The sequence below is a fragment of the Magnetospirillum sp. 15-1 genome (assembly GCF_900184795.1).
Lineage (GTDB): Bacteria > Pseudomonadota > Alphaproteobacteria > Rhodospirillales > Magnetospirillaceae > Phaeospirillum.
Genome location: NZ_FXXN01000014.1, coordinates 57,505 through 114,656 on the forward strand (window position 1 = coordinate 57,505; position 57,152 = coordinate 114,656).

General features: G+C 67.6%; 50 protein-coding genes (2 of these 50 only partly in view). 30 read left to right on the forward strand and 20 right to left on the reverse strand.

The window, feature by feature from the left end; genetic code table 11:
- From CP958_RS02120 to CP958_RS02130, 3 genes are all read left to right on the forward strand, one after another.
- Positions 1 to 342: the 3' portion of an ATP-binding protein gene (locus tag CP958_RS02120; protein ID WP_242442693.1), read on the forward strand. Its footprint begins 1,716 nt before the window's first position; only the last 342 of its 2,058 coding nucleotides appear in the window; the start codon falls outside the window, past its left edge; the stop codon is at positions 340 to 342.
- Positions 343 to 443: 101 nt separating this feature from the next.
- Positions 444 to 749: a metal-sulfur cluster assembly factor gene (locus CP958_RS02125; RefSeq protein WP_096700366.1), complete on the forward strand. Its 306-nt coding sequence runs from the start codon at positions 444 to 446 to the stop codon at positions 747 to 749.
- Positions 746 to 1,792: a hypothetical protein gene (locus CP958_RS02130; protein ID WP_096700367.1), complete on the forward strand. Its 1,047-nt coding sequence runs from the start codon at positions 746 to 748 to the stop codon at positions 1,790 to 1,792. Before CP958_RS02125 ends, CP958_RS02130 begins: the two co-directional genes overlap by 4 nt.
- Here the strand turns inward: CP958_RS02130 and hrpB are convergent, their stop codons facing one another.
- On the reverse strand, positions 1,793 to 4,288 hold the full coding sequence (gene hrpB / locus CP958_RS02135) for an ATP-dependent helicase HrpB (RefSeq protein WP_096700368.1): 2,496 nt from the start codon (positions 4,286 to 4,288) through the stop codon (positions 1,793 to 1,795).
- 133 nt (positions 4,289 to 4,421) lie between these two features.
- Between hrpB and CP958_RS02140 the strand changes: the two genes are divergently transcribed.
- Entirely contained in the window at positions 4,422 to 4,784 is a 363-nt protein-coding gene (locus CP958_RS02140; protein WP_096700416.1) for a cytochrome c family protein, read from the forward strand.
- Positions 4,785 to 4,845: 61 nt separating this feature from the next.
- On the opposite strand, the gene CP958_RS02145 is transcribed toward CP958_RS02140, so the two are convergent.
- Together CP958_RS02145 and CP958_RS02150 are read right to left on the reverse strand one after the other, a co-directional pair.
- The gene (locus CP958_RS02145; RefSeq protein WP_096700369.1) at positions 4,846 to 5,517 is read right to left on the reverse strand and encodes a hypothetical protein; all 672 of its coding nucleotides are present in this window, start codon (positions 5,515 to 5,517) and stop codon (positions 4,846 to 4,848) included.
- 3 nt (positions 5,518 to 5,520) lie between these two features.
- On the reverse strand, positions 5,521 to 6,468 hold the full coding sequence (locus tag CP958_RS02150; protein WP_096700370.1) for a TAXI family TRAP transporter solute-binding subunit: 948 nt from the start codon (positions 6,466 to 6,468) through the stop codon (positions 5,521 to 5,523).
- A gap of 195 nt (positions 6,469 to 6,663) precedes the next feature.
- On the opposite strand from CP958_RS02150, the gene CP958_RS02155 reads away from it, so the two are divergent.
- The 4 genes from CP958_RS02155 to rarD all read left to right on the forward strand — a co-directional run bounded on the left by CP958_RS02155 (position 6,664) and on the right by rarD (position 9,857).
- Positions 6,664 to 7,395 carry a CHAP domain-containing protein gene (locus tag CP958_RS02155; protein ID WP_242442694.1) on the forward strand — a complete coding sequence of 244 codons (732 nt, stop codon included), beginning with the start codon at positions 6,664 to 6,666 and terminating at the stop codon, positions 7,393 to 7,395.
- A gap of 248 nt (positions 7,396 to 7,643) precedes the next feature.
- Positions 7,644 to 8,273, forward strand: coding sequence for a response regulator transcription factor (locus CP958_RS02160; protein ID WP_096700372.1), 630 nt, complete (start codon positions 7,644 to 7,646; stop codon positions 8,271 to 8,273).
- A 158-nt stretch (positions 8,274 to 8,431) separates the two neighbouring features.
- Positions 8,432 to 8,938, forward strand: a complete 507-nt coding sequence (locus CP958_RS02165; RefSeq protein ID WP_096700373.1) for a ferritin family protein — start codon at positions 8,432 to 8,434, stop codon at positions 8,936 to 8,938.
- 31 nt (positions 8,939 to 8,969) lie between these two features.
- Positions 8,970 to 9,857, forward strand: coding sequence for an EamA family transporter RarD (rarD, locus tag CP958_RS02170; RefSeq protein WP_096700374.1), 888 nt, complete (start codon positions 8,970 to 8,972; stop codon positions 9,855 to 9,857).
- Here the strand turns inward: rarD and CP958_RS02175 are convergent.
- Together CP958_RS02175 and CP958_RS02180 are read right to left on the reverse strand one after the other, a co-directional pair.
- Complete coding sequence (locus tag CP958_RS02175) at positions 9,838 to 10,998, reverse strand: ATP-binding protein (protein ID WP_096700375.1); 1,161 nt, start codon at positions 10,996 to 10,998, stop codon at positions 9,838 to 9,840. The two genes, rarD and CP958_RS02175, sit on opposite strands and share 20 nt — an antisense overlap.
- A gap of 71 nt (positions 10,999 to 11,069) precedes the next feature.
- A complete protein-coding gene (locus CP958_RS02180) occupies positions 11,070 to 11,417 on the reverse strand; it encodes a PilZ domain-containing protein (RefSeq protein ID WP_242442695.1) in 348 nt (115 codons plus the stop codon).
- A gap of 140 nt (positions 11,418 to 11,557) precedes the next feature.
- Between CP958_RS02180 and CP958_RS02185 the strand changes: the two genes are divergently transcribed.
- Genes CP958_RS02185 through CP958_RS02205 form a run of 5 tightly spaced genes read left to right on the forward strand, consistent with a single transcriptional unit; the run spans position 11,558 to position 17,818 of the window.
- On the forward strand, positions 11,558 to 11,929 hold the full coding sequence (locus CP958_RS02185) for a hypothetical protein (protein ID WP_096700377.1): 372 nt from the start codon (positions 11,558 to 11,560) through the stop codon (positions 11,927 to 11,929).
- A gap of 51 nt (positions 11,930 to 11,980) precedes the next feature.
- The gene (locus CP958_RS02190) at positions 11,981 to 13,540 is read left to right on the forward strand and encodes an efflux RND transporter periplasmic adaptor subunit (protein ID WP_096700378.1); all 1,560 of its coding nucleotides are present in this window, start codon (positions 11,981 to 11,983) and stop codon (positions 13,538 to 13,540) included.
- Positions 13,541 to 13,545: 5 nt separating this feature from the next.
- Positions 13,546 to 16,647, forward strand: a complete 3,102-nt coding sequence (locus tag CP958_RS02195; protein WP_096700379.1) for an efflux RND transporter permease subunit — start codon at positions 13,546 to 13,548, stop codon at positions 16,645 to 16,647.
- A gap of 23 nt (positions 16,648 to 16,670) precedes the next feature.
- Positions 16,671 to 17,381, forward strand: a complete 711-nt coding sequence (locus CP958_RS02200) for a cytochrome c (RefSeq protein ID WP_242442696.1) — start codon at positions 16,671 to 16,673, stop codon at positions 17,379 to 17,381.
- A 14-nt stretch (positions 17,382 to 17,395) separates the two neighbouring features.
- Positions 17,396 to 17,818 carry a DUF411 domain-containing protein gene (locus tag CP958_RS02205; RefSeq protein WP_096700417.1) on the forward strand — a complete coding sequence of 141 codons (423 nt, stop codon included), beginning with the start codon at positions 17,396 to 17,398 and terminating at the stop codon, positions 17,816 to 17,818.
- Between the two features lie 25 nt (positions 17,819 to 17,843).
- On the opposite strand, the gene map is transcribed toward CP958_RS02205, so the two are convergent.
- The 4 genes from map to CP958_RS02225 form a co-directional block, all read right to left on the reverse strand.
- A complete protein-coding gene (map, locus tag CP958_RS02210; protein ID WP_096700381.1) occupies positions 17,844 to 18,623 on the reverse strand; it encodes a type I methionyl aminopeptidase in 780 nt (259 codons plus the stop codon).
- A 1-nt stretch (position 18,624) separates the two neighbouring features.
- Entirely contained in the window at positions 18,625 to 18,831 is a 207-nt protein-coding gene (locus CP958_RS02215) for a ParD-like family protein (protein ID WP_096700382.1), read from the reverse strand.
- Between the two features lie 125 nt (positions 18,832 to 18,956).
- Positions 18,957 to 20,264 (reverse strand): phenylacetate--CoA ligase, encoded by a 1,308-nt coding sequence (locus CP958_RS02220; RefSeq protein ID WP_096700383.1) that lies wholly within the window; start codon positions 20,262 to 20,264, stop codon positions 18,957 to 18,959.
- 75 nt (positions 20,265 to 20,339) lie between these two features.
- Positions 20,340 to 22,991, reverse strand: coding sequence for a bifunctional acetate--CoA ligase family protein/GNAT family N-acetyltransferase (locus CP958_RS02225; protein ID WP_096700384.1), 2,652 nt, complete (start codon positions 22,989 to 22,991; stop codon positions 20,340 to 20,342).
- Positions 22,992 to 23,201: 210 nt separating this feature from the next.
- Between CP958_RS02225 and CP958_RS02230 the strand changes: the two genes are divergently transcribed.
- From CP958_RS02230 to CP958_RS02255, 6 genes are all read left to right on the forward strand, one after another.
- On the forward strand, positions 23,202 to 24,032 hold the full coding sequence (locus tag CP958_RS02230) for a hypothetical protein (protein WP_242442697.1): 831 nt from the start codon (positions 23,202 to 23,204) through the stop codon (positions 24,030 to 24,032).
- A gap of 383 nt (positions 24,033 to 24,415) precedes the next feature.
- Positions 24,416 to 24,826 carry a LysR family transcriptional regulator gene (locus CP958_RS02235; protein ID WP_096700386.1) on the forward strand — a complete coding sequence of 137 codons (411 nt, stop codon included), beginning with the start codon at positions 24,416 to 24,418 and terminating at the stop codon, positions 24,824 to 24,826.
- Positions 24,823 to 27,606, forward strand: coding sequence for a molybdopterin-dependent oxidoreductase (locus CP958_RS02240; protein WP_096700387.1), 2,784 nt, complete (start codon positions 24,823 to 24,825; stop codon positions 27,604 to 27,606). The genes CP958_RS02235 and CP958_RS02240 overlap by 4 nt, the downstream gene beginning before the upstream one ends.
- The gene (locus CP958_RS02245) at positions 27,603 to 28,256 is read left to right on the forward strand and encodes a 4Fe-4S dicluster domain-containing protein (protein WP_096700388.1); all 654 of its coding nucleotides are present in this window, start codon (positions 27,603 to 27,605) and stop codon (positions 28,254 to 28,256) included. The genes CP958_RS02240 and CP958_RS02245 overlap by 4 nt, the downstream gene beginning before the upstream one ends.
- Positions 28,253 to 29,185, forward strand: coding sequence for a dimethyl sulfoxide reductase anchor subunit (locus CP958_RS02250; protein WP_096700389.1), 933 nt, complete (start codon positions 28,253 to 28,255; stop codon positions 29,183 to 29,185). The genes CP958_RS02245 and CP958_RS02250 overlap by 4 nt, the downstream gene beginning before the upstream one ends.
- Before the next feature lie 73 nt (positions 29,186 to 29,258).
- Positions 29,259 to 31,193: a CoA-binding protein gene (locus tag CP958_RS02255; protein ID WP_096700418.1), complete on the forward strand. Its 1,935-nt coding sequence runs from the start codon at positions 29,259 to 29,261 to the stop codon at positions 31,191 to 31,193.
- Positions 31,194 to 31,263: 70 nt separating this feature from the next.
- On the opposite strand, the gene CP958_RS02260 is transcribed toward CP958_RS02255, so the two are convergent.
- The 4 genes from CP958_RS02260 to CP958_RS02275 all read right to left on the reverse strand — a co-directional run bounded on the left by CP958_RS02260 (position 31,264) and on the right by CP958_RS02275 (position 37,201).
- Positions 31,264 to 32,697, reverse strand: coding sequence for a hypothetical protein (locus CP958_RS02260; protein WP_096700390.1), 1,434 nt, complete (start codon positions 32,695 to 32,697; stop codon positions 31,264 to 31,266).
- Positions 32,698 to 32,702: 5 nt separating this feature from the next.
- Entirely contained in the window at positions 32,703 to 34,097 is a 1,395-nt protein-coding gene (gene cysS, locus CP958_RS02265) for a cysteine--tRNA ligase (protein WP_096700391.1), read from the reverse strand.
- Between the two features lie 120 nt (positions 34,098 to 34,217).
- Positions 34,218 to 35,549, reverse strand: coding sequence for a glutamate--tRNA ligase (gltX, locus tag CP958_RS02270; RefSeq protein ID WP_096700392.1), 1,332 nt, complete (start codon positions 35,547 to 35,549; stop codon positions 34,218 to 34,220).
- On the reverse strand, positions 35,546 to 37,201 hold the full coding sequence (locus tag CP958_RS02275) for an NAD+ synthase (RefSeq protein ID WP_096700393.1): 1,656 nt from the start codon (positions 37,199 to 37,201) through the stop codon (positions 35,546 to 35,548). The genes gltX and CP958_RS02275 overlap by 4 nt, the downstream gene beginning before the upstream one ends.
- Before the next feature lie 166 nt (positions 37,202 to 37,367).
- On the opposite strand from CP958_RS02275, the gene CP958_RS02280 reads away from it, so the two are divergent.
- Both CP958_RS02280 and CP958_RS02285 read left to right on the forward strand, forming a co-directional pair.
- On the forward strand, positions 37,368 to 38,180 hold the full coding sequence (locus CP958_RS02280; protein WP_096700394.1) for a hypothetical protein: 813 nt from the start codon (positions 37,368 to 37,370) through the stop codon (positions 38,178 to 38,180).
- A gap of 105 nt (positions 38,181 to 38,285) precedes the next feature.
- A complete protein-coding gene (locus tag CP958_RS02285) occupies positions 38,286 to 39,248 on the forward strand; it encodes a hypothetical protein (RefSeq protein ID WP_096700419.1) in 963 nt (320 codons plus the stop codon).
- A 25-nt stretch (positions 39,249 to 39,273) separates the two neighbouring features.
- Here the strand turns inward: CP958_RS02285 and CP958_RS02290 are convergent, their stop codons facing one another.
- Positions 39,274 to 39,834 (reverse strand): gamma-glutamylcyclotransferase, encoded by a 561-nt coding sequence (locus tag CP958_RS02290; RefSeq protein WP_096700395.1) that lies wholly within the window; start codon positions 39,832 to 39,834, stop codon positions 39,274 to 39,276.
- A 74-nt stretch (positions 39,835 to 39,908) separates the two neighbouring features.
- Here CP958_RS02290 and bluB point away from each other — a divergent pair, with 74 nt between their 5' ends.
- A complete protein-coding gene (gene bluB / locus CP958_RS02295) occupies positions 39,909 to 40,655 on the forward strand; it encodes a 5,6-dimethylbenzimidazole synthase (RefSeq protein WP_096700396.1) in 747 nt (248 codons plus the stop codon).
- Here the strand turns inward: bluB and CP958_RS02300 are convergent, their stop codons facing one another.
- Both CP958_RS02300 and CP958_RS02305 read right to left on the reverse strand, forming a co-directional pair.
- On the reverse strand, positions 40,656 to 42,209 hold the full coding sequence (locus CP958_RS02300) for an ATP-binding protein (protein WP_242442698.1): 1,554 nt from the start codon (positions 42,207 to 42,209) through the stop codon (positions 40,656 to 40,658).
- 139 nt (positions 42,210 to 42,348) lie between these two features.
- Positions 42,349 to 42,969 carry a class I SAM-dependent methyltransferase gene (locus CP958_RS02305; protein WP_096700420.1) on the reverse strand — a complete coding sequence of 207 codons (621 nt, stop codon included), beginning with the start codon at positions 42,967 to 42,969 and terminating at the stop codon, positions 42,349 to 42,351.
- Positions 42,970 to 43,130: 161 nt separating this feature from the next.
- Here CP958_RS02305 and CP958_RS02310 point away from each other — a divergent pair, with 161 nt between their 5' ends.
- From CP958_RS02310 to CP958_RS02325, 4 genes are all read left to right on the forward strand, one after another.
- On the forward strand, positions 43,131 to 44,516 hold the full coding sequence (locus tag CP958_RS02310) for a 3-deoxy-7-phosphoheptulonate synthase class II (protein WP_096700398.1): 1,386 nt from the start codon (positions 43,131 to 43,133) through the stop codon (positions 44,514 to 44,516).
- Positions 44,517 to 44,526: 10 nt separating this feature from the next.
- Positions 44,527 to 44,997 (forward strand): MaoC family dehydratase, encoded by a 471-nt coding sequence (locus tag CP958_RS02315; RefSeq protein ID WP_096700399.1) that lies wholly within the window; start codon positions 44,527 to 44,529, stop codon positions 44,995 to 44,997.
- Between the two features lie 92 nt (positions 44,998 to 45,089).
- On the forward strand, positions 45,090 to 46,787 hold the full coding sequence (locus tag CP958_RS02320; protein ID WP_096700400.1) for a cache domain-containing protein: 1,698 nt from the start codon (positions 45,090 to 45,092) through the stop codon (positions 46,785 to 46,787).
- A 3-nt stretch (positions 46,788 to 46,790) separates the two neighbouring features.
- Positions 46,791 to 47,693, forward strand: a complete 903-nt coding sequence (locus tag CP958_RS02325) for a dienelactone hydrolase family protein (protein ID WP_096700401.1) — start codon at positions 46,791 to 46,793, stop codon at positions 47,691 to 47,693.
- Here the strand turns inward: CP958_RS02325 and CP958_RS02330 are convergent.
- Positions 47,690 to 48,481, reverse strand: a complete 792-nt coding sequence (locus CP958_RS02330; RefSeq protein ID WP_096700402.1) for an Hpt domain-containing protein — start codon at positions 48,479 to 48,481, stop codon at positions 47,690 to 47,692. The two genes, CP958_RS02325 and CP958_RS02330, sit on opposite strands and share 4 nt — an antisense overlap.
- A 181-nt stretch (positions 48,482 to 48,662) precedes the next feature.
- On the opposite strand from CP958_RS02330, the gene CP958_RS02335 reads away from it, so the two are divergent.
- Entirely contained in the window at positions 48,663 to 51,197 is a 2,535-nt protein-coding gene (locus CP958_RS02335) for an EAL domain-containing protein (RefSeq protein ID WP_096700403.1), read from the forward strand.
- 1 nt (position 51,198) lies between these two features.
- Here the strand turns inward: CP958_RS02335 and CP958_RS02340 are convergent, their stop codons facing one another.
- Complete coding sequence (locus CP958_RS02340) at positions 51,199 to 52,401, reverse strand: MFS transporter (protein ID WP_096700404.1); 1,203 nt, start codon at positions 52,399 to 52,401, stop codon at positions 51,199 to 51,201.
- 170 nt (positions 52,402 to 52,571) lie between these two features.
- Between CP958_RS02340 and CP958_RS02345 the strand changes: the two genes are divergently transcribed.
- Positions 52,572 to 53,183, forward strand: a complete 612-nt coding sequence (locus tag CP958_RS02345) for a hypothetical protein (protein ID WP_242442699.1) — start codon at positions 52,572 to 52,574, stop codon at positions 53,181 to 53,183.
- Positions 53,184 to 53,187: 4 nt separating this feature from the next.
- Complete coding sequence (locus CP958_RS02350) at positions 53,188 to 54,474, forward strand: HD domain-containing phosphohydrolase (protein WP_096700405.1); 1,287 nt, start codon at positions 53,188 to 53,190, stop codon at positions 54,472 to 54,474.
- Positions 54,475 to 54,604: 130 nt separating this feature from the next.
- Here CP958_RS02350 and CP958_RS02355 read toward each other — a convergent pair whose 3' ends face one another.
- Entirely contained in the window at positions 54,605 to 55,501 is an 897-nt protein-coding gene (locus CP958_RS02355; protein WP_096700406.1) for an LOG family protein, read from the reverse strand.
- Between the two features lie 130 nt (positions 55,502 to 55,631).
- Here CP958_RS02355 and CP958_RS02360 point away from each other — a divergent pair, with 130 nt between their 5' ends.
- Complete coding sequence (locus tag CP958_RS02360; protein WP_242442700.1) at positions 55,632 to 56,306, forward strand: MBL fold metallo-hydrolase; 675 nt, start codon at positions 55,632 to 55,634, stop codon at positions 56,304 to 56,306.
- Between the two features lie 28 nt (positions 56,307 to 56,334).
- Here the strand turns inward: CP958_RS02360 and CP958_RS02365 are convergent, their stop codons facing one another.
- Positions 56,335 to 57,152, reverse strand: the 3' portion of a protein-coding gene (locus tag CP958_RS02365) for a hypothetical protein (RefSeq protein ID WP_096700407.1). 22 nt of this gene lie beyond the right edge of the window; the window shows 818 of its 840 coding nt (coding positions 23-840); its start codon lies beyond the right edge, outside the window; it ends in the stop codon at positions 56,335 to 56,337.

The window sequence follows — 57,152 nt, forward strand, 5'->3', positions numbered from 1 at the left end:
CTTCCCCTGGTTCGCGACGACATGGTGCGACTGTTCCAGAACCTGATCGGCAACGCCCTGAAATACCGCCACCCCGAACGCACCCCCATCGTCCGCGTCACGGCGACCCGGGAGGACAACGGCTGGGTGGTGTCGGTCACCGACAACGGCATGGGCATCGACCCGCAGTTTTCCGAGCGCATCTTCGGCATCTTCCAGCGCCTGCACACCCGCGACAAGTTCGAGGGCACCGGCATCGGACTGGCCATCGTCAAGAAGATCGTCGAGCGGGCCGGCGGCAAGGTCTGGGTCGAGTCCAATTCGGGCGAGGGCAGCGCCTTCCACGTGGTCCTGCCGGCTTGACCGCCATCATGCCCGGATCGCGCGAAGGCCGGTAATCTTTCCCCCGTCATCCCGGAAGCGCCAGCGCTGTCCGGAACAGCGACAAGAGGAAGGCCGAGTCCATGATCACCGAAGACGACATCCTCGAAGCCCTGCGTCAGGTCATCGACCCCGACGTGGGCGTCAACATCGTCGACCTGGGACTGGTGGAAAAGGTGCGGATCGCCCCGGAAGGCATCTATGTGGACCTGATCATGACCACCCCGGCCTGTCCGCAGAGCGCCTATCTCAGCGACGAATCCGAACGGGTGGTGCGCGCCGCCGCCAAGGACGAATTGCCGGTCAGCGTCGAGGTGCTCGATTCCCCCTTCTGGGAGCCGTCGCGCATGTCGGCCTCGGCCAAGTCCATCATGGGCTGGCCGGGATGATCAGCCTTACCGCGCGGCGCCTGCCCCTGCTGATGGCCGGGGCCGTCTCCCTGGTGGCCGGCATCGTCGCCGGCGAGGGCCGCATGGGCTGGCCGGTGGGCGGCGCCGACCTGATGCTGGTGCACGGGCCGCTGATGATCTGCGGCTTCTTCGGCACGGTGATCGGACTGGAACGCGCCGTCGCCCTGGGCAAGCCGTGGGGCTACGGCTCGCCGCTGGCCACCGCGCTGGGCGGCATGCTGCTGATCGCCGGTTATCCCCAGGGCGGCGCCATCCTGCTGCTGTTCGGCAGCCTGACCTTCGCCGCCATGAGCCTTGCCGTGATCATTCGTCAGCGCGAGGTGTTCACCACGGTACTGGGCCTGGGCGGCCTGACCTGGGCGGCGGGTAATCTGCTGTGGCTGGCGGGCGGCAACGCCGCCGACGCGGTGCCGCTGTGGGCCGCCTTCCTGGTGCTGACCATCGCCGGCGAGCGCCTGGAACTGTCCCGTTTTCTGCCGCCCTGGCGCTGGCGCACCCCCACCCTGTTCCCTCCCCTGCTCCTGCTGCTGGCCGGCATGGTGCTGGGGTCCTGGATACTATTCGGCCTGGGCCTCGCCCTGCTGACCCTGTGGTCGCTGGTCAACGACGTGGTGCGCCGCACCATCCGCCAGCCCGGCCTGACCCGCTATGTGGCCATATGCCTGCTGTCCGGCTATTTCTGGGCGCTGGCCGCCGGCCTGATGATGACCCGATTGGTGCCGGGCGCCACCGGCGTACTCTACGACGCCGCCCTGCATTCCCTGTTCGTCGGCTTCGTCTTCGCCATGGTGTACGGCCATGCCCCCGTCATCCTGCCCGCCGTGCTGCGGGTGGCGGTTCCCTACAAGCCGGTGTTCTACCTGCCGCTGTTCCTGCTGCACGCCTCGCTGGGGCTGCGCGTCGTGGGCGACCTGATCGACGTCCATGCCGTCCGCCAGTGGGGTGGCCTGGGCAACGCGGTGGCCATCGCGGCGTTCATCGTCACCATGCTGGTGACGGTGCTGGGCGCGAGGAAGCGGTAATCACTTCCTCGGCTTGATCCGCGCCGTGGGTTCGGCCTGCATGGGGTCGTCGGGCCACCAGTGCTTGGGATACTGGCCCTTGAGGTCGGCCTTGACCTGCCTGTAGGCGTTGGCCCAGAAGCTGGCGAGATCGCGGGTGACCTGCATGGGGCGGCGGGCCGGCGACAGCAGATGGAGCAGCAGCGCCACCTTGCCGCCGCCGATGCGCGGCGTCTCGGCACAGGCGAACATCTCCTGCAGCCGCACCGCCAGCACCGGCACCTCGCCGGAATAATCGATGGGAACCCGCGAGCCGGACGGCACCTCCACATGGGTGGGAGCCAGATCGTCCAGGCGCTTCTTCTGCTCCCAAGACAGCAGGCCGGAGAGTGCCGCCCCCAGATCGAGCCGGGTCAGATGGGCACGCCGCGTGATGCCGGCGAGGTAAGGCACCAGCCATTCCCCCAGCCCGGCCAGCAGCGCCGCCTCGGACAGATCGGGCCACTCCCCCTCGGGCTCCAGCCCGCGCACGAAGGCGACACGGCGGCACAGCCGCTCCAGCTCGGGCGTCCAGGGCAGCGCGGCCAGCCCCATCTGCCGCACCCCTTCGGCCATGGCGGCGGCCAGCGCCTCGGGATCGGCGGATTTCAGAGGCTTGTCCTCCAGGACCAGCGACCACAGCACCCGACGGGCGCGGGCCTGCACCACCTCGTCGCGCCCATCCCAGCGGCAGACGGTCTCGGCGCGGATATCGCCTTCGAACTGCGCCTCGATCTCCGCCAGGGTCAGGGGCGCCGCCAGGAAGATACGGGCCTCGCGGCGATCGCCGTCGGTCTCGGCCAGGACCAGCCATTCCTCGGCGGCCAGGGGCTCGTGGGCGGGAAACACCGCCCCGCCGCCGCCGGTCATGGCGTAGCGCGGCTCGCCCCCCGGCCGCCGCCGGGCAATGCGGTCGGGATAGGCGAAGGCCAGCAGCAGCCCGGCATCGCCCCGGTCACCCATCTGCTCGCCCGCCCTGAGGCCCAGGCGGCGGCGGGCTTCGCGGGCCGACTGGCGGGCACGGGCCAGGGCGCCCCTGTCCACCGGCAGCCCCCGTTCCTCGCCGCGCAGGGCGTCGAGACGCAGACGGATGTCGGAATCCCGCGCATCGCGCCCGGTGCGCAGCACGTCGCGCTCCTCCAGCAAGGCGGCGAGGTCGGCCGCCAGCCCGCCCAGGCCGAGTTCGCGCCCCTTCAGTACCATGTGGGCGAGGCGCGGATGCTGGCCGAGCCGCACCATGGCCTTGCCGTGAGGGGTGATGCGCAAGGCACCGTCCAGCGCCCCCAATTCGGTCAGCAACTCTCGCGCCTGGGCCAGATGGGCGGCGGGCGGCGGATCGAGCCAGGCCAGGGTCTCGGCCTGGGTAACGCCCCATTGGGCGAGGTCGAGGGCCAGGGGGGCGAGGTCGGCTTCGACCATCTCGGGCGAGGTGAAGGCCAGCAGGGCGCGGTCGTCGGCCTCGGACCACAGGCGGTAGCACACACCCGGCCCCAGCCGCCCGGCGCGCCCCCGGCGCTGATCGGCGCCGGCGCGGGATACGGCCAAGGTGACCAGCCGGGTCATGCCCGAGCCGGGGTCGAAGCGCGCCACCCGCATGCGCCCGCCATCCACCACCACCCGCACGCCCTCGATGGTCAGCGAGGTCTCGGCGATGCCGGTGGCCAGCACCACCTTGCGCCCGCCGTCCTTGCGCGGGCGGATGGCGGCGTCCTGCGCCTCCTGGGACAAGTCGCCGTAGAGCGGCGCGACCAGCACGCCCCGCGCCGCCGGATGATCGGCCAGCAGGCTTTCCACCCGGCGGATCTCGCCGGCGCCCGGCAGGAAGACCAGTACGTCGCCGGTCTCCTCGTCCAGGGCCCGGATCACGGCCGAAGCCACCGCATCGACGAAGGCGCGGGGCTCGGGCCGGGTCAGGAAGCGGGTTTCCACCGGAAAGGCCCTTCCCTGGCTGGTCACCACCGGCACGTCGCCCATCAGGCGGGCCACCGGGCCGCCGTCGAGCGTCGCCGACATCACCACCAGCTTCAGGTCGTCGCGCAGCCCCTGGCGGCATTCCAGCGCCAGGGCGAGGCCGAGATCGGCGAACAGCGAGCGCTCGTGGAATTCGTCGAAAATCACCAGCCCGACACCCTCCAGGGACGGGTCGTCCTGGATCATGCGGTTGAGGATGCCCTCGGTCACCACCTCGATGCGGGTTCCGGGTCCGACGCGGGAGTCGAAACGGATACGCCAGCCCACCGTCTCGCCCGGCTGCTCGCCCAGGGTGGCGGCCATGCGCGACGCGGCGGCCCGGGCCGCGAGGCGCCGGGGCTCCAGCATCAGGATACGGCTTCCCGCCAGCCAGGGCTCGTCCAGCAGGGCCAGGGGCACGCGGGTGGTCTTGCCCGCCCCCGGCGGGGCCTGCAGCACCAGCCCGTGCGAGACGGCCAGGGCGGCCCGGATTTGGGGAATGACGGACTCTATTGGTAAATCATGCATTTTTCGTACTTATACGATCGCACCGACCGGCCTGAGACCAATTATTGCCCTCAGCCTCTTGAAATCGACACAATCCTAGGGGATAAGAGACGCATCGCGCCACTCATCCATATCTGCGCAATTGGAGATTCTGATGCTCAACACCAAGAAGCTGGGCCTCGTCCTCGGAGCCGCCCTCCTCGCCGCCCCGTTCGCCGCCTTCGCCGATGACGCCCCGGCCGCTTTCAACCAGTGCAAGGCCTGTCACAAGGTCGAAGCCGGCAAGAACGGCGTGGGCCCGAGCCTGGCCGGCGTGTTCGGCCGCAAGGCCGGCTCCGAGCCGACCTTCAAGTATTCCGACGCCATGAAGGCCGCCGGCACCTGGGACGAAGCCGCCCTGACCAAGTACCTGTCCGACCCCAAGGGCACCGTCCCCGGCAACAAGATGGCCTTCGCCGGCCTGAAGAAGCCCGAAGACGTGGCCGCCGTGGTCGCCTATCTGAAGACCGTGAAGTAAGACTTCCCGGTTTGAAGGCTTTGGCGCCGCCGCCCTGGCAACGGGGCGGCGGCGTTGCTTTTCAGGGGGTCAGCTCGGCCAGATCGGCCGCCGGATCGATAGCCCTGGACGAGGTGATCTCCAGACGTCCGTCGTTCAGTTCGTCGCAGCCCGGATGGGCCTGCCGCCAAGCCTCCACCGCCAGATCGCGCTCGTCGATCAGCACCTCGATCAGCGGCCGGTAGAAGGCGACCAGGGCCGCCAGCCATTCCGCCACCGGCGCCAGAGGCCCGGCCGGCGCCAGCCGCAGCCCGGCCACCATGGCCTTCACCGCCTCGGCCCGATACCACGCCTCGCCGGTGACCCAGCGGTTGGTGGTGAACAGTTCCACCACCTCGCCGCGCTCCCCGAATCCCGCGGCGATCAGATGGCAGGGAGCGTCGGCGTCGGCGGTCGCCACGGCGGGCACCAGCCCGCGCGCCATGCCGCGCGGCCGCTGGAACAGATGGATATGGCCGAATTCGCCGTCCCGGTGGCAGTGGTAGTAGAACTGGGCGTGGGACGAGAGGTCGTAGACATCGCCGGCCGGATAGTGACGGAAGGCCTCGACACCGCCGCCCCGGCTGAGCAGCGAGACGGGGTCGCCGCCCAGCCCGGCCGCCAGACCGGCCAGCCGCTCGCCCGCCGCCTTGGCGCGGAGCCAGTCGCCCCGCCCGGAAATGCATGCCGCCAGACCGCAAGCGTCGGCGGCCACGGCTCAGCGCTCCGCCGGAGCCTTTTCGACTCCGTCATGCATGCGGATGGGAATGCCGTCACGGCTGGTCTCGGCCTTGGACAGGCCCCGCAACGCCGGATGCAGGCGGGTGAAGGCGGCGAAATTGGCCCAGATGGTCTTGGCGATGGCCGCCACCTCGTCGGCGGACAGCTTGCTGGTGACCAGCAGGGTCTTCAGCCCGATGGCCGCCACGTCCTCCTTCTGACCGTCATAGGTGCCGCCCTTGATGGCGAAGCGCGCCACCCACGGCACCTTCTTGAAGAAGGAATCCATGGACTTGGAGCGGATCTGAACCAGCGAGGCGCCGCATTCCTCCACCGCCATCTGGACCTCGGGCATGGGATGGATGCCGGTGAAGACCGCCGCGTCGATATTGCCCTGGCACAGTTCGGCCGCCTGTTCCGCCAAGTCCAGCTCCACCAGCACCGACAGGTCGCCCTGGGACAGCCCCGAGGCGTCGATCACCGTCTCGGCCATGGAACGCTGGAACGAGCCGGGCTTGCCCAGGTTGACCCGCTTGCCCTTGAGATCGCCCAGATTGTCGATGCCCGCCCCCGGCCGGGCCACCACCACCGCCACCTCGCCGTGCAGGGCCATGATGGCGCGCAGGTCGGCCATGGGACCGGCGTCCTTGAAGCCCTCGGCACCGATGGCGGCCATCTGGGCGGCGCGGGACTGCACCAGCGCCAGATCGGCATCGCCGGCCTTCAGCGCCGCCACATTGGCCGCCGAGCCGGAACTGGGCATCACCGCGCAGCCCAGCCCCAGGGGATGATCCTTGTTGATCACCCGGCAAAGCGCGCCGGCAACGGGAAAGTAATAGCCGGTGACCTCGCCGCTGGCGATGACCAGGGTCCGGCGCTCCGCCGCCCCGGCCGCCTGGGCCAGGACCAATCCGGCCAGTACGGCCGGGATCAATATCCGCTTCACTCGCTCGTCCTCCAGGTTCAGCCCGGATCATAGCCAAGCCCCGCCCCGGCCGGAAGCCCCGCCGGAAAGCCTGCATTCTTAATGCATTGTTTCAATTTGTTTCATTAATATCGCACGGATTGTGCGGAAACAGGTTGCCATTGGCTTTTCACATAGACACAATCGACTTCACCAATAACCGGAGGGAGGGAACCGGTGCGGAAAGTGATCATCCTGCTCGCGGCGGCGCTCTGCCTGGCCCTGCCGATCGAAGCGAATGCCACCCTGCAGTGCGTGACCTACGCTCGCGAAGTCACCGGCCTCAATCTCAAGGGCGACGCCTGGAAGTGGTGGGAAGCCGCCCAGGGCGTCTATGACCGCGGCAATGCCCCCAAGGTCGGCTCGGTCCTGGTGTTCAAGCGCCAGGGCAAGATGTCCCACGGCCATGTCTCGGTGGTGCGCGGCACCGCCGGCAGCCGGGTGGTGCTGGTCGACCACGCCAATTGGGCTCCCCATCGCAGCGCCGGCCGTGGCCAGGTGACCAAGGCGGTCCCCGTGCTGGACGTCTCGCCCAAGAACGATTGGAGCGAGGTCCGCGTCTGGTACCAGCCGACCCGCGAATACGGCAGCCGCACCTACAAGACCCAGGGCTTCGTGTATCGCCCCGGCGGCAACGTGGTGCAGGCCTCGCTACGCACCGAGGCGCCGCGTCCGCAGGCCGCCGCCCCGGCCGAGCTTCCGGTCCACGCCAAGGCCGAACCCGTCGCCGCCCCCGTCCGCAAGGCCGAGCCGGCCGTTCATCAGGCCCCGGTCGTCGAGGCCAAGGTCATCGAGGCCAAGGTCAGCGCCCCGGTCGAGGCTCCCGCTGCCGCCCTGCCGGCCGCCTCGCCCGCCAGTGACAGCGACCTGGGCAAGTTCGACGCTCGCGCGTGGGCGGAACAGGCCTAACCCTAAGCCTAACGATATATCCCATAGGGCTGGCTGCCGTCTAGGGCAGCCGGCCTTTTATTTGTTCCGGCCACCAATTTCCGGGCAGGACGCCCCAGGATGGCCCCCTCCCCCCGCCGTGGTGTAGGAAAAGTGTGGGTAACCTGCGATCAAGGTTTGCGGTTTTTCCCACAAACGGTAAGATCACGGCCTCAGGAGGGCGGGGTCTGAGACTAGACTAAGGGCTCCTGGGGGAAGGATCTGGATCTATGGCCGTGCAGCAGAGCCGACCGATCACCATCGTCATCGCCGAAAAGAATCCACTGCTTCAGAGCAGTCTGATCAAGTTGTTCTCCGGCGACGAACGGTTCTCCGTCGCCGCGGTGACCAGCGATGGCGAACGCTTTATCGAGGCCGTGGACAAGACCCCGTTCGATGTCGGGGTCATCGGGTGGGAGATGCCCTACCTGGACGGGCGCGGAGTCCTGCAGACCTTGCGGGCTCGGGTCGATGCCCCCCGGCTGATCGTCTATACCGGCAGCCCCAATCCCGACGTGCCGCGCCAGGCCATGACCCTGGGCGCCGCCGGGTTCTGCTCCAAGCGCGAACCGCCCGAGCAACTGCTCGACACCATCATCGCCGTCGCCGCCGGGCGCATGGTGTTCCCGTTCATCGACGTGTCGTCCCTGGCCAGCGACCCGCTGGCCGGCCTGACACCGCGCGAGCGGGAGCTGCTGGCCGCCCTGGCCGGCGGCCTGACCAACCAGCAGATGGCCGCCCAGCTGGACATCTCGCTCAACACCGTGAAGTTCCACCTGAAGAACCTCTACGACAAGCTGGGCGTCGGCAACCGCGCCCAGGCGGTGGCCTTCTACCTCAAGGGGCGGGAATCCCGCTAACCCAAGGGACCGAAGTCCCCGGAAACAACCTGACCTTTCGGTCATGTCCTCACCTGCGGAAGGGACATGGCCGAGGGGGCGGTCATGGGGCATACTGCTGATATCGGAGAGGCGCCGCCGCCACCCGTCGCCTCGGTTCAAGCAGGAGGACACTGCCCATGACCACCAAGGTAGCCCTGTTCCTGGCCCACGCCCTGGCCATGGAGAACGAAGCGGCGGATCGTTACGACGAACTGGCCGATACCATGGAAATCCACAACAACCGGGAAGTGGCCGAGCTGTTCCGCCAGATGGCCAAGTTCTCGCGCCTGCACGGCGCGTCGGTGGCGGCCCGCGCCAACGGGCATGACCTGCCCAAGCTGAAGTCCTGGCAGTACCGGTGGAACACGCCCGAACCGCCCGAGGTGGGCACGCCCGGCGCCACCCATTACATGATGACCGCTTGGCATGCCCTGGATTTCGCCCTGGACAACGAGAAGCGGGGCCACCGCTTCTATGCCGACGAAGCCGCCGGCAGCGACGACCCGGATGTCCGGATTCTGGCCGCCGAAATGGCCGACGAAGAAGCAGAACACGTGGCGGAACTGGAAGCATGGATTGCCCGAACACCAAAACCGGAGCACGACTGGGCCGAGGACCCGGACGAGGCCCTGGTCGCCGATTGACGCCCGCCCCCTCCGCGCTCCGGTGTGAACCGTGAGCGCGGAGCATCGCCGCGGCGTCCTGTTCGCCCTGGCCTGCTACGGCACCTGGGGCCTGTTTCCCGCCTTCTGGAAACTGGTGGCCACCGTACCGCCCGCCGAGGTCCTGGCCCATCGCGTGGTCTGGTCGCTGCTGGCGGTCACCCTCATGCTGACCTGGCTGAGGCGCTGGGACGAAGTTTTCGTCCTGCTGGCCTCACGCCGCCGGCTGCTGGTCCTGGCCGCCTCGACGCTGTGCATCAGCGTCAATTGGCTGGTGTTCATCCAGGTGGTGGGCGAGGGCAACGTGCTGGAAGCCAGCATGGGCTACTTCCTCAACCCGCTGGTCAACGTGGCGCTGGGCGTCATCGTGCTGAAGGAGCGGCTGCGTCCCCTGCAATGGGTGGCCGTCGCCCTGGCCCTGGCGGGCATCGTCGAACTGGCCGTCGCCACCGGCACACCGCCCTGGGCGGCGCTGACCCTGGCGGGAACCTTCGGGATCTATGGCCTGCTGCGCAAGCGGCTGCCGGTGACGCCGCTGACCGGACTGGCGGTGGAGACCGGACTGATGTTCCCGCTGGCGGTGGGCTATCTGGCCTGGAGGATGGCGGCGGGCTCCCCCATCCTGGGCGGCACCCCGGCCCTGGCCGCCGCCCTGCTGGCCGGCGGGCCGGTCACCGCCGCGCCGCTGCTGTGGTTCGCCGCCGCCGCGTCGCGCCTGCGCTACACCACGCTGGGTTTTTTCCAATACCTGGCGCCCACCGGGCATTTCCTGCTGGCGGTGCTGGTCTATGGCGAGCATCCCAGCCTGCCCCACCTGATCACCTTCGGCTGCATCTGGGCGGCCATCGGGCTCTATCTGGTGGACAGCTGGCGCCAGAGCCTCAAACCATCGGCAGGGTGAAACGAAAGCGGGCTCCCTGTCCCGGCTCGGATTCGACCCAGATGCGCCCGCCATGGGCTTCGGCGATACGCCGCGCCACCGCCAGGCCGATGCCGGCGCCGGGATAGCGGTCCGGTCCGTGCAGCCGCCGGAAGATGCCGAAGATGTCGTCCTGGTATTCCGGGTCGATGCCGATGCCGTTGTCCTCGACGGTGACGCACCATTCGCCTTCAAGACTCTCGGCGGCGACCCGCACGCGGGGCCTGCCGTCCTCGGCATGGAATTTGAGACCGTTGCCGATCAGATTGACCATCAGCTGGCGCAACTGGGCGGGATCGCCGCGCACCACCGGCAGGGGGCCGGTCTCGATGGCCCCGCCCCGGGTCTCGAGCGCGCTGCCCAGGTCGGCGATCACCACCTTCACCAGATCGTCCATGTCCACGTCGACCATCTGGGCCGCCGCCATGCCCGCCCGGGAATAGCCGAGCACCCCCTGGATCAGATCGCGCATGCGCTGGGCGCCGCCCACCAGGAAATCCAGATACTCGCGCCCCTCGTCGTCGAGGATGGCGCCGTGCTTGCGCTCCAGCATCTGGGCGAAGGAACAGATGGTGCGGCAGGGCTCCAGCAGGTCGTGGGCCGCCACGTAGGCGAAACGCTCCAACTCCATGTTGGAGCGCTCCAACTCCTCGGCCGAGCGCCGCAGCAGCATCTCCTCCGCCTTGCGCTGGTTGATGTCGCGAGCGACGAAGATCAGGCTGGGCTCGCCGCTCAGGTTGACCACTTCCAGGGACATCAGGGCGGTGAAGACCTCGCCCGACTTGCGGCGGAAACGCACCTCGAAATTTTCCAGCCGGGTGGCGTCGCCCAGAGCGGCGATCATGCGATCGCGCTCGGCCCGGCTTTCCCAGGTCCCCAATTCGCCGGACGTGCGGCCGATGGTTTCGGGCTTGGTCCAGCCCATGATGCGCTCGAAGGCGTCGTTGACCTCGATGAAACGGCCGGTATCGCGCGCCGTGATGGCGATCAGGTCGGGACAGGCGCGGAAGACCGTGGCGAACTTGGTCTCGATGCGCCGCAGAGCCGCCCCGATATCCGACCGGCGACGATCCTGATTGCGGCGCTCACCGCCGCCCTCCCCCGAACTGCCCCGTTTGCCCATGACCGATCCCTAACGTAATCGGCACAGACTAACTCCTTTGCCGCACATGCCAAAACGCTAAGGAGATGAAATCATGGAGTCAGGAAGGAATCCTTTTCCGGTCCGGTGTCGGAACATTCGGCGATGAACTTGACCAGCCGGTAGGTGGCCGGATCGAAGCGCAAGGCGACGAACTTGGAACCCTCGCGGACCACGCGGCAGGTGCCGCCGATACCGTGATTGATGTCCAGCTTGCCGTTGTCGCTGGGATACAGGGTGAAGCGCAGGGCGCTGTCCGTGACCTTGAAGCCCGCCTCCAGCGTCATGCCGCCGGCGGAAATCTCGGCCACCCGTACCAGCTTGCCGCCGATATTGGCCATCAGATGCAACCCGTGGAAGCGGGGATAGCGCCGCCTCTCGTGTCCTTGATCATCGGGCATGGCATGAATCCGGACCTGTTCGAACGCTCCCAGCTTAACATGGAACCTGCAGGCCCAAATATCCAAGGCCATATACCGAAGGATATCGGGTGCCCCGATCCCTCTTGCCCCGGCCGCGCCGTTGCGCGCATAGTGCCCTCATGCGTGACGTCCTCTCCCGCCTGTTCCGACTCGGCCTGCCGGCATTGCTGCTGGTGGTGGGGTTGGCCGTTTGGAGCGGCGCCGCCCAGGCCGGCGAGGCCATGCACCATCAGCATGACGGAGCCTCCGCCGAGCACGCCATGCCCTGCCATGACGACGCAACCCCGGCCGCCAAGCCCAAGGCCGCCGACCACGGCTGCCCCGATTGCCGCTGCCTGTTCACCGGCTGCGCCGCCGCCGCCGCCACTCTGCCCGGCATGACCGGAGAAGCGCCGGTGACCTTTACCCTGGCGCCGCCCCAGGCCGCCCAGCCCGTGCGTCTGGTCACACAGGCGCTGAGCGGGCCGCCCGCCGAGCCACCCAGACTCTGAATCCGCACGCCTGAAGTCTGTCCGGATTCACCGTTTCAGGGATAATCTCCCATGCTCGCACGTTTCCTGGCGCTGGCCTTTTGGGCCGCGCTCCTCCCATCCGTCCTGGCGGCCCAGCCGGTCACACCCGGTATCGGCAGCGAAGGCGACGCCTTCCAGGTAGTGCTGGTGCCCGGCACCGACGGCCGCACCCTGCTCTATCTCGCCGATCTGGACAGCAACGCCCCGGTGGCCGACGCCGTCATCGACGCCGAGGCCGAGGGCTGGAGCGGCAAGGCGGTCGCCGCCGACGGACCGGGTACCTACGCCCTGGCCTGGGTGCCGCCGGCCACCGGCACCGACCTCACCCTGATGGTCAGCGCGGGCGGCCGCGACGATCTGTTGCTGGCCCGTGGCATCGCGCCCCTGCCGCCGCCCGCCGTGGCGCCCGCTCCGGTGGAGCATTGGCGCCACTGGACCGGCGGCGCGGCCATCGGCGCCGTGCTGGTGATCGGCGCCTGGTGGCTCGGCCGTCGCCGGGCCGGCACCGCCGTGCTGCTGCTGGTGCTGGCCGTTCCCGCCGCCAGGGCGCACGAGGGCCACGACGACCACGCCGCCACCGCCGAGGCGCCCGCCGCCCAGCCGGGCGCCATGCTGGTGATGGACAAGCCCACCCAGTTCCTGCTGGGTATCCGCACCCACAAGGTGGAATCCGCCGAAGCGGCCGAGACCGTCCGGGTGGTGGGCCGCGTGGTGCCCGATCCGGCCGGCTTCGCCAAGGTGCAGCCGTCGCAGCCGGCCCGCATCGTCTCGGACCCGGAATTCCCGCTACCCGTCCCCGGTCAGACCGTCAGGCGCGGTCAGGTGATCGCCGTGCTGGAACCGACATTGTCCACCCTGGAGCGCTCCGACAAGCGGGCCGCCCTCTACCGGGTGGAAAGCGAGATCGCCATCAACGAGCGGGAAGCCTCCCGGCAGCACGCCCTGAAGGGGCTGGTCGCCACCAAGCTGGTGGAGGATACCGGCACCCGCCTCGACCAGTTGCGGCGCGAGCGCAGCCAGCTTCTGGGTACCGCGTTGGGACGAGAACTGGTGCGCGCCCCCGTCGACGGCGTGGTCACCGACGTCCACGTGGTTCCCGGCGAGGTAGTGGCGGTGGACAAGGCGATGATCGAAATCGTCGATCCGGCCCGCGTGCGGGTCGAGGCGGTGGTCCACGATCTGGCCCTGGCCACCCGCATCGGCGCCGCCACCGCCGCCACCAGGCTGCTGCCCGACGAAGCGGTGCCGCTGACCCTGCTGGGCGTCAGTCCGCGGGTCGACGCCCTGGACCAGGGGGTGCATGCCGTCTTCGCGGTGCCCGAGGCCCAGGCGCGCTCCTTGCGCATCGGCATGCCGCTGGACGTCTTCCTGGCCACCGGCGCCACCCGCCTGCGCATGGCGGTGCCACGCGCCGCCATCGCCGAGGCCGGCGGCCGTCAGGTGGTGTTCGTGCGCACCGCGCCCGAGACCTTCGAGGCCCGCCCGATCCGCGTGGACAGGGTGGTCGGCCCCCTGGCCGAGATCGAGGGCGTCAAGGCCGGCGAACGGGTGGTGATCCAGGGCGTCGAGCAACTCAAGGCGCTGAGGTAGCGGCCATGTTCGATGCCATCATCGCCCTCAGCCTGCGTCATCGGCTGTTCGTCCTGGCCGCCGCCCTGGCGGTCACCGTCTATGGCTCCCTGGTGCTGTCCCGGCTGCCCATCGACATCTTTCCCGATCTGAACCGCCCCACCGTCACCATCATGACCGAGGCCGCCGGCCTCGCCCCCGAGGAATCGGAGACCCTGGTCACCCGTCACATCGAAACCGCCATGAACGGCGCCCCCGGCGTGGTGCGGGTGCGCTCCAATTCCGGCGTCGGTCTGTCCATCGTCTTCGTCGAGTTCGACTGGGGCACCGACATCTACCGCAACCGGCAACTGGTGGCCGAACGGCTGGCCTCGTCGCGCGACCTGCTGCCCGCCGGCATCAATCCCGTCATGGGGCCGGTCAGTTCCATCATGGGCGAGATCATGCTGGTCGGCGTGCGTTCCAAGGCGGGCGCCACGCCGCCCATGGAACTGCGCTCCCTGGCCGATTGGGTGCTGCGGCCCCGCCTGCTGTCCATTCCCGGCATCGCCCAGGTGATCCCCATGGGCGGCGAGGTCCGCCAGATTCAGGTCCAGGTCTCGCCCTCCAAGCTGTCGGCCCTGGGCCTGGGCTATGCCGACGTGGAAAAGGCCCTGGCCGGCTTTGCGCGGAACACCACCGGCGGCTTCCTGGAACAGCGCTCGGCCGAGTTCCTGATCCGCAATATCGGCCAGACCACCGACCTGGACGATCTGCGCAACACCGTGGTGGCGTGGCGCAACAACGCCCCCGTCACCGTCGATCAGGTGGCCGAGGTGCGCAACGGCGCCGGCGTCAAACGCGGCGACGCCGCCATCGACGCCCACCCGGCGGTGATCCTGGCGGTATCCAAGCAGCCGGGCGCCGATACGGTGGCCCTGACCAGGAAGGTCGAGGCCGCCCTGGCCGAGATCGGCCGGACCCTTCCCCCCGACATCGAGGCCGACCGGGTGCTGTTCCGCCAGGCCGACTTCATCCGCCGCGCGGTAAGCAACGTGGCCGAGGCCTTGCGCGACGGCGCCGTGCTGGTGGCCATCGTGCTGTTCGCCTTCCTGATGAACATGCGCACCACCTTCATCAGCCTGACCGCCATTCCGCTGTCCATGGTGGTGGCCGCCCTGGTGTTCCAGGCCATGAATCTCTCCATCAACACCATGACGCTGGGCGGCCTCGCCGTCGCCATCGGCGAACTGGTGGACGATGCGGTGGTGGATGTGGAGAACATCCTGCGGCGCCTGCGCGAGAACGCCGCCCTGCCGGAGCCCCGCCCCACCCTCGACGTGGTGCGCGAGGCCTCGAGCGAAGTGCGCAACTCCATCGTCTACGCCACCATGGTGGTGGTGCTGGCCTTCCTGCCGCTGTTCGCCCTGTCGGGCATCGAGGGACGGCTGTTCGCGCCCCTGGGACTGGCCTATGTGGTGTCGATCCTGGCCTCGCTGGTGGTGTCGCTGACCGTCACCCCGGCCCTGTCGCTGTTGCTGCTGCCCAAGGCCAAGGTGATGGGCCACGGCGATTCCGCCCTGGTCCGCCGTCTCAAGGACTGGGACCGCCGCCTGCTGGACTGGTCCTTCGCCAATCCCAGGGCGGTGATCGTCCCCGCCCTGGTCCTGATGATCGGAGCCGGCGCCTCGGTGCCGTTCCTGGGCCGCACCTTCCTGCCCAGCTTCAACGAAGGCACCGTCACCGTCACCGTGGTACTTCCGCCCGGCACCTCGCTGTCGGAATCCAACCGCATCGGCACCATCGCCGAGACACTGATCGCCCAGGTCCCCGAAACCGCCTCCACCGGGCGACGGACGGGGCGCGCAGAACTGGACGAGCACGCCGAGGGCGTCCATTACTCGGAAATCGACGTGGACCTGCACCCGTCGAAAAGACCGCGCGACGCCATCCTGGACGATCTGCGCCGCCGGCTGGCCCAGATTCCCGGCATCAGCGTCAATATCGGCCAGCCCATCTCGCACCGCCTCGACCATCTGCTGTCCGGCGTCAGGGCCGAAATCGCCGTCAAGATCTTCGGCGATGATCTCGATACGCTGCGCACCCTGGCCGCCGAGGCCAAGGAACGCATGCAACGGGTCAAGGGCGTCGCCGATCTACAGGTGGAAAAGCTGGTGCTGATCCCGCAGTTGCAGATCCGCCTCGACCGCGCCGAGGCGCGCAAATACGGCCTCGGCCTCGGCCAGTTGACCGAGACCCTGGAAGCGGCGCTGCAGGGCAAGGTGGTGTCCCAGGTCAGGGACGGCGAGCGCAGCACCAATCTGGTGCTGCGTCTGGCCGAGGACTGGCGCGCCCAGACCTCGGATTTCCGCCAGATCCTGGTCGACACCCCGGCGGGCAAGGTGCCTCTCGCCCTGGTGGCCGAAGTGGTGGAGACCCAGGGCCCCAACCTGATCAACCGCGACAACCTGCGCCGCCGGGTGGTGGTGTTCGCCAATTCCCAGGGCCGCGACCTGGGCGCCATCATGGAGGATATGCAGGCGGAGCTGGGCGGCATGACATTGCCCCCCGGCTACACCATCGCCTATGAGGGCCAGTTCCAGAGCCGCCAGGAGGCCACGAGGCTGATCGGTATCCTGGCCCTGGTGTCGCTGGCCGCCATCTTCGCCCTGCTGCACGCCCATTTCCGCTCCGGGCTCCTGGCCCTGATCATCATGGCCAACATCCCCATGGCCCTGGTGGGCAGCGTGGGAGCCCTGTGGCTGTCGGGACTGCCGCTGTCGGTGGCCGGCATGGTGGGCTTCGTCACCCTGGCCGGCATCGCGTCCAGGAACGGCATCATGAAGATCACCCACTACCTCCACCTGATGCGCCACGAGGGCGAGGCGTTCGGCCCGGCCATGATCATCCGCGGCTCGCTGGAACGCCTGACGCCCGTGCTGATGACCGCCCTGGTGGCGGCCCTGGCGCTTCTTCCCCTGGTGCTGGCCGGGGGCGAACCGGGCAAGGAAATCCTTCACCCGGTGGCGGTGGTGATCTTCGGCGGCCTGATGTCGTCGACCCTGCTCGACACCCTGGTTACCCCGGTGGTGGTGCTGCTGCTGGGCCGCAAGGCCCTGACTGGACTTGGACAAGAGGTGCGGACATGATCGCGCCCAAGGAGATTTCGACCATGAAGACACGCCTTCTCACCCTGGCCCTCTTCCTCGCCGTGCCGACCGCCCTGGCCCACGGCACCCTGGCCGCCTTCTTCGGCGGGCAGATCGCCGAGACCGGCGATTACCGCGCGGAATTCGCGGTGCGCGACGGGGCCATCAAGGTCTGGGTGCGCGATCACGACGACAAGCCGGTCAAGGCGTCGGGCAAGGCCACCCTGCTGCTGGGCGGCCAGAAGCTGGACCTGCCGCTGAGCGCCAAGGACGACACCCTGATCGCCGAGGCGCCGGTCAAGTCCCGCGACAAGCTGGCCGCCGTGCTGGGACTGCAGGTGGATGGCAAGCCGCTGTCGGTGCGCTTCATGCAGTCCGAGGTGGTGGCGCCCGCCACCCTCTCCCCCCAGGCGGAAGCGGGGCGCAAGGTGTTCGAGGCGGTGTGCGCCACCTGTCACGGCGGCGCCCTGCGCGGCAGCGACAACGGTCCGCCGCTGCTGCACCCGTTCTACGCCCTGGGCTCGGCCCACGGCGACGACGTCATCCTGGCGGCCATGAATACGGGCGCCAAGTCGCATATGTGGAAGTTCGGCGACATGCCCAAGCCCGAAGGACTGAAGCCCGGCCAGGACCAGGACGTGCTGGCCTATATCCGTGCCATGCAGGCGGCCAACGGGCTGGGAAGCGCCCCGGCGGCCGCCGCCGATCCCCATGCCGGCCACGGGCACCATTGAGGAGGGAGATGACCATGAAGACCCTTGCCGCCGTCCTGTTCGCCTTCCTCGCCGCCCTGCCCGCCTTCGCCGCCGAGCGCGAGGTGACCATGTGGAAGTCGCCCACCTGCGGCTGCTGCGAAGGCTGGGCCGAACACATGCGCCAGTCCGGCTATACGGTGAAATCCATCGACGTGGACGACATCGACCGGATCAAGCAGACCCACGGCATCCCAGGCCCCCTGCAGTCCTGCCACACCGCCAGGGTGGACGGCTACCTGCTGGAAGGCCACGTCCCCGCCCAGGCGGTCGACCGCCTGCTGAAGGACAAGCCCAAGGTGCGGGGCATCGCCTCGCCCGGCATGCCCATGGGTTCGCCCGGTATGGGTGGGCCGAAGGAGGAAAACGTCGTCCGCACCTTCGGCCCCGAAGGCTCGCAGGTGTTCGGGCGTTACTGACGCGGCAAAACGGACATCAGTGGCGTCATGCTCGGGATTCCAGCATCGGAGTCTCGTCGTGGCGCAGGGTCAGCACTTCGACGCCACTCCTCGTGACCGCGACCGTATGCTCGAATTGGGCGGAGAGCTTCCGGTCGTTGGTCACCACCGTCCATCCGTCGCTCTCGGTCGAGACCTTGCGGGTACCCTGGTTCACCATCGGCTCGACGGTGAAGACCATGCCCTCGCACAGCTTCAGGCCCGTTCCCGGCCGCCCGAAATTGAGCACCTGCGGTTCCTCGTGCATCTCGCGGCCGATGCCATGCCCGCAATATTCCCGCACCACCGAATAGCCGTTCCTTTTGGCATGCCGTTCTATCGCGAAGCCGATGTCCCCCAGATGCGCTCCGGGCCGCACCTGCTTTATGCCTTTCCACATCGCCTCCTGGGCAACCCGCACGAGCCGCCTCGCGGCCATCGGGGCATTGCCGATCAGGTAGGTCTTGCTCGAGTCCGCGATGAAGCCGTTCTTTTCAAGCGTGATGTCGAGGTTGATGATGTCGCCGTCACGGATGATCTCGCCCGGATCGGGCACGCCGTGGCAGACGACGTGATTGATCGAGCAGTTCAGAACGTATTTGAAGCCATACTGCCCCTTGCTCGCCGGATGCGCGGCAAGGTCCACGGTGATGAAGCGGTCGACCAGATCGTTGACCTGCAATGTCGACATGCCGGCAAGTTCCTGCCCGTCCAGCATCTCGAAGACGGAGGCCAGCATCTTGCCTGATACGCGCATGAGCGCCAGTTCGTCCGGGGTCTTCACCATGTCAGGCGACCGCCAAGTCCCCCAGACTCACATGCGCCATCGCGAACTGCATCTTCACGATGTCGTTGAAGGACAGGGTCGGATTGGCTTCAGCCAGCATGCCGATCTTCATCCAGAACTCGGCCTGCGCATTGATGGACCGGCACATCACCGTGCTGGCCCGACGGACTTCCTCATGCAGGTCGTCGTCGATTTTTACGATGCCCATGGATGTCTCTTAAATACGATGCCCATGGATGTCTCTTAAAGTTGACGAACACATGAAATGTATATGATTCGTATGTTCGCGGTCAACCGAATGCCGTAAAGCCGTCGCGAACCTGCCGCCACGGCCTACTCCGCCTCTTTCCGCAAATCCCGGACCCGCACCGCCTTGCCCTGCGAACGCGGCAGTTCGCCGGGCAGGCGGACGAGCACCTCCGAGGAGATGCCCACCAGGGATTTCAGGTGATGGCGGACCTGACGGGCCAGATGGGCGCGGTCGTCCTCGTCCCGGCTGTCCTCGGCCTCCACCTCCACGGTCAGGTGGTCGAGAGAGCCCTGGCGGGTCAGCGTCAGCAGGTAGTGGGGCGCCACGCCGGGGAAGCCGACCAGGGCCGCCTCGATCTGGCTGGGATAGACGTTGACGCCGCGGATGATCATCATGTCGTCGTTGCGTCCGGTGACGCGCAGGATGCGCACATGGGTGCGGCCGCAGGCGCAGGGCTCGTCGGTCAGCCGGGTGATGTCGCGGGTGCGGTAGCGCACCATGGGCAGGGCCTGCTTGGACAGCGTGGTGATGACCAGTTCGCCCTCCGCCCCCATGGGCAGCGGCTCCAGCGTCTCGGGATCGACTACCTCGAACAGGAAATGGTCTTCCCAGCCGTGCAGCCCCACCCGGTGCTCGCATTCGATGGCGACACCCGGCCCCATGATCTCGGACAGGCCGTACATATCGCAGGCCTTGATGCCGAGACGGCGGTCGAGCTCGGCCCGCATGGTCTCGCTCCACGGTTCGGCGCCGAACACGCCGATCGCCAGCGGGGCTTCGATCAGGCTGACGCCCATCTGCTCGGCCACCTCGGCGATATTCAGCGCATAGGAGGGCGTAGCCGCCAGGGCGCGCGCCCCGAAATCCATGATCAGGCCGATCTGCTTTTCCGTATTGCCGCCCGACATGGGCACCACCGAGCATTTCAGCCGCTCGGCCCCGTAATGGAAGCCCAGCCCGCCGGTGAACAGGCCGTAGCCATAGGCATTGTGCACCACGTCGCCGGGGCGCACTCCGGTGGCGGCCAGCGAACGGGCCATCAGCCCGGCCCAGGTATCCAGGTCTGCCTCGGTATAACCCACCACGGTGGGGCGGCCGGTAGTGCCGGAACTGGCGTGGATGCGCACCACCCGCTCTCTCGGCACGGCGAACAGGCCGAAGGGGTAGTTGTCGCGCAAATCGGCCTTCACCGTGAAGGGGAAGCGGGCCAGATCCTCGAGGTGCCGCAAATCGTCGGGCTTGACCCCGGCGGCGTCGAAGGCGGCGCGGTAATGGGGAACGTTGGCGTAAGCATGGGCCAGCAGGCCCCGCAGCCGCTCCAGCTGCAGCCGGGCCAAAGCCGGGCGGTCCAGCCGCTCCGCCTCGGGCGCGTACATGAAGGTTCCGCTCATACCGATCCCCCCTCCATAGGTCGAGGCGGGTTTATCGCCCGTGGCCAAGCCGTTCGCAAGGGTTTCGACCGGACGTCACTCCAGTTCCAGCACCATCTCGACCACGTCGGGGTCGTCCGAGCGCTGCTTCTTGAAACCGGCCTTGGCGGCCAGACGGATCATGGCATCGTTCTCGATCATGATCTGGGCATAGATCGCCCGGGTCTTGCGCGCGCGCTGATAGCGGACGATCTTGTCCATCAGAATGCTGCCCAGCCCGGTGCCCTTGACGTCCGAGCGCACCAGCGCCGCCAGTTCGGCCCGCTGGTTGTCGGGATCGGTGACGGTGCGCACCACGCCCAGGGTCTCGGGCTGTCCGTCCTTGTTGGCCCTGGTGGCGATGAAGGCCATCTCGCGCTCGTAGTCGATCTGGGTGAGTCGCGCCATCTGGTTATGATGGATCTGCCGCACCTGACCGAAGAAGCGCAGCCGCAGGTCCTGGGGCGTCATGCGGCTCATCATCTCGGAATGGGCGACGGTATCCTCGGGCCGGATGGGCCTGAGCGTGACGGTGGAGCCGTCATGCAGCCTGGCCGTCTCTTCCAGCTCGGCGGGATAGGGCAGGATGGAGAAGTGGCGAAGGTCGGTATCCTCCCACGGCGCCACCCGGATACGGGCATCCACCGCCAGGGCGCCGTGCTCGTCGGCGAACAGCGGGTTGATGTCGCAGGCGACGATCTCGGGATTGTCGGCCAGCATGCGCGACACGCGGACCAGCACCTCGGCCACCGCGTCCAGGTCGACGGCCGGGCGCCGGCCGTGGGATTGCAGCAGGCGCGATACCCTGGTCCGCCCGACCATGCCGCGCGCCAGCGGCAGGTTGACGGGGGGCAGGCCCACCGTGTGGTCGCGGATCACCTCCACGGCCCGGCCGCCCTCGCCGAACACCAGCACCGGGCCGAACAGCGGGTCGCAGGCCACGCCGACGATCAGTTGCCGCGCATTGGGGCGAAAGGCCATGCGCTGGACGGTGAAGCCGTCGACGCGGATTTCCGGCCGGCTCTCCTCGACGCGGCGCAGGATGCCCTCGGCCGCCGAGCGCACCGCGCTGGCGTCTTCCAGATTGAGCGCCACGCCGCCCACGTCCCATTTGCGGGCCACGTCGGGCGAGGCGATGGTCAGAGCCACCGGATAGCCGACCGCGTCGGCGGCGGCGGCGGCACCCTCGACATCGGCGGCCAGACGGGTGTCCTGGGTCCGGATACCATAGGCCGACAGCAGGGCCTTGGCGTCGGGCTCGGAGAGATTGCCGCCGGGCTGGTTGAGGCCGCGCCCGACGATCAGCCGGGCCGTGCCCTTGGCGGCGGCAAAGCCGCCAAGCTGCGAGGGCGGCGTCTCCATCAGCATGTCCTGGTTGCGCTGATAGTTGACCAGATGGCGGAAGGCACGGACCGCCCTGCCGGGCGTGTCGTAGGTGGGCAGCGCGGCTTCCGCGAACAGCTTGCGGGCCGGGGCGGCGGCTTCCTCGCCCACCCACGAGGTCAGCACCGCGCCGCCATGGCGCCTCTGCACGTCGATCACCGCCTGGGCGGCCTCCAGCCCGTCGGCCATGGCGTTGGGGGCATGGACCACCAGGGAGGCATCCACCTCCTCGGCCTCGATCAGCACGCGGAGCATGTCGGCATAGCGCTTGCCGCCGGCATCCACGCCCAAATCGACCGGATTGGCCGCCTTCCAGCCGCGCGGCATCAGGGCGGTGAGCTTGCGCAGGGTTTCATCGGACAATTGGGCCATCTGGCCGCCGCCGGGCCCGCCCATCTCGGCCAGGGCCATCATGGCGGTGCCGCCGCCATTGGACAGCACGGCGAGGCGGGCGCCCTTCATGGGCTTGGCGCGGGCCAGGGTCTCCACCGCGCCGAACAGCTCGTCGATGTCGTGCACGCGCAGCGCGCCGGCCCGGCGAATGGCGGCGTCGAAGGCGTCCTCGGGCCGCGCCAGGGATTCGGCCAGGAACGGTCCGATGGGATGGTCCTCGGCCTCGGGCACGGCGCGGACCAGCAGCACCGGCTTGTTGCGGGCGGCGGCACGCGCGGCGGGGATGAAGTTGCGCCGCGCCCCGATGGATTCGATGTAGAGCAGGATGGCCCGCGTCTGGTCGTCATTGGCCAGATAGTCCATCACGTCGGCGAAATCGATGTCGTGGGCATCGCCCAGGCTGATGAAGTGGGAAAAGCCGATGCCGCGCGGCCTGGCCCAGTCCAGCACGGCGGTGGACAGCGCCCCCGACTGCGAGACGAAGGCCACCTTGCCCGGAAGCGCGGGGACATGGGAGAAACTGGCGTCCAGCCGGATGCGCGGCACCAGCACGCCCAGCGCCCCGGCCCCCAGGATGCGCAGGCCCCAGGGCCGCGCCGCCGCCAGCATGGCGTCCTTGTCCACGTCGCCGGCGATGACCACGGCGGCCTTGGTGCCGCGTCGCCCCAGGGCGTCCAGCAGCTTGGGCACCGTATCGCCCGGCGTGCACAGCACCGCCAGATCAGGCGTCAGCGGCATGGTCTCCACGTCGCGATAGGCCAGCACGCCGGCCACGGCACGATGGCTGGGATGGACCGGCATGATGGGGCCCTTGAACCCGGCGGCCAGCAGGTTGCGCATCACCACGGCACCCGCCGAACGCGGCCGGTCCGAGGCCCCGATCACCGCCACCGAAGTGGGCTCGAACAGGAAGGAAAGGTTGTGAATGCTCATGGGAGTCGAGTTTCTGCCGCACTGCGGAAATTGCAAGCCTCCTTTTGCCGCCATCACGGATGGAACCGACACGCCTGCGGGATGACGGCGAAAGATCGGGGGAGTCGAATCCGGGATTTTTCTCCTCCCTTCCCGCCGGAGCGGCCTTGGTCTATGGTGCGCCGCTTAAGGGGTTCGCCGTAGATTCGGGATTGTGTCCAGATGCTGAGAATGGCCGTTGCCGCATTCCTCCTCTCCCTCGCCTGCGCCGCGCCGGTCCTGGCCGCCGACGAAGGCCCCGCTCCCGCCCCCCTGGTCCAGCCCCTGCCGTCCGCTCCCCCGTCTCCCGCCGAGGAAACCCCCGGCTTCCAGGCGGTGCGCCCCCTGCCCGGCGCCGAGGTCCCCGCTCCGGTAGCGGCTCCGGTGACAGTTCCGGTGACGCCCCCCGCTCCGGCTCTAGCCCCGGCCGTACCGGTGATGGCCCCGCCGCCTCCCCCGCCGCCGCCTCCCGTGGCGACGCCGGCGACCGAGTCCGGCCTGCTGCCCCTGCTGGCCCAGAGCGGGGTGGCGGCACTGATGATCGCCCTCGGCGCCCTGGTGGCCGGACTGGTGGGTATCGCCACCGCCAATGCCGGGCGGCGCCGCGACGAGGCCAACCGCCGCAAGTCGGCCGCCGCCACACTGGTGATCGAGCTGGAAGCCCGCATCCAGGCCTTCGAGGCGGTGCCGGTCCCGCCCAATGCCGAGGCCGGCGTGTCCTTCGTCTCCGCCGTCGTCGCCCTGGCCGACCTGGATTACGGCTGGCGGGCGGTGCAAGGCGCCCTCTATCTGCTGCCTGAACGTCTGGCCGGCCATCTGGCGGTGCATTACGCCGCCGTCCACCACGTGGCCAAGTTCATCAAGGGCCAGTCCTTCGCCGCCGGCCTGCGCATGCTGCAGGCCAACCGGATCGGCGGTCATCCCTGCCCCGATGCCGGCACCATGCGCGAGGCCCATGTGGAACTGGCCGCCGCGTTCCGTGGCCTCGATAAAATCGTCATGGGTCTGAAGTCGACGTCCTGACGCAAGCCGATCGCCAAACGGGATCGGCGCCCCGATCAAAATAAGTAAACCAGTACCGGAATACATAAATGACCCCCCGCCGGAAGAACTCTCTTCCGGCGGCCAGTCATTCACGCCCGAACATTACCTGGACAAAAGTGATGCGTTCCCGATTCAAGTGGCGTCACTCTTGTTGTGCGATGCACCAAGATCGGGCTTGGCATATGGAGAGCCGCTCAAGAATTTTGTGGTTATTTCAAGGATATTGCTGCTGCGCAGCACCCCATGGCCACCCCTTATATGATACAAAACTTTTGACACAAACGGCATAGATGTAATATAACTGAGGAAATCAAGGGGCGCCGAAACAGGCCGTCCCGCCATCCATCCGGGAGGATTTCCTTATGAAGAGCTCGCTGGTCGCCGGTCTGACCGCCACCCGCCGTTATGAGGTCGACAAGGGCCGCACCATCGGCTTCATGGGCGACGAGGCGCGGGTCTACAACACCCCGGCGCTGATCTACGACATGGAGGTCACGGCCCGCGACCTGCTGCTCGAGCATTCCGATGCAGGCGAGGATTCGGTGGGCACCCGCGTCGAGGTCGACCATCTGGCCCCGACCCTGCTGGGCCAGTGGGTCGAGATCACCGTGACCATCGAAGAGGTCAAGGGACCGGGCGTGACCTTCTCGTTCACCGCCAAGGACTCGCTCGACAACATCGGCAAGGGCGTGCACAAGCGCTTCGTGGTCGGCGTGGAGCAGACCAAGGCCCGCCTGCTGGCGAAGGCCGAAAAGGCCAAGAGCGCATCATGAGCGCCGCCCCGGCCGGGGGTGGGGGGAAGGTCGAGAAGGTCCAGACGTACTGCTACCAGTGTGTGGCGGGCCCTGACCTCATGACCGTGAAGGTGGTCGACGGCGTCGCCACCGAGATCGAGCCCAATTTCAAGGCGGCCGATACCCACCCGGCCGAGGGCAAGGTTTGCGTCAAGGCGTTCGGACTGATTCAGAAGTCCTATACGCCGCACCGCATCCTCACTCCCATGAAGCGGACCAACCCCAAGAAGGGGAAGGACCAGGACCCCGGCTTCGTGCCCATCTCGTGGGACGAGGCGATGAGCACCATCGCCGAGAAGCTGAAGACCATCCGCGCCGAGGGGCTGGTGGACGCGGCCGGCTATCCCAAGTTCGCCGCCTCGTTCGGTGGCGCCGGCACGCCCACCCAGTACATGGGCTCGCTCACCGCCTTCCTGTCGGCCTGGGGCCCCATCGATTTCGGCTTCGGCTCGGGTCAGGGCGTCAAGTGCTATCACTCAGAGCACCTGTACGGCGAATTCTGGCATCGCGGCTACGTGATCACGCCGGATACGCCGCGCGTCAACTACATCATCAATTGCGGCGCCAACCATGAAGCGTCGGGCGGCGTCTGCGGCGTCTACCGCCACGCCGAAGCCCGCGCCCGCGGCGCCAAGCGCATCCAGGTGGAACCGCATCTGTCGGTGACCGGCGCCTGCTCGGCCGAGTGGCTGCCCATCAGGCCCAAGACCGACGCCGCCTTCCTGATGACGCTTCTGAACGTGCTGGTCCACGAGGCCAAGCGCGAGCGCCTCGATCTGGAGTTCCTGAAGAACACCACGTCGAGCCCCTATCTGATCGGCCCCGACGGCTGGTATCTGCGCGACCCCGAGACCAACAAGCCGCTGCTGTGGGACGAGAGGACGGGACGCGCCGTACCCCACGACACCGCCGGCGCGACTCCCGCCCTGGAGGGCCGCTTTACCGTCGCCCGCGCCGTGACGCTGGGCGCCGACGACGAGCGCTGGGAGCACACCGACGTCGAAGGCGTCACCGCCTTCACCAAGTTCGCCGAGCACATCAGGGACTACACGCCCTCCTGGGGCGCCAAGGTCTGCGACGTGCCCGAGGCGAGTATCCGCAAGATCGCCAACGAGTTCCTCGACAACGCCTGCGTCGGCCAGACCATCGACATCGATGGGCAGACCATGCCCTATCGCCCGGTGGCGGTGACGCTGGGCAAGACGGTCAACAACGGCTGGGGCGGCGCCGAGTGCTGCTGGGCCCGGACCATGCTGGCCGTGCTGGTGGGCGCGCTGGAGGTTCCCGGCGGCACCATCGGCACCACCATCCGCATCAACCGCCCGGCCGCCAACCGGCTGGAAAGCTTCGAGGGCTGCCTCGACGGCTTCATGGAATACCCCTTCAATCCCACCGACAGGGACACCTGGAAGGCCAATCCGATCATCCGGAACGCCTACAAGATGCTGGTGCCGCTGGTGGGCAATTCCTCGTGGAGCCCGGCGCTGGGGCCGACCCAGTTCTCGTACATGTTCCTGGACGAGCCCCAGGATCAGATTCCGCGCGCCACCTTCCCGGAATTCCTGCTGGTCTACCGCACCAATCCGGTGATCTCGTTCTGGGATACCGACCGGGTGGCCGACGTGGTGTCGCACATGCCCTTCGTGGTGTGCTTCGCCCATACCCGGGACGAGACCAACCACTTCGCCGACATCTTGCTGCCCGACGCCACCGACCTGGAAGGCACGCAGCTGATCCGCATCGGCGGCACCAAGTTCCAGGAGCAGTACTGGAAGACCCAGGGTTTCGCGCTGCGCCAGCCCAGCGTCAAGCCCCAGGGCGAGGCCCGCGACTTCACCGACATCGCCACCGATCTGGCGGTGCGCACCGGCCTGCAGGAAAAGTACGTCGCGGCCATCAACCGCGGCTCCCACGGCGTGCCGCTCAAGGGTCCCAAATGGGATTTCAGCCTGCCGCTGGACAAGGTTCCGACCCTGGAAGACGTGTGGGATGCGTCCTGCCGCTCGGCTTCCGCCGAATTGACCGACGGCGCCGAATCACAGGGCCTGGACTGGTGGAAGCAGAACGGCTTCCGCACCATTCCGTTCCCGGAAACCAACTGGTTCCTGACCCCGGCGCTGAAGGCCAAGGGCCTGCGCTACGAGCTGCCCTACCAGGAGCGCCTGACCCGCATCGGCCGTCAGTTGGGCAACCGCCTGAAGGAAGCCGGCATCACCTGGTGGGATCACCAGCTGACCGAGTACCGGCCGCTGATGGACTGGCACGACTTCCCCGGCTATTGGGAACAGAGCGTGGTCGAGCACGGCGGCAAGGTGGAGGATTTCCCCTTCTGGGTGGTCACCGCGCGGTCCATGCAATACGCCTGGGGCTCCAACATGCACATCCCGCTGATGCGGGAAGTGTCGGGCAACATCAAGGGCCATGACGGCGTGGTGATGAACCCGGAAGCCGCCCGCAAGATCGGCGTCAAGGAGGGCGAGCGCATCGTCGTCACCGCGCCCACCGGCAAGAGCGTCGCCGGCCGCGTGGTGCTGTCCCAGGGCATCCGCCCCGACACCATCTTGATGATGAGCCAGTTCGACCACTGGGCCACCCCGGTGGCCAAGGACTTCGACGTGCCCAGCATGAACCGCCTGACCGCCATGACCATGCAGTTGACCGACGCCACCGGCTCGGCCGCCGATCTGTCCAGGGTCGCCATCCGCAAGGCGCGACCTGACGAGCAGGGGTGGCGGGGCGAGCAGAGGAGGCGGTCATGACCAAATGGGCCATCGTCGCCGATCTGGGCCGCTGCGTCGGCTGCCAGACCTGCACCACCGCCTGTCGTCATGCCAACGCCACGCCGCCCGGCGTGCAGTACCGCAAGGTGCTGGACATGGAGGTGGGCACCTTCCCCGACGTGCGCCGCGTCTTCGTGCCGGTGGGCTGCATGCATTGCGACGAGCCGCCGTGCCGCGACGTCTGCCCGACCACGGCGACCACCAAGCGCGCCGACGGCATGGTGATGATCGACTACGACATCTGCATCGGCTGCGGCTATTGCATCGTCGCCTGTCCCTATCAGGCCCGCTACAAGGTCTCCAAGCCCACCTTCGCCTTCAAGGACGCCGAAACGCAGAATGAGCGGGCGCGTTACGACGAACGCTTGCTTGGCGTCGCGCAGAAGTGCACCTTCTGCGTCGACCGGGTCGATTACGGGCTGGCCAACGGGTTGACCCCCGGAGTGGCGCCGGAAGCGACTCCCGCCTGCGTCAATTCCTGCCTGTCCAAGGCGTTGACGTTCGGCGACACCGAAGACCCGAACAGCAACGTCAGCAAGCTGTTGAAGCGGTACAAGTCGTTCCGCATGCACGAGGAACTCGGGACCGGTCCCAACATTCACTATCTGTGGGAGACCGAGGACGAATGAGCGAGGATTTCGAAGACGCCCCCGGCATGCGCCACCTGGGCCTGTCCCCCTGGCTGCAGACCGCCTGGGATCTGCGCGCCGCCGGCAATTTCATCGGCGGCGGGTCGGGTACCGGCCTGCTGATCCTCACCTCGCTGGGCGCCTTTGGCGGCCTGTACAGCCGGGTGCTGCTGATCGCCGGCCTCGCCCTGGTCGGCCTCGGCCTGTTCAGCGTGTTCCTCGAGATCGGCCGTCCCCTGCGGGCGCTGAACGTCCTGCTGGGCGGCAAGCGTAGCTGGATGACGCGGGAAGCCTTCGTCGCCGGCGTGCTGTTCCCCCTGGGCGCCGCCGCCCTGATCTGGCCCGATCTGGCCAAGCTGGTGTGGATTCCGGCCGTGGCCTATCTCTACTGCCAGGCCCGCATCCTGGAAGCCGCCAAGGGCATTCCCACCTGGCGCTCGCCGCTGATCCTGCCGCTGACCATCGCCAGCGGTCTGGCCGAGGGTGCCGGTGTCCTGCTGGTCCTGGGCACCCTGGTGCTGGACGGCGGGGCGCCCGAATGGGTAGCCGGCACGCTGGTCGCCACCATCGCCGCCCGCATCTTCGTGTGGATGTTCTACCGCCGCCGCATGGTGGAGGGCGAGGCGCCGGTCGAGGCGGCCGCCGTGCTGATCCGCTTCTCCATGCCCTTCACGCTGGGCGGCAACATCATCCCCATCGCCTTCCTGGTGATCGCCGGCATCCAGCCGGACATCCGCGCCGCCGCCCTGGCCGCCGCCGGATTGGCCGCCATGGCGGGCGGCTGGGCCATGAAGATCGTCATCGTCACCAAGGCGGCCCAGAACCAGGGATTCGCCATCAACCATTCCCCCGCCCGCGGCGGGGGGACGTCCGGCCCCGGCTTCAAGCCGGGCTGGCGCGAGGTCCCGAAGGACAACAGCAAGAAATAAGCATCGCCCGGCCGGTGGGAGCGTCTCCCTATTTCCGTGCGCGAGAGCGAGCGAAAGAGAGGAGAGGCTTTTGATGGTCAAGACTTTGGATGCCGCGGCGCTGGGCGTTGCGGTGGGCGAGAGCGGCGACGACCTGCGCGTCGTCCTGATCAACACCCGTGAATTCGGCATGGTGCTGTCGGCCGGGCTGGGGGCGCGCGACGCCGCCCTGGCCGAGGGTGTGTTCCACAAGGACCGCGCCGTCATCCACGCCTCGGTGGAACTGACCGATGGCGCCGGCTTCCTGGCCCGCTTCAAGCGCACCTTCGCCTACCAGCGGCTGGCGGCCCGGGGCAATGCCCCCGACGCAGCGCTGGAGCGCTGCTTCGCCGCCCTGATCGATTTCGGCCGTTCCGAGGCGGCCGGGACCACCGGCGAGGTGGTTCTGGAACTTGCCGCCGACAAGGCGGGCCTGCGCGGCTCCGTCACCTCCCGGCCTTGCGAGGCGGCCCCCACCCGGCTGGCCCGGCCCATCGCCAAGATCGACAAGCTGATCCATCCGGAAAAGATCGGCATCATCGGCGTGTCGGCCAACGGCATGAATTTCGGCCGCATCATCCTCAAGAACCTGATGGGCAGCGGTTGCCCCAAGGAACGGCTGGTGATCATCCGCCCCGAGGAGACCGAGATCGACGGGGTCAAGTGCGTGGAAAGCCTCGCCGCCCTGCCGGCCAAGCTGGACCTGCTGATCGTCGCGGTGCCGTCGGGCGCCGTCTATCCCCTGGTGGATGAGATCATCGCCACCGACAAGGTTCATGCGGTGATGCTGATCCCCGGCAGCCTGGGCGAGACCGAGGCCAGCCGCGAGCCGGCCGCCGCCCTGGCGGCCCGCATCAACGCCGCCCATGGCAAGGGCGACGGCGGCCCGGTGTTCCTGGGCGCCAACTGCCTGGGCGTGGTCAGCCATCCCGGCGGCTACGATTCGTGGTTCATCCCCCTGGAGCGCCTGCCCAAGCCGCAGAAGAAGGCCAAGCGTAATTCGGTGCTGCTGTCGCAGTCCGGCGCCTTCATGATCACCCGCCTCTCCCGCAATCCGTGGCTGGACCCCGCCTACATGCTGGCGCTGGGCAATCAGACCGATCTCACCCACGGCGATCTGCTGACCTATTTCACCGCCCGCGACGATATCGAGACCATCGGCATCTATGTCGAGGGCTTCAAGGACGGCGACGGCCTCGACTTCGTGCGCGCCGTGCGCCGCGCCGTGGCCGGCGGCAAGCAGGTGGTGGTCTACAAGTCGGGCCGCACCGATGCCGGCGCGGCCGGCGTCATGGGCCATACCGCCTCGGTGGCCGGCGACCCGGTGCTGTTCGAATCGGTGGTGCGCCAGGCCGGCGCCATGGTGGCCGAGGACGTCGACACCTTCGACGACCTGTTCTACATCGCCGGCGCCTTCCACCATAAGACCATCGGCGGCAACCGGGTGGGCGGCATCTCGGGGGCCGGCTTCGAGGCGGTGGGCATCGCCGATTCCACCGTCGCCGAAACCTTCCGCCTGGAGATGGGGGAACTTACCCCCGCCACCGTGGCCAAGGTGCAGCAGATCCTGGTGGACAAGAAACTGGACGCCCTGGTCACCGTCAGAAACTCCATCGACATCAATCCCGGCGCCGACGACGAGTGCCACCTGTCCATCACCGAGGCCTTCGCCCAGGACCCCAATATCGACGCCGTGGTGGTGGGCATGGACCCCACCGCTCCGTCGGTCATGGCCCTGGTGGAGAGCAAGCTGCGTCCCGGCTGGGACCTGGCCAATCCCAAGAGCAGCCTCCACCTTTTCCCGCCCATCGTCGAGCGTAACGACAAGCCCATCGTCGCCATCGTCGACGGCGGACCGCTCTACGACACCATGGCCGCCGGGCTGATGGACAAGGGCGTCTGCGTGTTCCGCAACTGCATGCGCGGCACCAAGGCCCTGACCCGCTATGTCGAGGCCCGCCTCTACGCCGATACCCTGAAGGGGAAGTAGCCGCTCCTCGCCACCGTCATTCCGGCAGCGCACCCGCGCTGTCGGGGATGACGGCGGGTCCTGGCGAAGATCAGGCCGAGGGCCTCTTCTTGTCCGCCTGGGCGGCCTCGGCCTCCAGGGCTTCGTTCTCGGCGCGGATGGACAGCCGCCGCTGGCCGGCAAAGCGCTGGTCAAGGCGTACCGCCCCCACCACGGCGGTGAACAGCGCCAGCCACACCACCCGGTTCTGATAACGGTCGTGGGGATTGGACAGCGCCCCGCAGACGATGGCGTTGCCGATGATGGCCGCCACCACGACGATCGCCAGCCCGGTGGTGGTGCGGTCGCGCCGCCGCCATGCCACCGCCAGCAGGACCAGGGTCACCAGCTCGGCCGCCTGATTGATGGGAATCTGGAAGGCGTTCATGGTGTGGAAATCGATGGCCGGGCGCCGCTGCTGGCGGGCGAAGCGGAACTGCTTGAACTCGTCGGGATAGCGCCGCAACTGGGTCTTGACGAAGTGCCAGGTCATGGGCACCAGGTCCTCGCCGCTCTCGATGGAATCGATCTGTTCCCAGGTGTTGGCCGCCGCCGCCTTCAGCACGTCCAGGGGAAACAGCCGGATGGCCCCCGAGACGATGCGCCCTGATTCGTCGTGCATGGCGGTCCAGCCGCCCAGCTCGTCGAAAGGAGAATCCCCCCACAGAAACTCGTCGGCGGTGCGCGGCAGTTCGTCCTTGTGGTCGCACATCTCCAGGTCGGCACCCTGGGGGCAGACCTCGTCGAGATACTTCTTGGCGATGCCGTTCTGGACGAACAGGGCCAGTTGCAGCACCTGCCCCGATTCGGAAAACACGAAACGGCCCATGATGAAATAGTGGCTGACCGGCACCGTCAGGATGCCGCAGACGATGGCCACGATCGGGCCGATCATGCGGGGCCGGGGCATGCGCAGCAGGAAGCGCGACCCCAGCCACACCACCGCCAGGACCAGCAGCAGACCGGCCGCCACCGCCACGTGGCTCATATGGACGCAGATGGCGATCGCGGTGATCACCGTCAGGGCGAAGCGGCGCCAGGGCTGCAGCCCCTCGCCGAAGGCCAGGGCCGCCACGCCCAGGACGGCGACACCGGCGAAGACGTCGGCCAGCACCTGCGACGACACCCAGGGCAGGCCGGTGAACAGGGCGATCGCCAGCCCGACGCCCAGGAACACCATGTGGCGCCAGCGGCCGATGAAGCCCATCACCGCCTCATGCAGCACCCAGGTGGTCAGGATGGCGTGCACCAGGGGCATGGCCCACAGGGTGCCGAAGAATTTGGCGATGGAGCAGAACAACCCGTAGGTCATGATGCGCCAGATGATCGGCTGGAAGGAGAACGCCATCTCGACGTAATCCTCGCTGTCGAAGTAGATCAGCGGATAGCCGTTCCAGATGGCCGGCGCCATGAGCAGCAGCACCACCAGCACGAAGGTCAGGGTGTGATACCCCAACTTCCAGCCGGTAAGCGGTACCCTGCTCATACCGGTCAGCCCCGCTTCCAGGTGGTGCCGCCGGCCCCATCTTCCAGCACCACGCCCTTGGCCGCCAGATCCTGGCGGATACGGTCGGCTTCGGCGAAGTTCCTGGCCTTGCGGGCTTCGGCACGGGCGACGATGGCCGCCTCGATCTCGGCATCGGAGGGACCGTCCGCGGTGCCGGTTCCCTTGAACCACGCCTCGGGGTCCTGGTAGAGCAGGCCCAGCAGGTGCCCGGAGGCCAGCAGGGCGCCCTTCTTGCGCGCCTTGTCCTCCAGCCCCGTGGCCTTATTGAGGGCACCGGCAAGCTCGTGCAGATGGCTGATGGCCAGGGGCGTGTTGAGATCGTCCTCCAGCGCCGCCAGCACCTCGAGCGGCACGCCGGCCTCGTAGCCGTTGGCATCGACGTCGGCGACGGCGCGGAGCGCGGTGTAGAGACGGTCCAGGGTCGCCTTGGCCTGCTTCAAGCCGTCGGCCGTCCAGTCGAAGGGCTGGTGGTAGTGGGTGGCGAGCATGGCGAGGCGAATGGCTTCGCCCCCATGCACCGGATTGGGCGCCTGATCCAGCAGGTCGCGCACGGTGAAGAAGTTGCCCAGCGACTTGGACATCTTCTCGCCTTCCACCATCAGCCAGCCGTTGTGCAGCCAGTAGCGGGCGAAGGGCTTGCCGTTGGCGCAGGTGCTTTGCGCGATCTCGTTCTCGTGGTGGGGGAAGACCAGATCCTGGCCGCCGCCGTGGATGTCGAAGGTCTCGCCCAGATGCTGCAGGCTCATGGCCGAGCACTCGATATGCCAGCCCGGCCGCCCGCGTCCCCAGGGAGAATCCCAGCCGGGCAGGTCGTCGGACGACGGCTTCCACAGCACGAAGTCGCCCGCGTCCTTCTTGTAGGGCGCCACCTCGACGCGGGCGCCGGCGATCATCTCGTCCTTGGAGCGGCGCGACAGCATGCCGTAATCGGTCATGGCGCCCACCGCGAACAGCACGTGCCCCTCGGCGGCATAGGCGAAGCCCTTGGCGACCAGCGTCTCGATCATGGCGACCATCTGGCCGATATGGGCGGTGGCGCGCGGCTCCACGTCGGGCATCAGGCAGTTCAGCGCGCCGATATCCTCGTGGAACATGGCGGTGGTGCGCTCGGTGATGGCCGAGATGGTCTCGCCGGTGGCCTTGGCCTTGGCGTTGATCTTGTCGTCCACGTCGGTGATGTTGCGCACGTAACGCACCGACGGATACAGCGTCTTCAGCAGGCGGTAGAGCACGTCGAAGACGATCACCGGCCTTGCGTTGCCGATATGGGCCCGGTCATAGACCGTGGGACCACAGACATACATGCCCACATGGCCGGGAGTCAGCGGCTCGAAGACGTCCTTGGTCCGGGTCAGTGTGTTGTAAAGAACCAACGGCACGGTATCAGTCTCCTTAAACCTAAGCCCTCAAGCGCCGGGCGCGGGCCTCCGCCCGCTTGGCTCCCGCGCCGTAAGGCGCGCGGCCCCTTGGGCCTATCCAGGTCTCGATGAGACCTGGCCTCAGGCAGTCTCGCCCATCAGCCGCGCCCTCGCCCGGTCGGGACCGATGAGAGGTAGCAGAGTCTTCAACTCGGGTCCATTCTCGCGCCCGGTCAGCGCCAGCCGCAGCGGGTGGAACAGCGCCTTGCCCTTGCGGCCCGTCGCCTGCTTCACCGCTTCGGTCCAGGCGCCCCAGGTGGCGTGGTCCCAGGCTCCGCCGGGCAGCAGGCCGGCGGCGGCCGTGGTGAAACCGGCGTCCTCGATCACCGGGGTCAGTTGCTGGCGGCAAATGGCCCACCATTGCTCCGCCTCCGCCAGATGGTTGAGGTTGCCGCGCACCGCCAGCCAGAATTCCTCGTCGGCGCCGGCAATGCCCAGCCGTTCCCGCACCTCGGCGAAGGAGGCGGTGTGCATCAGGCGGGCGTCCAGGCGCTCCAGTTCGGCCGCATCGAACTTGGGCGTGCCGCGCCCGAATTTGTCCCAGGCGAACTCGGCGGCCAGTTCGTCCAGGGTGTGGCGGATTTCAATGGCGTCCGAGGTTCCCAGCTTGGCCAGCAGGGAGTTGAGCGCCATGGGATGAATTCCGGTGGCCCGCAGGTCCTTCAGGGAACCGCTCCCCAGACGCTTGGACAGCCCCTCCCCGCTTGCGCCGGTCAGCAGCGGCAGATGGGCGAAGGCCGGCGGCGTGGCGCCCAGGGCCTGGAACAGCTGAATCTGCGGCGCGGTGTTGGTGACGTGGTCCTCGCCCCGGATGACGTGGGTCACCCCGAACTCGATGTCGTCCACCACGCTGGGCAAGGTATAGAGGAACGAACCGTCGCCCCGGATCAGCACCGGGTCGGACAGATTGGCGCCGTGATAGTGGCTGGCGCCGCGCACGCAATCGTCCCAGCGCACGTCCTGGTGCTCCAGCTTGAAACGCCAGTGGGGCTTGCGCCCTTCCGCCTCGTAGCGGGCGATGTCGTCGGCGGAAAGCTTCAGCGCGGCGCGGTCGTAGACCGGCGGCAGGCCGCGTCCCAACTGCACCTTGCGCCGCAGATCAAGCTCGTCCGGCGTCTCGTAGCAGGGATAAAGCCGCCCCGAAGCCTTGAGCCGTTCGGCGGCGACGGCATAGCGGTCCAGGCGGGCCGACTGGCGCTCCAACCGGTCCCAGTCCAGACCCAGCCAGCGCAGATCGTCCTCAATCGCCTCGGCGAATTCGGCCTTTGACCGCTCCAGGTCGGTATCGTCCAGGCGCAGGATGAAGGTTCCGCCGCCGGCCCTGGCGCACAGCAGGTTGAGCAGCGCCACGCGGGCGTTGCCCACATGCAGCAGCCCGGTGGGGCTGGGGGCGAAACGGACGACGGGGCTCATATCAGCGCCGTGAAGGCATTGGTGATGGGATAGCGGCGGTCCTTGCCGAACGAGCGCGATGAAATCTTGACGCCGGGCGGGGCCTGGCGGCGCTTGTACTCGGCGCGGTCGAGCATGCGCCAGACCCGGCGCACCACCGCCTCGTCGAAGCCGGCGGCGACGATCTCGGCGACGCTCTTCTCCTCCTCGATCATGGCTTCCAGCATGGCGTCCAGTTCGTCATAGGGCGGCAGGGTGTCCTGGTCCTTCTGGTCCGGCTTCAGTTCGGCCGAGGGCGGCTTGGCGATGACGCGGTCGGGCATCACCCGGCCCTCGGGCCCCAGGCAGCCCGGCGGACGGTGGCCGTTGCGCCAGGACGACAGGGCGAACACCGTGGTCTTGTAGACGTCCTTCAGCACCGCGTAGCCGCCGCACATATCGCCGTAGAGGGTGGCATAGCCGCAGGACATCTCGCTCTTGTTGCCGGTGGACAGCACCATGGGGCCGAACTTGTTGGAGATGCCCATCAGCGTCAGCCCGCGCGAGCGCGACTGCAGGTTTTCTTCGGTGATGTCGGGGGCCTTGCCCTCGAACAGCGGCGCCAGCATGGCCTCGAAGGCCCCCATGGCCGGGCCGATATTGACGGTATCGAGGCGCACGCCCAGCAGGCGGGCGCATTCCGCCGCGTCCTCCAGGCTTTCGTCCGAGGTGTAGGGCGACGGCATCATGACGCACCAGACCTTGTCGGGGCCAAGCGCATCGGCGGCGATGGCGGCGCAGATGGCGCTGTCGATGCCGCCCGACAGGCCCAGCACCACGCCGGGAAAGCCGTTCTTGCCCACATAGTCGCGCAGGCCGGTGACCAGCGCCTGATAGACGCCTTCCAGGCGCGAGACGGGCGGAGCCTTGGGACCTTCGCAGCGCCAGCCGGTGGGCTCGCGGGTCCAGCGGGTGATCACCACCTCGCTCCGCCACGGCGCCACGGTCACCGCGGTCTTGCCGTCGCCGCCCAGCACGAACGAGGCGCCGTCGAACACCAGTTCGTCCTGGCCGCCCACCTGATTGACGTAGACCAGCGGCAGACCGGTCTCCTCCACCCTTCCCCGCGCGTGATCGAGGCGCTTGGTCGGCTTGTCCATCTCGAAGGGCGAGCCGTTGGGTACCACCAGGATTTCGGCGCCGCTCTCCCCCAGGGTCTCGGCCACGTCCTGGTACCACATGTCCTCGCAGATCATGATGCCCAGGCGCACGCCCCTAAACGATACCGGCCCCGGCGCCGGGCCGGGCTGGAACACGCGGACCTCGTCGAACACGCCGTAATTGGGCAGGTGATGCTTCAGCCGCGTGGCGGCGATCCGCCCGTGGTCGAGCAGCAGCGCGGCGTTATGGAGCTTGTCCTTGACCCGCCAGGGGGCGCCGATCAGCACGGCCGGGCCGGTTTCCGTCTCGGCCGCCAGCTCGTTCACCGCCGCCTCGCAGGCGTCGAGGAAGGCGCCCTTCAGCACCAGATCCTCGGGAGGATAGCCGCACAGGGTCAACTCGCCGAACACCACCAGGTCGGCGCCCTGCTCCGCCGCCAGGGTGCGGGCGGCGCGGATGAGCCCGAGATTGCCGGCCACGTCGCCGACCACGGGATTGATCTGAGCAAGCGCGAGGGTCAGGGAATCGGACATAGGACGGATGGCACCATGGAAATGACAAAGGCACACTAGGGAGCGGCTTCCCCCCTGTCAACGCGCCGCTGCCGCCGCCTGGAAGCGCCCGGCCGGGCCGGCCGCCCGACACCGGGGTGAACGACGAAAGCGAGACTCCTTTAGGCCGGCGCGCTATCGTCTTGTCATGCCCATTCGACGTCCACCGCCCCAGGACCCGTCTCCCGAAGCCGACCCGCGCTGCTGCCAGGGGGTCGGCACCACCATGGTCGGCCATTTCGCCACACGGCTGGAGGTCGAGGCGGCCAAGGCCGGCGGCAGCCTGACCGCCCACCAGATCCGCATCCTGGCCCAGCGCTTCGTGGAATCCGAACAGCCGCGCTTCAAGGCCTATTACCGGCGGGTCTGGGACGATTGCACCCGATCGAGGGAAGCCCTGCGCTGGGAAGGCGCCCGCGACCAGCCGTTCGAGCGCATCCTGATGCGCCGTTTCGCCCACCTGTTCCCGCCGCGCAGCGGTGATGACGGCGGCGAAGGCGTCTTGTCGCGACGGATGATTCCCGGCTTTCACCTTGCCGTCGACAAGATGATCGGCCCCTCCATGTTCGAGCAGTGCCGCCAGCGCTGCGCCGCCATCCTGGACCGCCATCCGGGGACCGGCGGCAGTCATGACTGGCGGGCCATCCATGCCGATCCCGAAGCGGCAATGCTGATCGACGACGTTCTGATGGTGGTGGCCCACACCTTCGCGGATTTCAGGAAACGCCGGGCCTGGTTCATGGACCTGATCAATTCCCGCCTGACCCCGGCCCGCGGCGGGGGGCGAGACGAACACTGGCAGTTGAACGAGGCGGCCTTCGCCGCCCTGATGTGCGCCCTGTTCGCCGACCTGGGGGCCAGAGCCCATGCCGACCCCGCCCGGATCAGGGCGCGATGGGGCGACGCGGCGCACGAGACGCTCTGCCGCTTCATCCTTCATCTCGAGCGCCCGCTTTCCTGATGCCGCCACCGCCGGTCAGGAGCGGGAAAATATGTCTTTTCTTCCGATGATTGTTTCTGCATCCTCCGCGACGCACCAGGGGAGAGGGGCAAAACCGTGGCCATCATGGTTCCGGAAACGGTGGACGGGCTCGGCGGGCGCCGCTTCGAGGCGAAGCGTGGCGTCTGGGCCGAACTGCGACGCCAGTTGTCCGACGACCATGTGGTCTTCGCCTGCTCCACCCAAGCCGACGAGCCGACCCCCGATTTCGTGGTGCTTGGCCCCCGGGGCCTGGTCTACATCGCCGTGACGCCCGGTATCCTCGACGTCCTGGCACCACCGGCCCCCGGCGTGATCTGGACCCATCGCGGCGGCGACGGCTACTTCATCGGCGCCTTTGGCGCCGACGGCCTGCAACGCGCCGCCGACATCCTGGAGCGTCGCCTGCTGTCGACGCTGCCATCCTGCCACCACCGCCGTCCGGGCGAATTCGGGCGGGGTCTGCTGCATGTCCTGCCCGACACCATGCCCGCCTATACGCCGGGCATCGATCTGGCGTCACCCGACCGCCGGGTCCTGATCAATTCCGATCTCGGCCGCCTGGGCGAGTGGGTTGACCGGGCCGGCGGCGACCTCCCGGCCAATCCGGCCATGCCCGCCGAACTGCGCCGGGACCTGGGGACGGCGCTGTCCCGCATGGCGGAGCCGACGGGTTTGCTGCCACACGGAATATCCCGCAGGCGAAGCGCGCTGGCCGCGGCGGGACTGGCGGCGGCCCTGATCGTCGCCCTGGTCTCCGAGCGGGTCGGCTCCGGCCCCACCCTGCCCAACGGCAAGGAAAACGAAATCCAGGATGGACGCGCCGTCTTCACCCTGCCCACCTTCGTGCCCGCTCAGGCGGAATGGGCGGTAAGGAACGCCGTCGAGGTGGCCTGGGACGATCCCGACCGTCCCATCCGATGGCGCCACGGCGAGTTGACCGGCACCGTCCAACAGCTCCCCCGGGACGGCCGCCCCTGCCGGGCCTTCCGCATCGGCCTGGACCTGGGCGGCGCCGCGCAATTCGAGGACCGGCGGTTCTGCCGGTAAGGACTGGGACTCGACAAATTCGGGGTTAAATTCCCGCGCCGGCCTCGATGATGCCGGTCTGGCGTTCCACCTCGACCAGCAGGGTGTGCAGTTCCGCCTCGGCGAAGCCGTCGCTTTCCAACTGGCGGATAGTGTTGATCAGATAGTCGCGGTTCAGCCCGCCCTGGCCCTCGGCATCCATGATGATGGCCGCCGCCTGCTCCAGCGGCAATTGTCCGGCATAATGGTGATGCCCCGTATCGGCGACGAAGGTGTAGGCCTCGACCACACGACCGTCGTCAAGGCCGACCGGCAGATGGCGTGCCACATAGGCGTAACCGACCAGTTCGCGTTCATTGAGGTAGTCGATCACGTCCGCCGCGCGGGCCGCTTCCACCCGGAAGGCCAGCCCCCGGCACGAACCGCCCGTGTCCAGGCCCAGCACCAGTCCAGGCCGTTCCGGCGTGCCGCGCCAGTGTCGGGAATAGACGCAGAAGTCGCGGTGCCAGCCGTCGAGGCGGGCCCGGCAGACTTCATCGGCATCGAAGCCCGGCCGCCACATCAGCGAACCGTAGCCGAATACCCAGAGATCGCGGTCCTTGGTCATGGAAGATCGTGGCGTTACAGTCGGGATCAAGAATAGCCCCCGCCCCCGGCCGGGGTGAGGAAAGGGAGCGAAGAATGACAGATCGGGCCGCCGCCATCCAGGGCGACGACACATTGACCGACGCGGATCGCCTCGGACTCTATCGGGTGTTGCTGTCGCGGCGCGACGTGCGCGGCCAGTTCCTGCCCGATCCCATCCCCGACGAGGTGCTGGCCCGCATCCTGGTGGCCGCCCACCATGCCCCCTCGGTGGGCTTCATGCAGCCGTGGAGCTTCATCCTGGTGCGTTCGCCCGAGGTCCGGGGCCGCATCAAGGATGCCTTCGCCAAGGCCAACGACGAGGCCGCCGGCATGTTCGAGGGTGACGCCCAGGCCACCTACCGCTCGCTGAAGCTGGAAGGCATCCTGGAATCGCCCGTCAACATCTGCGTCACCTGCGACCGCGACCGGGTGGGGCCGGTGGTGCTGGGCCGCACCCACATTCCCACCATGGACCTCTATTCCACCGTCTGCGCCGTGGAGAATCTGTGGCTGGCCGCCCGCGCCGAAGGCCTGGGGCTGGGCTGGGTCTCCATCATCTCGGAGCCGGCACTGAAGGAGATTCTCGGCCTGCCCGAACGCGTGGTGCCGGTGGCCTATCTCTGCCTGGGCAAGGTCAGCCACTTCTTCGCCCAGCCGGAGCTGGAGACACGGGGCTGGCGCAAGCGCCTGCCGCTCGCCGATCTGGTCAGCCTGGATCGCTGGGAAGGCCCCCGCGACGAAACGCTGGGCGTGGCGCTGGCCAAGGCGCAGGAGAAGGCGGAAGGCGGAGACTTGGCCTGATCACGCCCCGCGCAGGGTGAAGAACATGGTCGTGCCTTTTCCCGGTTCCGATTCCATCCAGATGGCGCCGCCGAAGCGATGGACGATGCGGCGACACAGCGTCAGGCCGATACCGGTTCCCTCGGTCTCGGCGGCCGGATTGAGGCGCTGGAAGATCTCGAAGACCTTGTCGTGGTATTGGGGCTCGATGCCGATGCCGTTGTCGGCCACGGCGAAGCGCCAATATCCCGGCTCGGCCGGCTCGGCGGTCACCGAAATCCTTATGGGACGCCCGGCCGAGCGGTACTTGATGCTGTTGCTCAGCAGATTCTGGAACAGGCTGACCAGATGGGACGGCACCGCCGCCACCTCGGGCAGTTCACCCACGCAGATTTCCATGCCGCTCACCTCGAGTTCCGGCCCGAGATTGCTCAAAGCCTGGGCGACGGCCTCCGATGCCGAGGTGGGTTCCAGCGGGCCGGTCTGGCGTGAAGCCCGCGAGTACTCCAGCAGATCGAAGATCAACTGGGTCATCTTCTTGGTATTGGCCACGATGAAGCCGATGAAGTCGTCGGCGTCGGAATCCAGCCGCCCCTTGTAGCGGCGCTCGAGAAGCTGGGTGTAGCTGACGATATTGCGAAGCGGCGTCTGCAGATCGTGGGACGCCACGTAGGCGAACTGCTCCAGATCGGCATTGGAACGCTTGAGCGCCTCGTTCTTTTCCTGCAACTCCGCCGTGGCGCGGGCGCGCTCATCCTCCAGGCTGCCCAGCTTTTCCGCCATGCGGTCCAGCTCGTCCAGCACGCTGTTTCCGTCGCCGAAAGGAGAAGACGAGGAGACGGAAAAATCCCCCTGCCCGATACGGGTGATCCGCTCGTGCACCTCGGGCACCGTGCCGCCCAGGATGGAGCGGGCCTCGGCATAGGTCAGCCAGAGCAGGGTGCCGACCCCCACGGTGAAAGCCATGAAGACCAGACGTAGGACAAAGGCGACGTTCTCGGCATGGCGGACGGCGGCCAGCGTCCGCCGCTCCACCAGATCGTTGAACTCCCGGATGGGCGCCATGATCGCCACCTTGGCCCGAAGGTACCCCTCGTCATGGAGCAGGCGGATGGCCTTCACATGGGCCGCCTGATCCTCCGGACCGGCGGCCTCGATCAGGCGCATGGCCTCGAATTCGCGGGCGGTCAGGGCATCCGACAGGGATTTCGCCTCGATCAGCCGGCGAAACTCCTCGTCGGTGAAGCCCGCCCGGCGCATCAGGTGCATGAGGGGTTCGCCATTCCCCACCTCGGGGCGCCTGAAGCCAGGGGTGAACGGCGCCAGATGCCAGTAGAAATTGTCGTAATTGTCGGGCCGCCGCCTGAGCCCCTCGCGGATGTCGAGGATGTCCTGATAGGCCTCCTTGAAGGAGACGTCGCCGGTGGCGACATAGGAGCGGACCATCCGGGTCAGGTTGTCGGAGGATTGGCGCAACTGGTCGGCCAGACGGTAGGAAAGCTGCCGCTGTTCGTTGGCGCGGTCGATCTGTTTTTCCCCATAGACGTAGACGGCGAAGGAAAGCACGAACGCCACGAACAGGAGGCTCGTCTGCCAGACTCTGTGGGATAATCCTCGCCCGCCGCCATCCTTCAGCATTAACCGGCCATTCCCCCGCCATAGCCTATTCCTAATATCATAATGCATATTCGGCAGGGCGAGAAGGCCGGCGGCCTTACAGAACCCTGACGAAGCGGCACCACTGGAATTTCTGAACGTTCCCGCCCGGCGTCACATGCTCGTGGCGGGCCTCCTCCACCAGACGGAAGTCAGGTCCCAGCAGGGCGGCAAGGCTGGCGGCATCATGACGGCAAACGGGAAGACCCGAGCATTTCTGCGGCCCGTCGGGCGCGAAGGTGGCGAGGACCACCGTCGCCCCCGGCCCCAGCGCCGCCTTCATCACCTCCACGTAGCGGGCCTGATCCGCCGGCTGGTCGAGGAAATGCAGCACGGCGCGGTCGTGCCACAGATCGAACAGGCCGGGCACCGGCCGCCAGCCCAGCACGTCCGCCTCGATCCAGGTGACATCGTCGCCCATGGGGCCAAGGCGCTCCGCCGCCTGGCGCAGCGCCGCCTCGGCGATGTCGAGCACCGCCACATGGACGTAGCCGCGCTCCAGCAGGCGATCCACCAGGACCGAGGCGCCGCCGCCCACATCGATGATGGCGGCATCCCGGCGCAATCCGGCGGCGGTGATCATGGCCAGCGAAGGGGCGGGATCGTCCTGGTACCACGACACCTCTTCCGGCTGCTTGGTGGTCCAGACCGTCTGCCAGTGGGTGGCTGCGCCGCTCATTTCGATCCTCGGATTTTTCATGGCCGTATCTCGTTGTCCGGGCTGGAAATATACCGCACGGAGTCGTATAGAGAACGGCTCCGTTTCGCCACGGTGAAACGCGCAGCGAGAGAACGACTTTTCGTTTCGCAAGATGCGGAACGCCAGGAGATTGAAGTCCCATGTCCGAGAACTGGTCGCCGGAAAGCTGGCGCGCGAAGCCGATCCATCAGGCCCCCACCTATCCCGACGCCGACAAGCTGGCCGAGGTCGAGGAGCGCTTGCGCGACTTTCCGCCGCTGGTCTTCGCCGGCGAGGCCCGGCGCCTGAAGGCGTCCCTGGCCGACGTGGCCGACGGCAAGGCCTTCCTGCTGCAGGGCGGCGATTGCGCCGAAAGCTTCGCCGAGTTCCACGCCAACAACATCCGCGACACCTTCCGGGTGCTGCTGCAGATGGCGGTGGTGCTGACCTATGGTGCCGCCATGCCGGTGGTCAAGGTGGGCCGCATGGCCGGACAGTTCGCCAAGCCGCGCTCGGCCGATACCGAGACCATCGACGGCGTCACCCTGCCCTCCTATCGCGGCGACAACGTCAACGGCGGCGAATTCACCGCCGAGGCCCGGATTCCCGATCCCGAGCGCATGATCCGCTCGTACAACCAGTCGGCCGCCACGCTGAACCTGCTGCGCGCCTTCGCCCAGGGCGGCTATGCCGACCTGCACAAGGTGCACCAGTGGACGCTCGGCTGCGTCGCCGGCACGCTGCAGGCCGCCCGCTATCAGGACCTGTGCGACCGCCTGGACGAGACGCTGGCCTTCATGGAAGCCTGCGGCATGACCTCGGACACCACGCCGCAACTGCGCGAGACCGATTTCTTCACCTCGCACGAAGCGCTGCTGATGCCCTATGAGCAGGCGCTGACCCGCATCGATTCCACCACCGGCGACTGGTACGACTGCTCGGCCCACATGCTGTGGATCGGTGAGCGTACCCGCCAGCTGGACGCCGGCCACGTGGAGTTCCTGCGCGGCGTACAGAACCCGCTGGGCTTCAAGGCCGGTCCCGGCATGAGCCCCGACGACCTGCTGCGCCTGATCGACCGCCTCAACCCCGGGAATGAATCGGGCCGCATCACGGTGATCACCCGCATGGGCGCCGAGAAGGTGGAACAGGTCCTGCCCGGCCTGATCCGCGCCGTGAACCGCGAGGGCCGCAAGGTGGTGTGGTCGTGCGATCCCATGCACGCCAACACCATCAAGGCGGCGGGCGGCTACAAGACCCGGCCGTTCGACGCCATCCTGGCCGAGGTGCGCGCCTTCTTCGCCGTGCACAAGGCCGAGGGCAGCCATGCCGGCGGCGTGCATTTCGAGATGACCGGCCAGGACGTCACCGAGTGCACGGGCGGCATGACCGCCATCGCCGAGGCGGATTTGGGCGACCGTTACCAGACCGCCTGCGACCCGCGCCTCAACGCCACCCAGTCGCTGGAACTGGCGTTCCTGATCGCCGAGCAACTCAAGGAAGAACGCGCCCAGGCCCGCCTCAAGGCCCAGGCCAAGAGCCGCTGAGGATTTACCGATGACCTTCTCCGCCCCCATCACCGATCGCTGGTTCGAGGATTACGTGCCCGGCGCCATCCACGAATTCGGCTCCATCGCCGTGGAGGAGGAGGAGGTCATCGCCTTCGCCAAACGTTACGACCCCCAGGACTTCCATACCGATCCGGTGGCCGCCAGGGACACCGTCTTCGGCGGCCTCATCGCCAGCGGCTGGCAGACCTGCGGCCTGATGATGCGGCTTTACGCCGAGCACTACCTGACCAAATGCGCCAGCCTGGCCTCGCCCGGCGTCGACGAATTGCGCTGGGTGCGCCCGGTGCGGCCCGGCGACACCCTGTCGGTGCGGGTCAGCATCCACGACGCCGTCCCGTCCAGATCCAAGCCCGATCGCGGCGTCGTCACCTCGTTCATCGAGGTCCTCAACCAGAAGGCCGAAGTGGTGCTGAGCATGCGGGCGGTCAACATGATCGCCAGACGCAATCCCGGTTGAATCGCGTAACCGTTCATTACTGGAAGTTATAGGCAGGCCGGATTACTCTCGAACCAATAGCGCGAGTTGCTCTTGGGGGGGGGGAAGACCGCATGGCCGGAAAATCGGGAATTCTACTCAAACTGCTGTCCACCGCCGTCCTGGCGCTGGCCGGCTTCGCCATCCTGTCGGCGGTGGCGCTGACCCAGTTGCGGAACTCCATGCTGAGCGACCGCATCGAGAAGGTCAAAGCCCTGAGCGAGGTGGCGCGCGGCACCCTCAGATCCTTCCACGACCGCGCCAAGGCCGGCGAATTCGACGAAACCACCGCCAAGGCCCAGGCCATCGAGACCCTGCGCCCCCTGCGTTATCAGGGCGAGGAATACTTCTTCGTCTATACCGGCGACGGCACCGCCCTGATGGTTCCGCCCAAGCCCGAGCGGGAGGGCAAGAACTTCATCGATGCCAAGGATGCCGACGGCGTGCCGTTCATCCGCAAGCTGATCGAGGCGGCCCAGGCGGGCGGCGGCACCGTCCACTACAAATTCCCCAAGGCGGGCTCGGACATTCCCGTGCCGAAAATCTCCTACACCCTGCCCTTCCAGCCCTGGGGCTGGACGGTGGGCACCGGCATCTACATCGACGACATCGACACCGAATTCCGCGCCGCCGCCTTGCGTTTCGCCGCCATCGCGGTGGCGGTCGGCCTCGCGGCGCTGCTGCTGGTCACCATACTGACCCGCAACATCGCCACGCCGCTCCGCCATCTGGCCGACGTGGCGCAGCGTCTGGCCCGCCAGGACTATTCCGCCCAGGTGGAGAAGACCGACCGTACCGACGAGATCGGCACCCTGGTCGCCGCCATCGCCGTGCTGCGCGACGAGGCGGCCAGCGCCGCCGAGGCCCGCACCGCCCAGCAGGAGAGCTACAAGGCGGCCAGCGCCCAGCGCAAGCAGGCCCGCCTGCAACTGGCCGATGACATCGAAACCTCCATCAAACGGGTCACCGATGTGGTGGTCCAGGCGGTGGGCGAGATGGAAAGCGCCGCCAACATCGTCTCGGGCGCGGTGGGCGAGGCCGGCACCAAGGCCAGCGCGGCGGCCAATTCGGCCGAGCAGGCCTCGGGCAACGTCGCCACCGTGGCCGCCGCCGCCGAGCAGCTATCCTCCTCCATCCACGAGATTTCGCGCCAGGTGCACGAATCCTCCAACACCTCCAGCAAGGCGGTGGCCGAGGCCGAGCGCACCAACGCCCTGGTCAGGGGACTGGCCGAGGCGGCCGGCCATATCGGCGAGGTGGTGACGCTGATCAACGACATCGCGGCGCAGACCAACCTTCTCGCCTTGAACGCCACCATCGAGGCGGCCCGCGCCGGCGAGGCGGGCAAGGGCTTCGCCGTGGTGGCCAACGAGGTCAAGCATCTCGCCACCCAGACCGCCAAGGCCACCGAGGAGATTTCCAGTCAGGTGGGAACGGTGCAGAGCCGCACCCAGGAAGCGGTCGACGCCATCGGCTCCATCGCCGCCACCATCGGCCGCATCAACGAAATCGCCGGCGCCATCGCGGCGGCCGTCGAGGAGCAGGGCGCCGCCACCGCCGAGATCGCCCGCAACGTTCAGGAGGCCTCGGCCGGCACCCAGGAAGTCTCGGCGGTACTGGGCGATCTGGCCTCGGCCACCGCCTCGGCGGGAACCAGCGCAGATTCCGTCCAGGGCATCGCCCGGCGCCTGACCACCGAGGCCCAATCCCTGGACCGCGAGGTGCACCAGTTCATGGCCTCCATGCGCAAGGATAACGGAGCCGAAGGGTAAGACATGCTCAGAACGCTTCTTGTCGGGGCGCTGCTGTTGCTGACCGGCGCCGCCTGGGCCGAGGAGATACCCTCGGCCTCGGAATTGCGCTCCGCCGCCATGGGGGCGCCCGATCTGGTTTTTCCCACCGAAACGTCCGCCCTGGATGGGGCAACGGCGCCGCGCATGGCTCTGTTCAAGCCGGAGGGGGGCGGCCCATTCCCCGCCCTGGTGCTGTTCCATCAATGCGGCGGCCTGGGCCAGCACGGCCGAGCCAATCTCTCCATGCTCGACTGGGCGCGGCGCGGCGTGGACAAGGGCTACGTCGTTCTGCTGATCGACGCCCTGGACCAGCGCGACGTCGATACGGTCTGCATGGGTCCCAAGAACGGGCTGGTCTTCGCCCGCGGCGTCCGCGACGCCTTCCAGGCCGCCCGGCATCTGCGCGGCCTGCCTTATGTGGACGGCCGGCGGGTGGGACTGGCCGGCTGGTCGTGGGGCGCCATGGTCGGCCTGCTGGCGTCGCGCGCCGCGTGGGCCGAACCGCTGGCCGAGGGCGAAGGCTTTCGCGCCGTGGTCTCCATGTATCCCGGCTGTTTCACCATCCGGCCGCGCACCGCATCGGCCTTCGACATCGCCGGGGCCGACGCGACCACGCCGCTGCTGGCCCTGCTGGGCGGCCAGGATACCGAGACGCCGGCCGCTGATTGCCTGCCGCGCTTCGAGGCCGCCAAGGCGAAGGGGGCGCCGCTGGACTGGCACCTTTATCCCGACGCCACCCATTGCTGGGATTGCCGCCAGTTGGACGGCTTTTCCAAGGTCGACGTCCGGGGCAGCCGGGTGACCTACCATTACGACAAGGCCACCACCGAGGATTCGGCGGAACGCATGTTCCGCTTCCTCGATGGCGCCCTGAAGAAACCCTAGATCAGGAACAGGTTGTCCAGGGCCTTGAACAGGTCGTCGGCGAAGCTCGAGCCCTTGAACAGCACCGGGATGCGCTTGGGCAGCAGCTTCAGGATGTCGTCGTCCTTGTCCAGGCTGGTGATCACCGCCAGGGGAATGTTGCGGGTGGACGGCATGGCCGACAGCGCCATGGCCAGATCGATGCCTTCCAGATCGGGCATCATGGCCGAGATGATCACCAGATCGGGCTTGGTCTCCACCACCATGGCGAAGGCGCGCAGCGAATCGGCCATCAGCGAGACGCGATAGCCGCATTGCTGCAGCTCGCGCTCGACGAAGCGGGTCTGGGCGCCGTGGGGCATGACCAGCAGCACTTCGACGTTGCGGATCTCGATGTCGCCCAGGTCGAAGCCCAGCTTGGCCGGCAGGGCACGCACCAGGGCGGCGGGATCGGTATCGGCCGCCTTGCCCTGGGCCAGGCGGACCATCAGGTCGAAATAGCCTGTCAGGTCGTCCCAGATGCGCGGCGGCGCCACCTCGGGGGTGTTGGCCAGATATTCCTCCAGCCGGTGGGCGACGGTGGCCAGGCGGTGCATAGCGAAATTGGCGGCCTGCCCGCGGAACTGCACGGCGGCACGGCGGCAGTCGGTAACCAGCTTGCGGATATCGCATCGCCCGTTACGGGCGGCGTCCATCTCCACGTCGAGGGATTGCAGGGTCTCGGTCAGTTCGTCGACGAACTCCAGCCGCAGCTGTTCGACGACTTCCTGGGCACTTCGGCCATGATGGCCATTCGCAGAATCCGACATTTATCCGAATCCGCCTTTCTTTAACGGGACACCGGTCCGAACACCCGCAGGCAGTCTAGCCGAGACGGCGGCGTATGACCATGGTTTTACGGCGGACACGCCGCTGCTCGGCAGTTGCGCCTTCTTGCAAGTTAGAGGAAACTAACTGTCGGGCGTTTACTTTTGTCAGGACCGTTATTCCGTGTCTTCCGACCAGACCATCGACCGCATCGTACAGAAGACGCTGCTCAACTGTTCCCCCAACTCCACCGTCCTCGAAGCCGCCCAGACCATGGCCGCGGCCCATTGCTCGTCCATCGTGGTGGTCGAGGGCGGCAAGCCGGTGGGCATCTGGACCGAGCGCGACGCCCTGTCCATCGACCTTACCGACCCCCAGGCGTTCCAGCGCCCCATCTCCGAGGTGATGAGCGCCCCGGTCAAGACCATCCATTACCAGAGCACCATCGGCGACACCGGCATGCGCTTCAAGCTGGAGGGCGTGCGCCATTTCGTGGTGGTGGACGATGCCGGCGACGCCATGGGCATCGTCAGCCAGAGCGACGTCATTCTCGGCCACGGGGTCGAGCACTTCCTGGTGCTGCGCCCGGTGCGGTCGGCCATTTCGCGGCCCATGGTCACCATCCCCGGCGGCGCCAGCCTGACCGAGGCGGTCGGCCTGATGCACTCGGCCCGCGCCGACGCCGCCATCGTGCTGGGTGACGAGCATACGCCGCCCGGCATCATCACCGAGCGCGACGTGTTGCGCCTGATCGCCGGGGCGGACGTCATCCCCCCGACCGTCGGCGAAGTGGCCAGTCGCCCGCTGCTGACCATCACCGAGGACGATTCCCTGCTGGCGGCCCGCGCCATGCTCGAGCAGAAGGGCATCCGCCACATCGGCATCACCGCCGCCGACGGCAAGCTGATCGGCCTGCTGTCCTTCTCGGACATCCTGGCGACCCTGCAATACGAATACGTCCATCGGCTGGACGAGGCCCTGAAGGAGCGCGACGCGGCGCTGCTGCGCTCGCGCAAGGACCTCAACCTGGCCCGCAAGGTGATCGAGGCCTCGCTGGACGGCATCATGATCGTCGACGCCGACCAGAAGATCGAGTTCGTCAATCCGGCCTTCACCCACATGACGGGCTACACGGCCGACGAGATCATCGGCAAGAACCCCAACGTGCTGAAGTCCGGCCATCACGACGAGGCCTTCTACAAGCACATGTATACGGTGCTGTCGGCCCAGGATTACTGGCAGGGCGAGATCTGGAACCGCCGCAAGAACGGCGAGATCTATCCCGAGTGGCTGACCATCAACGTCATCCGCGACGACGGCGGCGAGATCACCCAGTACGCCGCCATCTTCAGCGACATCACCGAGCGCAAGAAGACCGAGGAGCGGATCAAGAACCTCGCCTATTTCGACGTTCTGACCGGGCTGCCCAACCGGCGGCTGTTCACCGACCGCCTGCAGATCGCCATCGCCAACGCCCACCGGCACGGCCACCAGCTGGCGATCATGTTCCTCGACCTCGACCTGTTCAAACGCATCAACGATTCGCTCGGCCACGGGGTCGGTGATCAGGTCCTGGTGGAGACGGCGGCCCGCATCAGCCACTGCGTCCGCGAGGGCGACACGGTGGCGCGCCTCGGCGGCGACGAATTCACCATCCTGCTGCCCGAGCTGGACCACCTGGAAGACGCCGCCAAGTTGGCCGAGCGGGTGATCAACCACGTCCGCCAGCCCTTCATGGTCGACGAGAACGAGCTGTACGTCACCACCTCCATCGGCATCGCCGTCTACCCCGAGGACGGGGCCACGGTGGAAAGCCTGATCAAGAACGCCGATACCGCCATGTACCGGGCCAAGGATCTGGGGCGCAACAGCTACCAGCTCTATACCGCGGCCATGAACGCCCGCTCGTTCGAGCGTCTGACCATGGAATCGGCCTTGCGCCACGCCCTGTCGCGCGACGAGTTCCGCCTGGTCTATCAGGTCAAGGTGGATTCCGAGGACGGCCGCATGTCCGGCGTCGAGGCGCTGGTGCGCTGGCACCATCCCGACATGGGACTGGTCTCGCCGGTGGAGTTCATTCCCCTGGCCGAGGCCATGGGGGTGATCTCGGATATCGGCGAGTGGGTGCTGCGCACCGCCTGCCGCCAGTGCAAGCACTGGCTGGACCTGGGCCTGCCGCCGGTGCGCATCGCCGTCAACGTCTCGGCCCAGCAATTCGTCGAGACCAACGTTCCCGAGGTGGTGGCCCGCGCGCTCCGCGAAACCGGCCTGCCGCCCCAGTACCTGGAACTGGAACTGACCGAGACGGTGCTGATGCAGCGGGTGGACGAGGTGGTCGGCGTGCTCAAGGCGCTGCGCGCCATGGGCGTGCGCATCTCCATCGACGATTTCGGCACCGGCTATTCCAGCCTCAGCTATCTGAAGCGCATGCCCATCGACGCGCTGAAGGTGGACCGCTCGTTCGTCAACGACATCTTCGACGACAACTCCAAGGTCACCGAGGACGGGGCGGAGATCGTGTCGACCATCATCAATCTTGCCCACAACCTCAAGCTCAAGGCCATCGCCGAGGGCGTCGAGACCCCGGAGCAGGCCGAGTTCCTGCGGGCCAAGGGCTGCGACGAGGTCCAGGGCTATCTGATCAGCCGCCCGGTCTCGGGCGAGGACCTCATCAGCCTGTTCGACCGCAACCTTCTGCCCCAGGGCAAGGAAGCCTGAGCTACTCCGCCGCCGCCGGGACGGCGTCCCGGTCCCGCTCGGCCGGCAATTGCCAGGCGGCGAGCGCCACCAGGGCGGCCGAGACGGCCAGGACGGTGAATACCGTCTCGAAGCCGCCGCCCCAGCCGCGGATCAGCGACACCATGGGCACGCCCAGCCCCGACACGCCGAAGGACAGCACGAATTTGAGGCCGAAGGCCGTGCCCCGCCACTTGGACGGCGTGTAGCGCGACAGCAGCAGGTTCTCGGCCGGAATGCCGGCCATGTTGAAACTGACCGCCAGCACCGCCACCAGCAGCAGGCCGAGCCCGCTGGCATGGGCGAGCCCCAGCAGCAACGGCACCTGGATCAGCGCCGCCACCATATAGATGCGCTTCGGGCTCATGCGGTCGGCCAGATGGCCGGCCAGGATCTGGGTCAGACCGGCCAGCAGGTAGACCACCGTCACGCCGCCCGCCGCCGCCAGCAGGCCGAAATCGCCCAGGCGCTCCTCGAACAGCTTGGGCAGGGACGGCTGGGTGGCCTGATAGACCAGACCGGCGCACAGCATGGTCACCGACAGCACGATGCCGGCCCGTACCGTCTCGCCCCGGTCGGCCACCGGTTCGGGCTTGCGGTCGTCCTTGGTCTCGACCACCACGCCCCGGGCCAGCATCACCAGGAACAGCAGACCGGTGCCCAGCACCACGACGCCGGGCACGATGAAGGCGGCACGCCAGCCCGACACGGCGATCAGGCCGCCGGCCACCACGCCGGCCAGGGCGGGGCCGACGCCGCCGAACACCCCGTTCAGCCCGATGGCCTTGCCCTTGTCCACGGCGTTGCGGACCAGCCAAGCGATGCCCACCGGGTGATAGATGGAGCCGAACAATCCCATGAAACCCAGCGCCACCGCCAGCATCACCGGCCCCTGGGCCAGCCCGACGCCGATGGCCGCCACGCCTAAGCCGATGAAATAGACGGCCATCATGCCCACCGTGCTCCAGCGGTCGCCCAGCCAGCCGGCCAGGGGCGCCGGCAGGCCGTAGAGCAGCTTGCCCGCCACGATCAGGGCCAGCACCTCTTCGTAGCTGAGCCCCATCTCACCGGGCAGCACCAGGGCGACGATGAAGAAGATGGGCTCGAAGATATGGGCATAGGCGTGGCCGGCACAGGAAAAGGCCAGTGATGCCTGGGCGGAACGCTGGGAAACGGCGGACGACATTGTAAACGTCTCGACAACAGAACAAGTGGTCGGACCAATGTCGCACTCCAATTGATCGTAAAGCAACATGAACGTAACCATCCGCCGCCCTGCCGGACTTGCATCGCTCCCGGCTTTGAACGACATTGGAAAGGATTCCTTAACACCTCGCGTCCCGGTGGCCCCCGTCCATGAATATGTCGACCGTCCTCATCATCAGCCTATCGGCGGGAGTGATCCTGGTCGTCGGCGGCGGTCTGCTGATGTACATGGCCCAACTGGTCAAGAACGCCTATGAGTTGAAGGTTCAGATCAATTCCGAGGTGGATGAGCGCCTGACCAAGATGACCGAGGACCTGGACAAGAAAAGCCGCTGGATCAAGCGCGACCTGATCGAGGAAATCGAGAAGATCAAGATCGCCATGGAGACCTCCAACGCCCAGAAATTCGCCGAGCTGACCGAGCCGTTCAACAAGCGCCTCGAGGCCATGGAGGAGATGCTGCGCAAGGACCGGGCCGATTGGATGAAGCTGCTGCAGGAGGACCGCGAGGTCATCGCCAAGGTGGACGCCAAGATCGGGGCGATCCGCCGCGAGTTCAAGCAGGCCACCGAGGGAGCCAATCCGTCCCTGGACGCCGCCATGGCCAGCCTGGCCGCCGCCAAGGCGGCCGGCGGCGAGGTTCCGCCCCAGGACCCGACGGCCGCCGCCGCCGACCAAGCCCCGCCGCCGCCCGTTCCACCGCCACCCGCCGTCAACAACACCATGAGCGGCTTCCTGCCCGATCTCGGGCGCAAGGCATAGGGCCGTGCCGCTCGGAACCTCCCTGAACCGGCAACTGGCGCTCCGCCTCTGCGTCGGCGGGCTGATGATCGCCACTCTCCTGGGCGGTGCCGTCTTCAGCTACGAGATGGAGCGTATCGACGACGCCTTCGTCGAGGAAGCGGTCGAGCAGGCCCGCACCCTGTCGCCCCAGCTTCCCCCGCGCCTGGACAAGGCCGCCAAACCCCAGGTCCAGGCCCGGCTGGAGGCCTTTCTGCGCGAGCGCCGCAGCGCGGCCTCCCACTTCGCCGGAGCGGAAATCTACGCCGCCGACCGCACCTCGCTGGCCGAGATCATGGCCGAGGACGGCGGCATGCTCGGCCCGGCGGTCGACCGCTCCCGCCACGTCTTCCCCGAACCCGGCGCCAGTTGGTACACCAAGCACATCATCGGCGGCGAGTTGTACCTGTTGGTCATGACCGGCCTGTCCTCGCCCGAGCGCCCCGACGGCGGTTATTTCGAGGGCATCTACCATGTGTCCCGGGCCCGCGTCGCCGTGGCCAGCCGCATGGGACTGCGCACCTCGATCCTGGTGATCCTGTCGGTTCTGGCTACTTCGGCCCTGCTCTATCCCGTCATCACCCGGCTGAACCGCTCGCTGGTGGAACGCTCCCGCTCGCTGCTCTACGCCAATCTGGGCGCCATCGAGATGCTGGGCAGCGCCATCGCCAAGCGCGACAGCGACACCAACAGCCACAATTACCGGGTTTCGCTCTATGCGCTCGGCCTGGCCGAAGCCGCCGGCCTGGACGATGCAGGCATCCGCTCGCTGCTCAAGGGCGCCTTTCTGCACGACGTGGGCAAGCTGGCCATTCCCGATTCCATCCTGCTCAAGCCGGGTCCGCTGAACGACGCGGAATTCGCCGTGATGAAGACCCACATCACCCACGGCCTCGATCTGGTCGAACGTTTCCAGTGGCTGAAGGATGCCGCCGACGTGGTCGGCTATCACCACGAAAAATATGACGGCAGCGGCTACATGGTCGGGCTGGCCGGCGAGCGGATTCCCCTGGCGGCCCGCATCTTCGCCATCGCCGACGTCTTCGACGCCCTGACCTCGAAGCGCCCCTACAAGGAGCCCATGGAGCCCGCCCAGGCCACCGCCATCATGGCCGCCGGACGGGGCAGCCACTTCGACCCGGCCCTGCTCGACCTGTTCTTTTCCATGGCCAACGGTCTGTACGGGGAATTCGGCGGACGCGAGGATGAGGGCTTGGTGCACACCCTGCGTCTCAGGACCCTGCACTATTTCGAGGAAGCGCTGGAACGCTGAGTATCGCCGCCTCGATCCGCCGGCCGGCAAGGGTGGCGGATCGAGGGGCGGCCCATCCCTCCCCAGGGATCAGCGAAACCGCATGCCCCATGGTATTCCTACGTATGTATTTGTAAATCGGGTCCCGACCCTATTTAGGCAGGCGATAGAAATCGGCGATGCAGTTCCACGCCTCCTCGGCGGTCTCCACGAAGGTGAAGATGTCCTTGTCCTCGAGGGCGACCATGCCTTCGTTGATCATGGCGTCGATGTTGATCACCCGCTCCCAGTACTCACGGCCGAACAGCAGGATCGGAATGGGGTCGATCTTGCCGGTCTGGATCAGGGTGGCGGCCTCGAACAATTCGTCCAGGGTGCCGAAACCGCCGGGGAACACCACCAGCGCCTTGGAGCGCGTCAGGAAGTGCATCTTGCGGATGGCGAAGTAGTGGAAACGGAAGCACAGATCCGGGGTGATGTAGGAATTCGGCTCCTGCTCCATGGGCAACACGATGTTCAGCCCGATGGACTTGCCGCCGATATCGTCGGCGCCGCGATTGGCCGCCTCCATGATGCCCGGCCCGCCGCCGGTCTTGACCACGAAGTCGCAGACATGCTCGCCGGCGCAGGTGCCGGTGACGATGCGGGCGAAGCGCCGCGCCTCCTCGTAATAGCGGCTGTTGGCCACCATGCGCCGGGCCACCGCCAGCCGCCGGGCCGCCACGCGATCCTTGGGCCGGTTGCGCGCCTCCTCCTCGGCCAGCCCCAGCACCGACTGGGCGCGCTCGGGCGAGGGAATGCGGGCCGAACCGAACACCGCCACCGTCGACTTGATGCCGTGCTGCTGCTGCAGCAGTTCCGGCTTCAGCAATTCCAACTGCAGGCGCACCGGCCGCAAGTCCTGGCGCAGCAGAAAGTCCACATCCTCGAAGGCCAGACGATAGGAGGGCGAGGCGGTCTGGGCCGACGAGCGCCCCGGCTCGCCGGTTTCGGAAACCTCGCGCCGGGCCGAGGCGAACGGTCCGCGCTTGCGGGGCGGCTTTCGCATGAAACAGAGACCTCCTCAACCCACCCTATAACCAAGGCTCAGTGTCCGCCATGCACCGTTACCATGGCGTAAAGGCGAAACCATTGCTTGGAAAGCGCGCCCGCCTTCGCTATAGGGGAAGGAACTTACCGTGGACGAGATCAATGTCATGACCCTTCAGCAGTTCGGCGATTTTGGCGACTTCTCCCTGTCGGTGCTGGTGACCAGCCCGCCCTGGTACGAGAACTGCTATCTGGTGGTTCACAAACCCACCAACACCCTGGCGATCGTGGACCCCGGCGGCGACGGCGAACGTATCTTGGAAGCGGTGGCCGCCACCGGCGCCAAGGCCGAAGTGATCTGGCTGACCCACGGGCATCCCGACCACCTGGGCGCCGCCCATCAACTGGAAACGGCGCTGGGCATCCCCACCCGCGCCCATATCGATGAAGCCCAGGTGATCTCCACCTCCAGCGACCTCAACCGCACCTTCACCGGCCAGCCGCAGAAGGGGCCGGGCAGCCTGCAGACCTTTGCGGGCGAGCCCACCGAAAGCCTGGGCGGCGCCCCGGTGCGGGTGATTCACACCCCCGGCCACACCCCCGGCGGCATCTGCCTGGATTTCGGCGGTTTCGTGCTGACCGGCGACACCTTGTTCCGCAACGGCGTCGGCCGGACCGACCTGCCGGGCGGCAGCGAACAGCAGTTGTGGGCCTCCATCAACCGCCTGCTCGGCCTGCTGAACGACGATTCCATGCTGTTCTCGGGCCACGGTCCGGAATGGGCGGTGCGGGAAGCGCGGCGCTGGTGGCGGATGGTGGGCTGAGAGCCGCCATCGCGGCCCCTTGATAGGGCTATCCCCAAAGCTGAATGGGGACCAGCCGCATGCCGGGCGGCAGAAGCGCCCGGCCGATATCCATGGTGTTGGGCGTGACGGGAATGCGCACCGCGCCCGAGCCCAGGGGCAATTCCACCACCCTGCCGCCCAGGACCTCGTCCGTATAGGTCACCAGCTTGGTGGCCGACAGGGTGGCGCGCAGCATACCGGCCCGCATGGGGTCGTCGACTACCAGCACCACGCGGCGCAACACGCGGCCCGGCGCCGCATAGGTGAACACCGCCACGCCGCCCTTGGAGGCATATTCCTCATCGGCCTGAGACAGGGCGGCCATGCGCCGCGCCTCGGGCTCGAAGGTGAAGGTCACCAGCGGCAGGTCGGCATCGAACAGCCAGTCGCCGTTGGCCAGGGAATAGGCGGTGCGCCGCCCCCCCGCCTCGGTCCAGAACAGGAAGTCGTCGCCCAGATTGGCCGAATGGGCCGCCACGCTGATATGGAACAGCGGCGGCTTGCGCAATTCCGACGGCGCCCCCACCAGCCAGGCCGACAGGCTGGCCCGCCCCACGCCGTCGTCACCCACCGTGACCCGCTGGCGCAGCAGGGTCCGGCGCGGCCTGGGCTCGCCGGTGATGGGAACCGAGACGACGGTGTAGGTGGTGTTGATCAGCTTCGAGGTGACGCGCCCGCGCTCGTCGCGCATGGAAAAGGCCGAGCCGCCCGACAGGGTGGCTTCGCTATGGCCGAACGACCCCGCGGCCATCATGATGAGACCGGTCGCCACCAGAATAGGCAGGGTAAAAAGCGTCACCAGACCGGCAACGATCGCTCCCGCGA

What these genes read in the sequence shown, in the direction of transcription:
- CP958_RS02275 (WP_096700393.1), bottom strand. Translation starts at nt 37,201, where the DNA reads ATGTCCGATTCCCTGACCCTCGCGCTTGCTCAGATCAATCCCGTGGTC.
- CP958_RS02230 (WP_242442697.1), top strand. Translation starts at nt 23,202, where the DNA reads ATGGCCGTTGCCGCATTCCTCCTCTCCCTCGCCTGCGCCGCGCCGGTC.
- CP958_RS02255 (WP_096700418.1), top strand. Translation starts at nt 29,259, where the DNA reads ATGGTCAAGACTTTGGATGCCGCGGCGCTGGGCGTTGCGGTGGGCGAG.
- CP958_RS02130 (WP_096700367.1), top strand. Translation starts at nt 746, where the DNA reads ATGATCAGCCTTACCGCGCGGCGCCTGCCCCTGCTGATGGCCGGGGCC.
- CP958_RS02215 (WP_096700382.1), bottom strand. Translation starts at nt 18,831, where the DNA reads ATGGGCATCGTAAAAATCGACGACGACCTGCATGAGGAAGTCCGTCGG.
- CP958_RS02195 (WP_096700379.1), top strand. Translation starts at nt 13,546, where the DNA reads ATGTTCGATGCCATCATCGCCCTCAGCCTGCGTCATCGGCTGTTCGTC.
- CP958_RS02205 (WP_096700417.1), top strand. Translation starts at nt 17,396, where the DNA reads ATGAAGACCCTTGCCGCCGTCCTGTTCGCCTTCCTCGCCGCCCTGCCC.
- CP958_RS02200 (WP_242442696.1), top strand. Translation starts at nt 16,671, where the DNA reads ATGAAGACACGCCTTCTCACCCTGGCCCTCTTCCTCGCCGTGCCGACC.
- CP958_RS02240 (WP_096700387.1), top strand. Translation starts at nt 24,823, where the DNA reads ATGAGCGCCGCCCCGGCCGGGGGTGGGGGGAAGGTCGAGAAGGTCCAG.
- CP958_RS02290 (WP_096700395.1), bottom strand. Translation starts at nt 39,834, where the DNA reads ATGACCAAGGACCGCGATCTCTGGGTATTCGGCTACGGTTCGCTGATG.
- CP958_RS02180 (WP_242442695.1), bottom strand. Translation starts at nt 11,417, where the DNA reads ATGCCCGATGATCAAGGACACGAGAGGCGGCGCTATCCCCGCTTCCAC.
- CP958_RS02260 (WP_096700390.1), bottom strand. Translation starts at nt 32,697, where the DNA reads ATGAGCAGGGTACCGCTTACCGGCTGGAAGTTGGGGTATCACACCCTG.
- CP958_RS02345 (WP_242442699.1), top strand. Translation starts at nt 52,572, where the DNA reads ATGAATATGTCGACCGTCCTCATCATCAGCCTATCGGCGGGAGTGATC.
- CP958_RS02325 (WP_096700401.1), top strand. Translation starts at nt 46,791, where the DNA reads ATGCTCAGAACGCTTCTTGTCGGGGCGCTGCTGTTGCTGACCGGCGCC.
- CP958_RS02280 (WP_096700394.1), top strand. Translation starts at nt 37,368, where the DNA reads ATGCCCATTCGACGTCCACCGCCCCAGGACCCGTCTCCCGAAGCCGAC.
- CP958_RS02140 (WP_096700416.1), top strand. Translation starts at nt 4,422, where the DNA reads ATGCTCAACACCAAGAAGCTGGGCCTCGTCCTCGGAGCCGCCCTCCTC.
- CP958_RS02235 (WP_096700386.1), top strand. Translation starts at nt 24,416, where the DNA reads ATGAAGAGCTCGCTGGTCGCCGGTCTGACCGCCACCCGCCGTTATGAG.
- CP958_RS02320 (WP_096700400.1), top strand. Translation starts at nt 45,090, where the DNA reads ATGGCCGGAAAATCGGGAATTCTACTCAAACTGCTGTCCACCGCCGTC.
- bluB (WP_096700396.1), top strand. Translation starts at nt 39,909, where the DNA reads ATGACAGATCGGGCCGCCGCCATCCAGGGCGACGACACATTGACCGAC.
- CP958_RS02250 (WP_096700389.1), top strand. Translation starts at nt 28,253, where the DNA reads ATGAGCGAGGATTTCGAAGACGCCCCCGGCATGCGCCACCTGGGCCTG.
- map (WP_096700381.1), bottom strand. Translation starts at nt 18,623, where the DNA reads ATGGTGAAGACCCCGGACGAACTGGCGCTCATGCGCGTATCAGGCAAG.
- CP958_RS02285 (WP_096700419.1), top strand. Translation starts at nt 38,286, where the DNA reads ATGGTTCCGGAAACGGTGGACGGGCTCGGCGGGCGCCGCTTCGAGGCG.
- CP958_RS02165 (WP_096700373.1), top strand. Translation starts at nt 8,432, where the DNA reads ATGACCACCAAGGTAGCCCTGTTCCTGGCCCACGCCCTGGCCATGGAG.
- CP958_RS02310 (WP_096700398.1), top strand. Translation starts at nt 43,131, where the DNA reads ATGTCCGAGAACTGGTCGCCGGAAAGCTGGCGCGCGAAGCCGATCCAT.
- CP958_RS02315 (WP_096700399.1), top strand. Translation starts at nt 44,527, where the DNA reads ATGACCTTCTCCGCCCCCATCACCGATCGCTGGTTCGAGGATTACGTG.
- CP958_RS02305 (WP_096700420.1), bottom strand. Translation starts at nt 42,969, where the DNA reads ATGAGCGGCGCAGCCACCCACTGGCAGACGGTCTGGACCACCAAGCAG.
- CP958_RS02160 (WP_096700372.1), top strand. Translation starts at nt 7,644, where the DNA reads ATGGCCGTGCAGCAGAGCCGACCGATCACCATCGTCATCGCCGAAAAG.
- CP958_RS02245 (WP_096700388.1), top strand. Translation starts at nt 27,603, where the DNA reads ATGACCAAATGGGCCATCGTCGCCGATCTGGGCCGCTGCGTCGGCTGC.
- CP958_RS02355 (WP_096700406.1), bottom strand. Translation starts at nt 55,501, where the DNA reads ATGCGAAAGCCGCCCCGCAAGCGCGGACCGTTCGCCTCGGCCCGGCGC.
- CP958_RS02340 (WP_096700404.1), bottom strand. Translation starts at nt 52,401, where the DNA reads ATGTCGTCCGCCGTTTCCCAGCGTTCCGCCCAGGCATCACTGGCCTTT.
- gltX (WP_096700392.1), bottom strand. Translation starts at nt 35,549, where the DNA reads ATGAGCCCCGTCGTCCGTTTCGCCCCCAGCCCCACCGGGCTGCTGCAT.
- CP958_RS02225 (WP_096700384.1), bottom strand. Translation starts at nt 22,991, where the DNA reads ATGAGCATTCACAACCTTTCCTTCCTGTTCGAGCCCACTTCGGTGGCG.
- CP958_RS02190 (WP_096700378.1), top strand. Translation starts at nt 11,981, where the DNA reads ATGCTCGCACGTTTCCTGGCGCTGGCCTTTTGGGCCGCGCTCCTCCCA.
- CP958_RS02220 (WP_096700383.1), bottom strand. Translation starts at nt 20,264, where the DNA reads ATGAGCGGAACCTTCATGTACGCGCCCGAGGCGGAGCGGCTGGACCGC.
- hrpB (WP_096700368.1), bottom strand. Translation starts at nt 4,288, where the DNA reads ATGCATGATTTACCAATAGAGTCCGTCATTCCCCAAATCCGGGCCGCC.
- CP958_RS02330 (WP_096700402.1), bottom strand. Translation starts at nt 48,481, where the DNA reads ATGTCGGATTCTGCGAATGGCCATCATGGCCGAAGTGCCCAGGAAGTC.
- CP958_RS02185 (WP_096700377.1), top strand. Translation starts at nt 11,558, where the DNA reads ATGCGTGACGTCCTCTCCCGCCTGTTCCGACTCGGCCTGCCGGCATTG.
- CP958_RS02125 (WP_096700366.1), top strand. Translation starts at nt 444, where the DNA reads ATGATCACCGAAGACGACATCCTCGAAGCCCTGCGTCAGGTCATCGAC.
- CP958_RS02175 (WP_096700375.1), bottom strand. Translation starts at nt 10,998, where the DNA reads ATGGGCAAACGGGGCAGTTCGGGGGAGGGCGGCGGTGAGCGCCGCAAT.